Origin of the sequence: Pantoea sp. V106_11 (assembly GCF_029967885.1) — a bacterium.
GTDB classification, from domain to species: domain Bacteria; phylum Pseudomonadota; class Gammaproteobacteria; order Enterobacterales; family Enterobacteriaceae; genus Pantoea; species Pantoea ananatis.
Genome location: NZ_JASCAK010000003.1, coordinates 1 through 43,641, shown reverse-complemented (window position 1 = coordinate 43,641; position 43,641 = coordinate 1). Strand labels below are relative to the sequence as shown.

Genomic DNA, 43,641 nt, shown 5'->3' with positions numbered 1-43,641 from the left:
TTGGAGCGGGAAACGAGACTCGAACTCGCGACCCCGACCTTGGCAAGGTCGTGCTCTACCAACTGAGCTATTCCCGCGCCTTGTACCGTCATAAATTCTTCACCGGTACGGGGTGCGCATTATACGAGAAATCGCTGCTGCTGCAAGATGCTTACAGCAAAAATTTGCGCTTTTGATGCGTTTGCTGCTTATTGCATCAACCTGGCGATTTCCTGCGCACCCTTTGCGGTTTAAAGCTGCAAAAAGTGTTGGCGGTAGTACGCCAGTTCGGCAACGGACTCACGAATATCGTCTAACGCCTGATGCGAGCCGCTCTTTTTGAAGCCTGGAAGAATGTCTGGCTTCCAACGACGAGCCAGTTCCTTGAGCGTGCTGACATCTAAATAGCGGTAGTGGAAATAGGCTTCCAGCTCTGGCATGTACTTGAACAGGAAACGGCGATCCTGCCCAATGCTGTTGCCGCAGATGGGCGAGGTGTTTGCGGGCACCCACTGCTGTAGGAACTCGATAGTCGCTTTTTCCGCAGCGCGATCGTCAATCTTACTGGCCTTTACCCGTTCCACCAAACCGCTATTCGTATGTGTACGAACGTTCCATTCGTCCATTAAGGCGAGCTGTGCATCTGACTGATGAACCGCCATCACCGGCCCTTCAGCCAGGATATTGAGGTCGGCATCGGTCACGATAGTGGCGATCTCAATAATGCGATCGCGTTCCGGATCGAGTCCGGTCATTTCAAGGTCGATCCAAATTAGATTATTTTCGTTTCCAGTGGCCATGCTGTTACCTGTGGTTGCTGAGTCGTCATTCATCATGAATAAGGTGTATCATAGACGTTTTGCCCCTCAGGGCGAAATCCAGCTAAACGGTGAGGGTGAGTGAGTAAAAATAAACTGTCTAAAGGTCAACAACGTCGCGTAAGCGCTAACCACGATCGTCGTTTGAACCAGCGCAAAACGCGCCCGGAAGCGGACGATAATTTGTTTGGTCAGGACGCAGAGGGCGTGGTGGTCAGCCGATTTGGCATGCATGCCGATGTCGAGGACAGTGCTGGCCTTACCCACCGTTGCAATATACGTCGTACGATTCGTTCGCTGGTCACCGGCGATCGGGTGGTATGGCGTCCCGCGCTAAACGGCGGTAAAGGTATTGTTGAAGCGGTGCACGAACGCACCAGCGTGCTGACGCGCCCCGATTTCTACGATGGCGTCAAACCCATCGCCGCAAACATCGATCAAATTATTATCGTGTCCGCGATTCTGCCAGAGCTGTCACTGAATATTATCGACCGTTATCTGGTCGCCAGCGAAACACTGGATATTGAGCCCCTGCTGGTGCTGAACAAAATCGATCTGCTGGATGACAACGCACGTGCGTTTGTTGACGAGCAGATGGAGATTTACCGCAAGATCGGTTATCGGGTATTGATGGTTTCCAGCCATGTGAAAGAGGGTTTGAATGCACTGCAGGCAGCCTTAACTGACCGGATAAGTATCTTTGCCGGGCAGTCCGGCGTAGGTAAGTCCAGCCTGCTGAACGCCCTGCTTGGCTTCGATCAACAGCAGGACACCGCCATTCTGACCAATGATGTTTCCGATGTTTCCGGACTGGGCCAACATACCACGACCGCATCCCGGCTTTATCATTTCCCCGAGGGCGGGGATGTGATTGATTCTCCGGGTGTCCGTGAGTTTGGTTTGTGGCATCTTGAGCCGGAACAAATCACGCGTGGATTTGTCGAATTCCGTGCGTTCTTAGGCGATTGTAAGTTTCGTGACTGTAAGCATGACACCGATCCGGGCTGTGCGATTCGTGAAGCCGTTGAAAACGGCAAAATCGATCAATCACGCTTCTATAACTACCACCGTATTCTTGAAAGCATGGCGCAAATGAAAACCCGGAAAAACTTCGCCGAGAGTGAAGATTAAGGCCCGTAACGGCGTATTCGCCATCTGACTGGGGCGCTGTTACAATCCGCTCCCTTTTTGTCAATGTTATGAAAGATAGCCAGGAGGCTAGGGTGTTTGATCGTTTTAAACTCGGCTTGAATCACATTCTTCCAAAAAAATGGCTGACTGAACTTGCGGGTTGGGGAGCCAGCCGTCGCGGCGGCTGGCTGACGAAGCTGGTCATTGATATTTTTGTCTGGTTTTACAAAGTCGATATGGCTGAAGCACGGAAACCGGATACCGCCAGCTACCGCACCTTTAACGATTTCTTTGTTCGTCCGTTAAAGGACGATGCACGCCCAATCGATCCCGATGCCAGCCTGATCGTTCTGCCTGCTGACGGCGCGATCAGCCAGCTTGGCCATATTGAAGGCGATCAGATTTTCCAGGCGAAAGGCCATTACTACACGATCGACGCCCTGCTCGCCGGTAATGAGCATATGGCGGCACAGTTTCGTGAGGGGGAATTTGCGACCACTTACCTGGCACCGCGTGATTATCACCGCGTCCACATGCCTTGTAACGGCATCCTGCGTGAGATGATCTATGTACCAGGCGATCTTTACTCCGTTAATCCGCTGACCGCACGTAACATCCCTAACCTCTTTGCCCGTAACGAGCGCGTAATTTGTTACTTTGAAACCGATATGGGCCCGATGGTGCAGATCCTGGTGGGCGCAACGATTGTCGGCAGCATTGAAACCGTTTGGGCAGGCACCGTCACACCGCCGCGCGAAGGCATTATTAAACGCTGGCATTACCCGGCCGCCGATCATGACGGTGCCGTGGTATTACTCAAAGGTCAGGAAATGGGCCGCTTTAAACTGGGTTCTACGGTAATCAACCTGTTCGCGCCTGGCCGAATCAAGCTGGCGGAAAGCCTTGAGGCGGAAAGTAAGGTTCGACTGGGCCAACCTTTAGCGCTCGCCCTTCCACTGACGACTACCGCGCCTGACGCTGTCGAGTAGAACCTATGTTCGTGCGTTCGATCTTTTGTCTGCTGCTGAGCCTCTGGCTCAGCTCTTCTACGCTAGCCGCCAGCCTGCCTGATGCCAGCCAGCTCAAACAGCAGCTGGAAGAGGTCAAAGCCACTAAAAATGCCCCCTCGCAAACTGAACAAATTCAGTCACTGGAAGCCGCACTGGCCTCGCTCTCTGAACGCGATGATGCCCTCGAACGCGCACAACAGTATCAACAGGTTATTGACGATTTTCCGCGCCTTGCCCGCGAGTTAAGGCAGCAAATCGCCACGCTTAACGACAACGCTAAAACCGTGCGCAGCACGATGACCAGCGCAGAGCTGGAACAAGAGATTCTGCAAATCAGCAGTCAGCTGATTGAAGAAGGACGCCAGGCCCAGCAGGAGCAGGACCGTGCCAGAGAGATCAGTGATTCCCTGTCGCAGTTGCCACAGCAGCAAACGGAAGCGCGCCGGGCACTGACCGAGAGCGAACGGCGCTTACAGAGTGCCGGCAGCGCTGCCACTCCAGTCGGTCAGGCCCAACTGGTGGCTCGCCAGGCAGAAAATGCCGCCAATAAAGCCAAAGTCGATGAGTATGAGCTGGCGCAGTTGTCGGCCAACAATCGCCAGGAGCTGGCTCGCATGCGCGCCGAGGTGCATCAGCGCAAAGTGACCCAGCTTGATAATTATCTGCAGGCTTTACGTAATCAACTGAATGAACAACGTCAGCGCGAGGCCGAAACGGCGCTGGCGCGTACGGAACAGCTGGCGGAAAACAGTGGTGATTTACCGCCCGAGATCAGTGAGCAATTTCGGGTTAACCGCGATTTGTCCGGTGCGCTAAATCAGCAGGCACAGCGCATGGATCTGGTGGCATCGCAACAGCGCCTCGCCACCAATCAAATTATTCAGGTTCGTCAGGCGCTGGCAACGTTGCGGGAACAATCCCAGTGGCTGGGTGCCTCTAACCTGCTCGGCGATGCGCTTCGGGCACAGGTGGCGCGTTTACCCGATATGCCGAAATCTCAGCAAATCGATAATGAAATGGCACAGCTGCGCGTTCAGCGCCTGCATTATGAAGATCTTCTGGAACGACAGAATGCGCTTCGCAAAGCACATCAGGCGGACGGGCAGCCTTTTACCAGCGACCAAAAGCGCATTCTGGATGCACAGTTAAAAACGCAGCGAGAATTGCTGAACTCCCTGATATCCGGCTGCGATACGCTGATTCTGGAAATCACTAAACTCAAGGTCGCCAATACGCAGCTTCAGGATGCGTTAACCGAAGTCAAAGACGCCACGCACCGCTATCTGTTCTGGACAGCAGATGTCAGCCCCATTTCATTGAGCTATCCTCTGGACGTGGCTAAAGGCCTGTCGCACCTGCTTACGCTGGATACGCTTGGGCAGCTTGGCAAAGCTCTGGCAATGATGTTTACCAGCCGCAGCACCGTCCTGCCCATTTTGGGTGCCGTGTTGCTGGTCGGTTTTAGCCTGAGTACACGTCGTCACTTCAACGCTTTTTTGGAACGCTCAGCCAGTAAGGTTGGTAAGGTCACCCAGGATCGCTTCCGCCTGACCATCCGCACTGTTTTCTGGTCAATTCTGGTCGCGCTTCCGCTTCCTGTGCTTTGGGCAACCCTGGGATACGGGCTGCAAAACGCCTGGCCGTATCCGGTAGCCGTTGCTATCGGCGATGGCATTACGGCGACGCTGCCTCTGCTGTGGATATTCATGGTCAGCGCCCAGTTTGCCCGCGCCAACGGTTTGTTCATTGTGCATTTCCGCTGGCCGCAGGTACGCGTTGCGCGTGCCATGCGTTACTACTCGTTGAGTATTGGCCTGATCGTGCCGCTGATTATGCTGCTGATCACCTTTGATAACCTTGACGATCGTCTTTTCTCTGCCACCCTGGGCCGACTGTGTTTTATTTTGATCTGTGGCGCCCTGAGTCTTGTTACGGTAAGTCTAAAACGTGCAGGGATCCCTCTTTATCTTGATAAAGAGGGCAACGGCGAAAACATGATTAACCGCCTGCTGTGGAATATTATGATCGCCATTCCATTGCTGGCCGCGCTGGCCTCCATGATTGGTTACCTTGAAACAGCGCAGGCGCTGCTGGCACGTCTGGAAACCTCGGTGGCAATCTGGTTTTTCCTGCTGGTTATTTACCATATCATTCGCCGCTGGATGCTGATTCAACGACGCAGGCTGGGGTTCGATCGCGCACGCCAGCGCCGGGCCGATATGCTGGCCAATCGCGCGCGCAACGAAGAAGAAAAAGATCAGGCGCAAAATACTGACGTTATTGAAATAGAAGAGCCCGTGATTGATTTGGACGCCATCAGTGCTCAGTCACTGCGCCTGGTCAGGTCAATCCTGACGCTGATTGCGCTGGTGTCAGTCATTGTCCTGTGGTCGGAAATCCACTCTGCGTTTGGTTTCCTTGAGAATATTCGTTTATGGGATGTCAACACCTCCGTTCAGGGCGTGGAGAGTATTCAACCCATTACGCTGGGCGCCGTTCTGATCGCCATTCTGGTGTTCGTGATTACGACGCAGCTGGTGCGCAATATGCCGGCCCTGCTTGAGCTGGCCCTGCTGCAGCATCTTGATTTGTCGCCAGGCACCGGCTATGCCATTACCACGCTGACCAAGTATTTGCTGCTGCTAATTGGTGGCTTGCTCGGCTTCTCATTGATTGGAATTGAATGGTCCAAGCTGCAATGGCTGGTGACCGGCCTGGGAGTTGGGTTGGGATTTGGTCTGCAGGAGATTTTTGCGAACTTTATCTCCGGCCTGATCATTTTGTTTGAAAAACCCATTCGTATTGGCGATACCGTTACTATTCGCGATCTGACCGGCAGCATTACGCGCATCAATACCCGCGCCACGACAATTACAGACTGGGATCGCAAAGAGATCATCGTGCCTAATAAGGCCTTTATTACAGAACAGTTTGTTAACTGGTCGCTGTCGGACTCCGTCACGCGCGTCGTGCTGACCATACCCGCTCCCGCACAGGTAAGCAGCGAGGAGGTCACCACGTTGCTGAAGCTGGCTGCAGAACGTTGTAGCTACGTTCTGGATACACCGCCGCCGGAAGTGTTTCTGGTTGACCTGCAGCAGGGAATACAGTTATTTGAGCTACGCGTACACGCCGCTGAAATGGGCCATCGCATGCCGCTTCGCCATGAACTGCATCAGCTTATTTTGCACGGCTTTGCAGAACATGGTATCGAAATGCCTTTCCCACCCTTCCAGATGCGGGTAGAAACCTTAAGCAGAAAAACGCCTGCCGGAAATGGTGCGTCGACGACGCGGACTTTTAAATCAGGCGGATTATAAAAAAAACGCCCGGTCTGACCGGGCGCTTTCCTGTTCGGGCTGCGGGGGTTATTGCTTCACAAAAGCTTCGCCCTGCGCGATATCTTTTTTCAGTGTTTCCAGCATGCCATCCAGCGCCTGCTGTTCGAACGGGCTAAGGGCACCAACAGGCTTACGCTCCGCCACGCCGTTTTTACCTAACAGCAGGGGCTGAGAGAAGAAGCGGGCATGCTCGCCATCGCCTTCCACGTAGGCACACTCCACAACGTTCGCTTCGCCGTTTAAGGCACGTACCAGCGATAAACCGAAACGGGCGGCGGCCTGCCCCATGGATAACGTTGCTGACCCCCCACCAGCCTTCGCTTCCACCACTTCTGTACCGGCGTTTTGAATACGTTTGGTGAGGTCAGCCACTTCCTGATCGCTAAAGCTGACGCCCGCAACCTGGGACAGTAATGGCAGAATAGTGACGCCTGAGTGTCCCCCCACCACGGGCACGTTCACCTCGCCAGGCTGTTTGCCTTTCAGCTCAGCGACAAAGGTATTGGCGCGAATAATGTCCAGCGTTGTCACGCCAAACAGTCGATTCTTGTCATAAACACCGTGTTTCTTCAGGACCTCGGCCGCAATCGCCACCGTCGTGTTAACCGGATTGGTGATCACCCCAATTAACGCTTTCGGCGCTGTCGTAGCAACCTGCTCAATCAAATTACGCACGATGCCGGCATTGACGTTAAACAAATCGGCCCGATCCATACCAGGCTTACGCGCTACCCCAGCAGAGATGAGCACGACATCCGCACCTTTTAAAGCCGGGGTGGCATCTTCCCCACTAAAACCCTTAACGTTAACTGCGGTAGGAATGTGGCTGAGATCGACCGCGACGCCAGGCGTGACGGGCGCGATGTCGTAGAGAGAAAGTTCTGAACCTGCGGGAAGCTGGGTTTTGAGTAGAAGTGCTAGCGCCTGGCCTATGCCACCAGCGGCACCGAGTACGGCAACTTTCATTCATAACTCCTTATTAAGGTGGGGCAGAGAAGAGCCGAAATTCCATCTGTGTCAGACCTTAATCAACTGCTCAGGTGATGACGGGTATCCGAGACTATTTTACGCGCTAATGCCCGCAGTCTCGGGATTTTAAAACTTACTTATCATCGCTATATCGTCCTCATCCTGCGTTGCAGACAACGAGCTAACCTGTTTGCCGTGTCAGGGCTACCTCAGGTAAGCGCCGACGACGGTGACGGGATTTCTCTCCAACTGTTGCGCGGGAGTTGGCCGGTATCACCTGAAATCGACAACCTTGACGTCGGCAGACAGAGAACGGCAGTGTAAATTTTTATTTTCTTACCTCATCAATAATATAACAGCTTTGCAACCTTTGCCTTTCCAGGCTGTGAGCTGGGTTTTGGTCTGAGTAAATTCTTTGCTATTATCGCCGCCCGCCATGGATACCGCCCCGTTCAATTAACAACCAATTGCATAAAAATTCATTTATATGCATAATAATGACTTTGCTGCGGTCTGTTCCGCGGTTTTTCTTACATTTACTGGTAAATTATGCGAAACCCATCGAAACAAGACGATCTGATCAAAGCCTTCAAGGCTTTATTAAAAGAAGAAAAATTCAGTTCTCAGGGCGAAATTGTTCAGGCGCTTCAGGAAGACGGCTTTGAGAACATCAACCAGTCCAAAGTTTCCCGGATGCTGACAAAGTTTGGCGCGGTGCGGACCCGCAATGCCAAAATGGAGATGGTGTACTGTTTGCCTGCCGAGCTGGGCGTGCCGACAACAACCAGTCCATTGAAGAATCTGGTTCTGGATATTGACTACAATGATGCGCTGGTCGTGATCCATACCAGCCCTGGCGCAGCGCAGCTGATCGCTCGCCTGCTGGATTCTCTGGGTAAATCTGAGGGGATTCTGGGGACGATTGCGGGTGATGACACCATTTTTATCACGCCGGCACGCGCCTTTACCGTCAAACAACTTCACGATGCTATCCTCGTCCTGTTTGAACAAGAGCTATAGTCGTTCCCGCTAACCGGCAGCACATCGCCGGTTTATTCTGCCCGTTATCCCCCTCTTCCTTCTGTCAGCTCTCTTTCAGCCGATACGTTACTTTTCAAGGCATTACTCTTTAGCCGCGTCGTTTTCAGCGCATAAAATATTGGTCATACCCTTTGCCACCTTAAACATTACGCGCTATTTTACACTGCTTTACATTCAAATACTGGCGTCATCACCCAGACCAAAACAGATAAGCAGCCAGATCAACCATGATTTTTCGCACTAAAAGTTAAAGTAACGTATCTTACTGTTTTTATGCGTAATTACCCATCTGTAGTGGCATTTTAGCCATTTTTAATAACTTTTAGTTATTAAAAAATCCCAAATGGTTAAATTGCATCAACAAAACATTATTAGGCAGGTATTAATTTCTGCCGTTATTAGTCCTATACTTAGTTTCGTGATGTGAATCACACTAATAAAAAAGAAGAACAACCAGGACGAGGACATCTTTTATGAAAACTAAATCTACCATCGCTGCCTTGAGCATTTTATCTGCCCTGTCATTCGGCGCTTCTGCAGCAGATTATATTTCTGCTTCACAAGCACAAAATCTGCAGCCTGTTGGCACGGTAAGCGTGAGCGGTGTGGCCGGCGCGCCATCCGATATCAGACAGCAACTGAGCGATAAAGCCGATCAACAAGGCGCGAAAGCTTTCCGTGTTATTGAGGCCTATAACGACGGCAACTACCACGCGACGGCTGAGCTGTACAAATAAACTCGCAGGACCTGACAGGTAACCAGCGGTCCCAATGCGACCGCTGGTTAAACATCCTTACCGGAGAATGAATCATGAAAATCCAATTAACGATTGCCGCGCTGGGCGTGGCCTCACTGCTCTCTTTTGGTGCCAATGCCGCTAGCATGGTCACAAATCAGCAGGCGCAAGACATGAATCTGCAGCCGCTAAACCAAACAATTAGCGTAAGCGGTATCAATGGCGACCAGACCAACATCCGCCAGGTGCTGTCTGAGAAAGCGGATGCACAAGGTGCAGGCCATTACCGCGTGATTGAGAACAACCGTGACGATACCTTCCACGTCACCGCCGAACTGTATAAATAATTCATCTGCGGCAATGTTGCCGCCCTGACAAAATCGATGACCCGCTCTATGTATGCCATTCCGCAGGTTGTTGATTGCTATGAGGAATAAATCATGAACATCAAATCAACCATCGCAACGATGAGTCTGCTCTCCGTGATCGCTTTTGGCGCTTCAGCAGCGCAGCTCGTCACGGCCGATCAAACGCAGAATCTGCAACCTGCAGGAACCGTAAGCATCAGTGGCGTTGCGGGTTCACCTATCGACTATCGCGCCCAGCTGTCCCAGAAAGCGGATGAACAAGGCGCAAGTGCCTATAAAATTATTGAGGCTAATACCGGTGACAGCTACCACATCACCGCGCAGCTGTATAAATAGTTCCTCGTCTGACGTATGACGAACCCTTTAGCCCCGCTCGCCGGGGCTTTTTTTTGCCTGAAACGCGCGGTGAGTGAACTGTGACAGGGGGTAAGCAAAGGCAGCCTTCATCCGCCAATGTTAATCGACAGGATTCAGCGACATAAAACGACATGAGCAGAAGAAGTCTGGCTTACTCGGGGGATTAATGCGCTGTCAACAGTACCGTAAATCACAGACCTAAGGCGCAATATATCAATGGGCAATCTGCGCCAAATCATCGTCTGACAGTCCGGTCATCTCTGCGACAAGGCTGGGAGGCAAACCGTTTTGCAGCATTGTTCGCGCGATTTTTAGTGCAGCCGACCGTTCTCCCTCACTGCGGCCTTTCACCAGGCCACGTTGTTCACCAAGCTGAAGGCCCTCTTCCAGGCCCTTTTCCATCCCCTTTTCAATGCCTTTCTGCTCAAGCTGTTGTGCGATGGTCATCAATGCATCCTCATGTTGCGGCACCCGCTGCGCCAGCGTTCTGACGAAAAGGTCAGCGTCAGCGGTTTCGCCCGCCTGTAAAAGATAGTTTACCAACGATATAACCTGTGATGAAGAGAGATAACCCGCCAGTGTGACAGGGGCCAGCTTATCGATGAGTTCTGCTAAATCTCTTTGATGAATATGCTTTTGCAGCAGTGTTAATGCAGCCATGCTGCGGTGGCCGACAATCTCCTCATCAGGAATCACCGTCACGTCCACTAGCGGAAAAGCGTTGCTGTAGAGCCGACTGGCGAAGGCGGGAATCGAAAATTCGTCCAGCCAGCGGGTACTATAGGGATAGGGACTGCGTTTGCCACTGTAGAATAAAATCGGAATGACTAACGGGAGTTTTTTGTGCCCGGCATCCAGGTGCCGCTGCATTGCCGCAATGGCATAACGCATCAGTCTGAATGCCATATGCCTGTCAGGTGATGACTGATGTTCAATCAACACATGGATATAGCCATCATCGCGGCTTGTGGTTTTTAGACTGTACAGTATATCGCTAAAATATTGCCGTAAGTCCTCTTCCACAAAAGCGCCAGACTCCAGTTTTAACGTATCCAGATCGCACAGCGCGAGAAACTCTGCCGGAAGATGCAATGCCATAAAATCACGGGCAATGGTGGGCTGGGACAAAAATTGACGGAATGTCGCATCATGGGGCGTGGGCGTGCCATTTTTACTTTTCATGTAACCTGTCCTGATGATGAGGTGGCAGGTTAGCACGACCTGAAAATGCTCAGCGTCAGCAAACGGTGACGTTGCGAGAGCTCTCGAGGAATTTCTCGCACGTGGGCGACCCGATAATACACGTTAGTCGGTCTTCAACGCTGTTAACGCTCTATTACGTTAAATTGCAGTTGTCCTTCCAGCTCCTCTTCCGCCTCGTCGAACAGCAGAATTAAGGCTCCATATCGCCGCTTCTGCCCTTGTCCTAAATTCACAAACTCTATTTTCAGGGGGAGAGGTAAACCTTTGCAGACAATGATGTCCCACAATCCATCCAAATCACAGATGGCGTACGCCTTTAAAGCAAAGCGTTCGCAAAATTGCCGTAAAAAATGGGCCTGATCGACAATCTCATTAAAATCAAAACGCTCGACTCTCATACTGGCGACTCCCGTTATCCGGTTCTGGGCGGCCCTGCGCCGCCCGGATATTCATCTAACTTAACCCGCCGAGGTGCAGCGCTTTGACCTCCAGGTACTCATCCATCCCCAGTACCGATCCTTCACGTCCCAGACCAGACTCTTTCACGCCGCCAAAGGGGGCCAACTCTGTCGAGACCGCACACTCATTGATGCCAATCATTCCACTTTCGAGCGCGGCAGAGACCCGGAATACCCGCTGCAGGTTTTGCGTATAAAAATACGCCGCCAGCCCGTATTCCGTCTGGTTGGCACGACGGATAACCTCTTCTTCGTCATCAAAGCGGAAACAGGCTGCCACCGGGCCAAACGTTTCTTCCTGAGCCAGTTTCATGCCTTCATGTGCCTCAACAATGACCGTTGGCTGCCAAAAATTACCGCCCAGCGCGTGTCGCTGACCACCCGTCAGCACTTTTCCACCCTGAGCAATGGCATCTTTGACATGCTCTTCGACTTTTTCTAATGCGGATGATTCGATTAACGGGCCGACGACCACGCCATTATCCATGCCGTTTCCGACGCTAAGTTTATCCACTTCAGCGGCCAGTTGGGTCGTAAAACGTTCGTAAACTGCACTGTGAATGAAAAAGCGGTTAACGCTGACACAAACCTGACCGGCATTGCGGAATTTATTGGCGATGGCTCCCTGCACGGCTGCATCGATATCCGCATCTTCAAAGACGATATAGGGCGCATTACCGCCCAGTTCCATCGAAACCTTTTTCATGGTTTCAGCAGCGTTACGCATTAGCGTTTTCCCCACTGCCGTCGAACCGGTAAAGGAAATTTTACGTACGGCTTTGCTGGCCATAATGGCATCGCTAATGGCATGCGTGTCGCCTGCTACACCGTTAAGCACGCCATCAGGGATGCCGGCTTTTTTTGCCAGCGCCAGTAAGGCAAATGCGGAAAGCGGTGTATTATTCGCGGGTTTAATAATGCCTGTACATCCCGCTGCCAGCGCCGGGCCTAACTTACGTGTCAGCATCGCCATAGGGAAATTCCAGGGCGTGATAGCGGCGACGACGCCGACCGGCTCACGGGTTGCCAGAATGCGCGAGCCAGCTTTAGCAGGAGGGATGATTTCACCGTTAGCCCGTTTAGCCTGCTCGGCGAACCATTGAATAAAGCTGGCGGCATATTCCACTTCGCCTTCTGCTTCCTTGAGCGGCTTGCCTTGCTCCGTTGTCATTAACTCAGCCAGCCAGCGTTTATGTTCAATGATTAACCTATACCAGCGGTACAGCAGTTCTGAACGCCCCTTGGCGGTCTGTGCTCGCCACGCTGGGAAAGCATCCTGGGCAGCCTTTATTGCAGCTTCCGTTTCCGTTTTTCCTGCTTTTGCCACCTGAGCGACGACCTCGCCCGTGGCAGGGTTCGTCACGTCAAAGGTAGACGTGGTACGCAGCCATTGCCCGTTTACCAGATAGCCTGTCTGGAACAGTTCGCTGTCGTGCAGTGAAGAATGCATTAGGTGCTCCTGTCGGTTTGTCATCTGTCAGGAAAGTATAGATGGCAAAAATGACAGGTCAGGTAACACGGGGGATCATCATGGCCGCTAGCGCTTGCCGCGGCCATAATTCAGATTTGGACGAGCGTATTTTGATATTTTTTCAGCATCTCAGCCAGTCGCGTCACCGGCTCGGTCACGCTGGTTGGAGCGTCATAGTGCGCCAGCTTGTGCTGATAGACATCCAGCTCTTTGAGTAACCGTTCGAAATAGTAACGGCGCTTTTCGTCACTGCGTACCGAGATGATCCGATCCGCCGTGTGGCGCAGCTGGCGATGATACGCAGACAGATCGGCATTAACCGGCACATCGGCAGCACGTAATCGCTGATGACCAATGATTAAGGTCAGGGCAATGCGATATTTGTCGATGTCACCCGGGAACAGGTTAAGCAGTAAAAAGAGCTGCTGATAGAGTGCCGGAAGATGGTTTTCACGACGGCGAGCCTGGTTAGTGGTCATCGCCGAGACCGCCGCATACATGAAGCGGTTGAGCAATTTACGGCCCGTGCGCGCTTTGGACTTATCCCGAATCAACAGGATGACCATCAACGCAACGAAGCTGCCGATCCACTGTCCCAGCGCATTGTCGATAAACTGCGTAAAGTTGAACTGCATCGGATTATCCAGCACCAGCACGTTGATTGTGCCGACCATGGCTCCCAGCGTACCAATCTGCCTGCGCTGAATTAAAATGCCGGAAATAAACCCTAACAGGCCAATGGCAATGCACAGCAGCACGGCACTTTGTTGGGTGTTGGGCAAAATATACATGAAATAGAGTGCGCCCAGCGGGACCGCCACCGTCATACCGTAAACAAAGTCTTTAGCCATCATGAGCGGATTGGGCATGCGCATCGCCAGTGCCGTAATCACGCCCAACATGACCATACAGCCGCTACCTGATGTCCAGCCGGTATAGAGCCAGAACAGCGAACCGAGCGCAGTCGCTACAAAGGTGCGAACACCGTTAATCATCGCATGGTGGTTTTCAGCAGAACGCGCCTGAATCACGACCTCGCGCTGAAGAATCCCCTCCTCCAGCGCTGTGATACGGCCGTTACTTTTGATGCCATGCGTCAGCAACTGATATTCCGTTGCTGCCTCAACCCAGCTTTCCAGTGTCTCGGGGACCGTTTTACTGCTGACGGCAATTAACCGTCGCAGCGCTTTCATACGCTTGTGTACGTCTTCTGCCGTCGCTGCCTCTTTCTCCATTAACACACGATACTGCGTTGCAATGTAGTCAGGCCGTGAGTTTTGAATTAAAAAGGTTTCAGCCGCCTGGGTAATCATCGTCAGTGACAGAGTGTTCAGCATTTGCAGCCGTCGACTGGTATTCTGCCAGCGCGAAGACTCCATCATCAACTGGCTACGCATACTGCTGAGCGCCGTGGTACGCCGTACCAAAGCCCCCCAGGCTTTATCGACTTCTTCTTTGTCCTCATGCGCCACGCACAGCTGCAGCAACCTGTAATGCGCCACCAGCAGCGAGTCAACTTCAGCATCAATCACTTTTTTAATCGAACGTGGCGAGAAAATCATATCGGCCAGAATGGCGCACAGGATCCCTAAAATGATCTCGCTACAGCGTTCCACGGCATATTGCGGGACCAGCGTCAACCCACCACTGGCATTCGCCGTCACGACAATAATTAACGCGGTGTAACCAGCCAGTCCGAGCGCATAGGAGTTTTCAACCTTGATCAGCGAAGACAGCCATACGCAGAAACCCGCCCAAATACAACACAACAGCAACATGACTACCGGTGCGCGTACGGTCGCAATCATGATGACCAGCGCGGCGACACAGCCAATAAAGGTTCCGATGATACGAAGAATACCGCGATAGCGTAATGCGCCCGAATAGGGATCGCCGCCTGCCGCAAACGCCGTCCCGCCTGCCACAATGCCCGCCGTCATGACGGCCCAGCGGGGGGTTTCAAGGTTAAGATGAAAGCCGATCATCAGCGCCGCAACCAGCGCAAAAGTCAGCTTTATCGGGAACCGCAGGAACTCAGTCATAGCGTCCTCTTAACCAAACTCACGCAGACGGTTAAAGAAGGACATGATGGGCGATGTATCAGTATGCTGACGATCCTCTGTGCCAGTGATGACCACGGTCGCTGTCGTTCCGGCCGGATAGTGATTGCCGGGGTCCTGGTCAAGACGGATGCGAACCGGTACGCGCTGCGCCAGGCGTACCCACTCCAGGTTAGACTGGACCGTTGCCATTCCTTTACTGTCAACGCTGCTGCTGCTGTTGGTCACGCCTGCCGCGATGCTGTCAACCGTACCGCGCAGCGTCACATTGCTGCCCAATGGCGTGATCTCGGCCCGAAAGCCGGGGCGTACACCATGCAGCTTGGTCTCTTCGAGATAAGCCAGCACGTAAAATGAGCGCTGCTGTACCAGCGCCACGGCAACCGCTCCCCGCGTAATGAATTCGCCCTGGTAGACGTTCAGGTTCGTCACCCATCCATCTGACGGCGCGGTGATCGTGGTTCGTTCCAGGTCGATCTTAGCCAGATCGCGGGTAGCGACAGATTTTGCCAGTTGATGTTCACTGGTTTGCAGATCGTTGTTGGACTGCTCAATGGCTTCGCGTGACATCGCAGAGGTCCCGAGTCGGTTTCGACGTCCGGCCTCACGGCGTTTTTCATTAACCAGTGCCTGGTAATATTCCACATCAGCCTGCGCTTCATCTAACGCTTTTTGGTACCGTGGACGATCGACCACAAAGAGCGTGTCACCTTTTTTAACCCGTTGGTTGTCGTGAACGGGAACCTCGGTAATTAACCCGGTGACATCAGGTGAAATCGCGACCACATCGGCCGCAAACCTTGCATCGCGTGTCCAGGGGGATTCGGTATAGAACACCCAGGCACGGAATATGATAATGACGGCGATGATGACCAGCAGGATGGTGATCGCGTAACGCGCGATTTTTCTTATAAGCGTGTTCACGTAAACCTCAAACAAATAAACGGGATACCAGATAAAATACACAGCAGTAAAGGGCTGTATTGAAGAGTGCCGGATGCCAGACAAGATCGTAGATACCGCTGGGCGTCAGCACGCGTTTCACCATCCAGAACAGCATGAGCGAAACGATGAGTTCGATGAAAATGGGCGGAAAAGAGAGCCCAAACATGACAAATACCGGAAGTACACTCATTAAAAATCCTTAGTTCGATACGGCCGGGATAATTCACCGCCTGAAGGACGCAAACGCCTGCGCGCCATAAGCCACATCTGAACTACGGCTGACTTAATAATAGCGTATCATCGGGTGTTTTCAGGTAATGAAGCGTCGCCAGGTCATACCCCGGTCGACATATAGTAACGCGCTTAACTATACGTTTTCTACTGAATGTGATCTAAATCACTTTTTAGCAAGAGTAAACAATGGAACGACTCAAAGGTATGTCGATTTTTGCCAAAGTAGTTGAACTGGGTTCTTTTACTGCGGCCGCACGACAGCTTCACCTTAGCGTGTCATCAATTAGCCAGATTGTCGCCAAACTGGAAGATGCGCTGCAGGTAAAGCTACTCAACCGCAGTACGCGCAGCATTGGGCTCACTGAAGCCGGTAAAATCTACTATCAGGGCTGTCGCCGTATGCTGGCAGAGGCTAACCAGGTTCACGAACAGCTTTATGCCTTTAACAACACGCCGATCGGCGTACTACGCATTGGCAGCTCTTCCACGATGGCACAGAACGTGCTGGCCGGTATGACGAGCGATATGCTGCGTGATTACCCGGGGCTGAGCGTCAACCTGGTCACCGGTATTCCTGCGCCAGATTTAATCGCGGATGGGCTGGACGTGGTGATCCGGGTGGGCGCTTTAAAGGATTCGAGCCTGTTCTCGCGCCGACTCGGGGCGATGCCAATGGTGGTCTGTGCCGCTAAACACTATCTGACGCAGCATGGGACGCCGGAAAAACCTGGCGATATCACTAAATTTGCCTGGCTGGAATACAGCGTAAGGCCAGATAACAATTTTGAGCTGATTGCCCCCGAAGGCATCGTTACGCGTTTATCACCGCAGGGGCGTTTTGTCACCAATGACTCTCAGACGCTCATCCGCTGGCTTAAGGCCGGTAATGGCATCGCCTATGTCCCGATGATGTGGGTGGCGGATGAAATCAAGAAAGGTGAGATTGATATTTTGTTCCCGCAGTACCAATCTGACCCACGACCGGTTTATGCGCTTTATACTGAAAGAGACAAGCTGCCGCTGAAAGTGCAGGTTTGCATCGACTATCTGACGCAGTATTTCGAGCAGGTTGCCGAGCAGTACAAACAGCACCGCAAAAGCTAAAAACCCGCCAGTTGGCGGGTTTTGCGTCTCGGTCAGGCGGTGCCGCCGATTGTCAGCTTATCCAGCTTGAGTGTGGGTTGCCCCACGCCTACCGGCAGGCTCTGTCCTTCTTTACCACAGACGCCAACGCCTTTATCCAGCGCCAGGTCGTTGCCGACCATCGAAATTTGCTGCATTGCCTCGATACCGGAGCCGATCAATGTCGCCCCTTTTACGGGTTTGGTCACTTTGCCCTTCTCAATCAGATAGGCTTCCGAGGTGGAGAACACAAATTTTCCGGAAGTGATATCGACCTGACCGCCGCCGAAGTTAGGGGCATATAATCCGTACTCCACGCTTTCAATGATGTCCTGCGGCGTGGATTTACCGGCAAGCATATAAGTATTTGTCATACGCGGCATCGGCAGGTGCGCATAGGATTCGCGACGACCATTACCGGTGGGATTCACCCCCATCAGACGGGCATTCAGCTTATCCTGCATATAGCCTTTCAATACGCCATTTTCGATCAGCACATTGTATTGCCCCGGCACGCCTTCATCGTCGATAGCTAACGAACCCCGCAATCCATCAATCGTGCCGTCATCGACAACGGTGCACAGATCAGAAGCGACCAGTTGGCCCATCTTGCCGCTAAAGACCGATGTACCACGGCGATTGAAATCACCTTCCAAGCCGTGACCTACGGCTTCGTGCAGCAGTACGCCCGGCCAGCCAGCGCCCAACACCACGGGTAAGGTTCCTGCAGGCGCAGCCACCGCTGACAGATTTACCAGCGCCATGCGCACGGCCTCACGAGCCCAGGCATCGGCCCGCACCTCGCCGTTCTCATCGGCCAGGAAAAAGGCATAGCCGGTACGCGCACCGCCGCCGCTTGAACCGCGCTCACGCTTGCCCTGATCTTCAACCTGGACGCTGATGGACAGACGAACCAGTGGGCGGACATCGGCGGCTAAGGTGCCGTCAGTGGCGGCAACCAGGACCTGCTCATAGACGCCAGTCAGGCTGGCATTGACTTCCTGAACGCGGGGATCGGCAGCACGTGCGACCTGGTCTACACGATGCAGAAGGGCTATTTTATCTTCACGGCTCAGGCTACCGAGCGGATCGACCGGCGCGTACAGCGAGCGGTTAACTACGGCCGACAGCGTCTGTGCCTTGCCGTTGCCTTGTTCACGCACAATGCTGCGTGCCGCTTCAGAAGATAAACGCAATGCATTCAGGGTAATTTGGTCAGCATAGGCAAAGCCGGTTTTTTCACCGCTTACGGCGCGTACGCCCACGCCCTGATCGATATGGTAGGACCCGTCTTTAATGATTTTATCTTCCAGAACCCAGGATTCATGGAAGCTGGACTGGAAATAGAGATCGGCATAGTCCAGACGACGTTCTGAAAGCTGCCCTAACAGGGAAAAAAGGTCCTGCTGATTAATGTTGTTAGCAGTTAGCAACTGCTCACTTACCAGATTCAGAGTCATCGTTTCTCACTTAATATGTGCTCGGATAATCATAGCCTGCGGCAATTATGTTACGCCGTCAAATATCACTTGTTATAGGTTTCGCGTGGTTTACGCATTACTTCATCAATTTCAGGCTTATCCAGCGGCCCGCTGATGTGATAACGCAGCACGGAAATCTTACTCCAGAGCGGCCCCAGCACCTTGCTGGCAGCAAATACCGCAGCGCCCACCACCGGATTGATGGCAAACGCAGCCGCTACGCCGACTGAGGCTGAGATTTCTGGCGTGACTATCGCTTCCATATCAATGCGGCGCTTCACCAGGTCCATATTCCCCTGCATGGCGATATCCGCTTCCAGCCCATCGACAAGCAGGTTATCCGTGCGTACGACGCCATTTTCAATCCAGGCGGTGCCGTTGATGGCGTCGAAGTAGAATCCTTTGTTAAAGGTATCGCTGAAGTCAAAACGCAGTTTGCGTAACAGCGCATCAAAGCTCAGCAGACGCAGGATCTGTCCCGCAGCGCCGGTATCCACATCACTGATTTGCCCTTTGCCAAAATGCGTTTTTAATGTGCCGCTCAGCGTTTCCGCTGCAGGCTGCCACGGTGCAGAGCGCCAGTGCAGATCATAATCAATCTTGAAAGGCGCATCCCGCAGCGGTGTATTTACGCCAAACCAGTTGGTGGCGTTATTGATGTTGCTACCTTGTAATGTGCCTTTCAATGAGGTTCGCTGGTCGTCTGGACGATTAACCCATTCGCCCTGAATATTCAGGCGCGAGGTGCCGGTGTCAACCAGTCCGTTAGTGAGTGCTAACGTACTTCCATTGGGCTGCAGTCTGGCGTTCACCCGACCATACTTCTGCCCCAACAGCCAGCATTCTGTACACTGCAGCTGTAAGGCAGGCCACTGACTAAAATCGATCCGCTCGCTCTTTTGTCCCAGCGGTGAAGTCGACGCGCCTTTTTGATCGGCCGTCGCCTTCCATTCTGGATTGTAATACAGGTAATCCAGTGCAATCTGCCACGGGGCCGAAGGTGAGGTCGTTAACTGGCCTCTCAGCTCATCGGCGTTGACCTTCACCCGGGTCTTACCACTCATTTCCTGAGTGAGAGAGGTATCAACGTTATGCCACTGTTGCCCGGCCAGAGTCACAGAAGGACTGCGCAGGATAATATTGCCCGGCAGCGTTGCGCCGCCCACCTGATGCTCACCCGTCGTCGAACGGGTTGATCCGCCGTCGCCGGTCGCGATCAATGCCGCCCAGGCTTCGCCATCCAGCGCCGGCAGGTTCAGCACCATTCCCGATCGGTCTGGCAACGTCGGTAGGGTTTTTGTATCGTTAAGCCAGATGCCCCGATCGACGCGCAGTGTGGGTTCCAGCAGCCAGCGGCTGTTGAACTTATGTCGTTCATCCACGCTACCGCTGAGATCAAAATGCGTTAAATCGCCTTTAGCATTGACGGCGATCGGCAGGCTTTCGCCCGCTTTTTTATCAAGCGGCGAAGGTAAGCGACTACTTACTTCTTTTCCGTCACCTTTCAAGGCTACGTCATAACGCGCGCCGCCCTTGTGCGGTAAGGAAACGTTCACCTCACCCTGCCAGGGAAGATGCCCGGCCAGTTGGGTGCCAATCTGAGGCGGCATTCCGGTGATTTTTGCCAGCTGCCAGTCAGCAAGCAACTTTACGTTAACGCCAAAATCATCGGGGTTTTCTTTCGTACTAAAGCTGACATTGAGTGGCTGACCAAACCAGTTAGCCTGCATCTGATCGCTTTCGAGATTGCCGTTGTCATAACGAAACTGTCCTGTCAGATGCGTCATGGTGGTGTTAAGCGGCTTGATATGCAGGCTGTTATTGTTCATCACCACATCACCGCTGGCGTGAACATCCTTACCATCCAGCGGAATATCAAGTTTGAGGTGGCCCTTGGTCAGACCTTTAATCTGTAGCTGCTCCAGCGCCGCGCCCAGCGAGGACTTAAGTGGCGTGTGCTGAAAGTATTCGCCAATTTCCTGCCCATCACCGCTGATATCGCCATTGATAATCAGCTTTTCCTTCATGTAATCAGGAATGACGGCGCTGACGTTGCGGGCATTAACCTCCCCCAGTTTTGCCAGATGAGCCTGCATCCACAAACCGTCATTGAGAAAGTTAAGATCGATATCGAGATTGCTGATATCCGGCCAACCCGGCTGGAAGCCATAGGTAGCCTTGCGTAACGGTACCCAGACCTGAAACATGCCGTCGTTGTGCTGGAAGGGGAAAAGCGCCGGATTGCCGTTGAACAGCAGCGTGGCATTGTCGACCCTGCCCCCTTTTACGGCACCGCTCAGATAGCGCGTAAGTGAATGCCCCATTAACGGCGTTGGGAAATAGCGCCAGGCATCGCCCGCGTCAGTAACGTTGATCCCGGCCAGGATATCCAGCTGAGGATGCGTATCGGTATTTTGCTGATAACGGAAATCGCCATGCGCCCAGAGTGAACGCGCCTGTACATCAAGATCCTGACCTGCCAGAGTCAGTCCGTGTTGGTCACGCAGCCAGTTCATGCTGCCAGTCACCTTCTTGATCTCTAACGGGGCCTGGAACATATCACCATAGGGCACCGTAGCCTGACCCATCGCAATCCTGGCCTGTCCGTTATTCAGGCTGCCTGCTGCCTCGCCACTTAAATGACTGATTCCCGGAACCAGTTTCCAGTACTGCCAGCTGAAATCTCGCCATTTAACCTGAAAGCGTGTCTGCTCAGGCTGCTCAACAGGAATATCCAGGGCCAGCCCGTCAATGGTGCCGCGAGGTCGCAGTGCTCGCCAGTTATCAAACAGCGCCGGTGACAAGGGCGCAAACAGCGGCACCAGGGGGGCAATATGGTCCAGCGCCAGTTGCGTCGCGCGAACCCGTACCTCAGCCTCGCTGTTGCTGCCCAGCATCTGCGTGTCCTGAGGTTGCCAGAGTAGCGAAAAATGACCAGCGGGCCAGGCGTTACCGTCTGTGCTGAGTTTGGTTTGCGGCACATTAACCACCCAGCCATTTTTGTAACGCGACAGATGGGCAGTAAGGTTATCAACGCTCAGCGTATGTGGGCCGCTTTCGCCCTGCCAGCTTGCGCCGCCCCGACTTAACAGCAGATCGCCGGCATAGACGTCGCCATCGCGCAAATTAACCCAGGCCGCCAGACTGAATCGGGCACTGTCAAGACGCGTATTATCCCGCACCCAGCGGCCCAGCCAGGGGCGCATATCAACGTCATCAGCCTGCATCCAGATACGACCATCGTTGAGTAAGCCACCGCTGTCTTTCAGGTCGAGACGGACCTGCACCACGCCGTGCTGGCCGGTAAAGCTCGACAAGCTGACTTCACCTTCAGCCCGATGCCGGGTGTTTTCATTCAGCCATGTCAGTTTCGGTATCGCCAGTTCAGCATGTTGGCCGGATGGCGTGATAAAACGAATGGTGCTGTCACGCAGGTCAAAGTGATCGAACTGGCGCAAAAACAGATCGTTAACCTGGGTGAGTTTGAAACTGTGCTTGTCATTGTCACTGGTTAACAGAGGCTGTGTGCTGTAGAGATGTAACTGCCAGAAGGTAAGATCGCGGAACTGCCAGCGCCAGTGAAGCAGTGACTGCCAGACGTCCAGTGCCACGGTGATACGCGCGATAGAGAGCGACCCCGTCTCTTTCATATCGACGTCTAAATTGCGGATTTGTAGCGTGGGCCCAAAATTCTCCCACTTGCCACGTAGCTCACTGGCTTTCACGTTGACGCCGCTGGCGTCAGAAACCCACTGAAGGACCTGACTGCGGTAGGCATCGAGATGCGGCATCGCCAGACGTAGCGCGCTGACGAGCAGCGCCACAATCACAACGACTGTCGCGAGCAGCAGTAACAGAATTCTTGGCAACTGCCTCACTCACACCTCTCCTTGTCTACCGTTAACGACGGATGGTTGCTGCTCATACCCGGCGTCCTATGACATAGCGGTATGGGTTCACATTTTACCCTAAAATGTGCAGTCAGGCATCGTCAGCCCGACCAGCCAGTATTACATCATCACCACGTCAAATTGTTCCTGGGTGTAAAGCGCTTCGACATGCACCTTTACCTGCTTGCCCACGAAAAGCTCCACTTCGGCCAGCGCATGGGACTCATCCGTTTTCAACGCTTCACCTACGGTTGGCGAAACATACACCAGGAAACGATCCGAATCATAAGCATGGTGCACGCGGACGATTTCGCGCATGATTTCATAGCACACGGTTTCAACCGTTTTCAGCGTGCCGCGCCCTTTGCACACAGGACAGTCTTCGCACAGCACGTGCTCAATGCTTTCGCGCGTGCGCTTGCGGGTCATTTCCACCAGCCCCAATGCGGAAAAACCGCTGATACCGGTCTTGACCCGATCTTTATTCAGCGCCGTTTCCAGTGAATGCAGTACGCGACGACGATGATCTTCATTACTCATATCAATGAAGTCGATGATAATAATGCCGCCAAGGTTGCGAAGCCTTAGCTGACGTGCAATGGCCTGAGTGGCTTCCACGTTGGTATTAAAGATCGTCTCATCAAGGTTTCGGTGTCCGACAAAGGCACCCGTGTTGATGTCTATTGTCGTCATCGCTTCAGTTTGATCGATGATGAGGTATCCGCCAGATTTGAGTTCAACTTTACGCTCCAGCGAGCGTTGAATCTCATTTTCAACGTCGAACAGATCGAAGATGGGCTGCTTGCCGTTGTAAAGTTCGAGCTTGCTGGCCATCTCGGGGATGTATTCGCTGGTAAACTCGTTAAGTAAATCACAGGTCAGCCGCGAGTCTACGCGAATGCGGTCAAGGGCTGCGCCGGCAAAGTCTCGCAGAATACGCTGCGCCAGCGCCAGTTCGCCATAAAGCAGGCAACGTGTCTGGTTACGTTTTTTCCGCTCGCTGACTTTGGTCCACAGACGTTTCAGAAAGGCGGCATCCTGTGCCAGCTCTTCTTCGCCAATGCCTTCGGCTGCCGTGCGAATAATAAAGCCGCCCAGATCGTCGCAGTAGTCAGCCACCACCGCTTTGAGACGCTCGCGTTCTTTTTCACTGGCAATACGTTGAGAAACCCCGACGTGCGCAGCACCAGGCATGAACACCAAATAACGGGAAGGCAATGTGATATCCGTAGTCAGGCGCGCGCCTTTTGTGCCAAGCGGGTCTTTCACTACCTGCACGACCAAATCCTGCCCCTGACGAACCAGTTCTGCGATATCGCGTACGACAAAATTTTTCTTTTCATCGCCTGCGACACATTCCGTATGCGGCATGATGTCAGAAGCATGCAGGAAAGCGGCCTTGTCCAGTCCGATATCCACAAAGGCCGCCTGCATGCCAGGCAGCACGCGACTGACGCGTCCCTTGTAGATATTGCCAACGATGCCGCGTCGGGCTTCACGCTCAATATGGATTTCCTGCAGGATGCCGCCGTCGATATAGGCGACACGCGTTTCAGCAGGCGTAACGTTAACCAGTAGTTCAGCCGTCATGTTAACCCCTTACGGCACGCAGTGACTGAAAATGGTCGATCAGCTCCGCTGTCTCAACCAAGGGCAATCCGACCACCGCGTGATAACTTCCATTGATTTTACGAACAAAGTTTCCGCCCTTCCCCTGAATGCCGTACGCGCCGGCTTTATCCATGGGTTCACCTGTTGCGATGTAATCGGTAATGTCGCGCGCGGTTAAGTTACGAAATGTCACCTCGGTTACCACCAGGCAGTCCAGCACCTGCTGACGATCGGCGAGGGCAATTGCGGTCATGACCTGATGGGTTTTCCCGGAGAGTTTACTGAGCATGGCGCTGGCATGGTCGGCATCGTGCGGTTTTTCCAGCACTTCTCCATTGAGCACGACAATGGTATCCGCGCCCAGCACCGGCAGATCGTGTTGGGCAATCAGCGTACCGGCTTTCGCTTTGTCATGCGCCAGGCGGCGGACATAAACGTCTGCCGCTTCATGGGGCTGACGCTGTTCTTCAACGTCAGTGATGATGCGCTCAAAGGTCAGACCCAGTTGGGTCAGCAGCTCACGTCGACGGGGAGACGCGGAGGCCAGATAAAGGGTTACCATAAATTTCCTTATTGAACAGCGAACTGACGGCGGATCTTTCTCATTAATAAGAATAGCCACGGCCAGAGAATCCCGTCGACAACACTGCTCCAGAAAATTTCAGGGCGGAATGAGACGTTGATCACCAAAAACTCCGCCCAGAAGACGATCACATCCATTGCTAATGACAGCACCATAACCATTAACGCCTGCTGCCACAATGCTAAGTTACGGAATAACTGGAATTTAAATGCGACCAGATAGGCGATGATGCTCAGCGCCAACGCCCGAACGCCGAGCGTCGAACCCGCGATTAAATCCATAATCGCTCCCAGCAGAAAACCACTTCCGACGTTGACACGGTGCGGTAGCGCCAGAACCCAATACACGAGAATCAGCAATAGCCATGATGGCCGGAACATATAGATCTGTTCCGGCCACGGCATGATTTGCAGAATAAAGGCCATAAGGAAGGACAGCCAGATAACCCATCGACCCTGGCTGCGATATCGACTCAATTCTGGCCTCCGCGTGAGCGCGAAGCGGAACCCTGTGCGGCGCTTTCGCTACTGCCCGAAGCCGGAGTGGTGTTCTGCGCTGAAGGCGCAGGAGGGCCCATTTCACCGGCGGGAGGCAGAACCTGCGGCATCATTTGCATCAGCCGTTCATTAGCTACCCGATGAACATCGTCAGGTGCCATCGGCATCTCGCCTTTGCGATCCGCGCCCCACAGCAGCAGCAGGTAACGCAGACGTTGCAGACCCGCGGTGGGATGCGCCTGAATGACCGTGTAGGCGCGCTGTGTGTCAACCTTGACCGATGACACAACACCCACCGGATAGCCTTCAGGGAAACGGCCACCTAAACCAGAGGTGACCAGCACGTCACCAACGCGAATGTCAGTATTGCCCGGCAGATGCTCCAGCTGCAGATCTTCCGTACAGCCATTGCCCGCTGCGATGACACGAATGTCATTGCGCAGCACCTGAATAGGCAGCGCATGTGATGCATCACAAATCAACAGAACACGGCTGGTGAACTGGCCTACGGCAATCACCTGACCGACCACACCTTTATCACTGATAACCGGCTGGCCTTCGTATACGCCATTCGCACTGCCCTTATCGATCACGACCTGATCGGTGTAAGGATCGGTGCCGGTAGAGATCACTTGGGTCACCATCTTGTGCTCGTCCTGACGCAGTGGGGAACCCAGCAGCTCGCGCAGGCGCGCGTTCTCCTGCTTATATTGCCCCAGCATGAGCAGGTCGCTGTTCTTCAGAAAAAGCTCTCGACGTAACGCTTTATTTTCCAGTTCGAGCTGCTGGCGAGAAGCCAGCGTGTCTGACACGCCATCAAGTAGCTGGCGCGGCCCGTTGGCCAGGAAGTAAAACGGACTGACCGACGTGTCCAGATAGTTGCGTATTTGAGTAAATGAACTCACGCGACTATCAGCGATGATAATGGCAATCGCCACAATCACCGCCAGAAATAGACGCAATTGCAGAGAAGGCCCTCTGCTAAAAATCGGCTTCATATAATCTGCGTGTTCCTCGACTACAAGGTAAGAAAGTACGGGCGGGCCGCACTTTCCTGGGCTGGTCACATCATACCGATGCACGCAGCGCCGGTTTACACGCTACTCCCTGCGCACTGTTACAACGATTCCAGCCGGTTGAGGCAATTATTCTTCGCTGAATAAATCGCCGCCATGCATGTCGATCATTTCCAACGCTTTACCGCCACCGCGAGCCACGCAGGTCAGGGGATCTTCCGCGACGACCACAGGAATACCGGTTTCTTCCATCAGCAGGCGATCCAGGTTACGCAGCAGCGCACCACCACCGGTCAGTACCATACCGCGCTCGGAGATATCAGATGCCAGCTCCGGCGGGCACTGTTCCAGCGCAACCATGACTGCACTGACGATACCGGTCAGAGGCTCTTGCAGGGCTTCAAGAATCTCGTTGGAATTAAGTGTAAAGCCGCGTGGCACACCTTCCGCCAGGTTACGTCCACGCACTTCAATTTCGCGCACTTCATCGCCCGGATAAGCCGAGCCGATCTCATGCTTGATGCGTTCTGCCGTGGCTTCACCAATCAGTGAACCATAGTTACGGCGCACATAATTAATAATGGCTTCGTCGAAACGATCACCGCCGATACGGACGGATGACGAGTACACGACGCCGTTCAGGGAAATAACGGCGACTTCAGTGGTACCACCACCGATATCGACGACCATAGAACCCGTTGCTTCGGAAACCGGTAGGCCAGCACCAATCGCGGCCGCCATCGGCTCTTCAATCAGGAAAACTTCGCGGGCGCCAGCGCCCTGGGCCGATTCGCGAATCGCACGACGTTCAACCTGGGTAGCGCCAACTGGCACACAGACCAGCACGCGCGGGCTTGGACGCATAAAGCTGTTGCTGTGAACCTGCTTAATGAAGTGCTGCAGCATTTTTTCCGTCACAAAGAAATCGGCGATAACGCCATCTTTCATTGGACGAATAGCTGCGATATTGCCTGGCGTACGGCCAAGCATCTGTTTGGCGTCATGACCTACTGCCGCCACGCTTTTTGGTGAACCGGCACGATCCTGGCGAATAGCAACCACGGAAGGCTCGTTCAGCACGATGCCTTGTCCTTTTACATAAATCAGGGTGTTCGCGGTACCCAGGTCAATGGACAAGTCATTTGAAAACATGCCACGAAATTTTTTAAACATACTAAAGGATAATCCTGCAAGCTGGAGGCGGAAAATAAAATCCGCTTACTTTACCAACCACACGAAGCTGCCACAAGGCGCAAAAACGTTCTGCTTCGGTGAAAAATTAGACTGCATTCGCTTTACATCATTTATGCCTGTTACGCACACGAGCGGAACAGCGATACCACGGCATCAGAGCGGCATGTTAAAGAATTTTCTTAACTTTACTCCGACATAAAATCTAACATTTCAGGCGCATTATTCTGCCTGTTTATTGTCACATATTCACCAAAAGCGCAGGCGATAACCCTGAAACCGGTCAAACGATTAAAAACGGTAACGTTGGGAGTACTTTTTTACGTTACTGTTAACCGGTTGTGAAGGTGAAAAAAAGTCACCCTGACCACCTTCTACACCTAACCCGACCAAAGTCTGCCACTCTGCGTGCGTTCGCACACCAGTCGCATACAGCTGCGTCCCGGTGGGTTTGCAAACATCCAGTAAGCTTCGCACGAACAGCTGGTTTTCTGTACGTCGCTCAATATTACGTACTAAACCCGCATCCAGCTTGATCAACTCAACCGGTAATTGCCGGATATAGGCACTGCTGACCACCGTCAAACCCGCCTGATTAACGGCGATGCGACAACCGAACGCCTGCAATGCGTGAAATACGGGAATCAAATCGCTGATGTGTTGACAGACGTCCCCTTCTGCAAGTTCAAATAAAAATCGCTTTCTTTGACTTTTTGGGCACTGCAGCAACATCGTGTACAACCAGGCAATAAAGGGACGTTTCAGCAACGACTCAATGTTAACGGGGATCGCCAGCGTCTCTTCCGGCCACAATTCAGAGAGTGCGGCAACGCGTAATACCATCTGCCGGTCCCAGTTCTCAGCCATACCGAGCTGCTGAACCAGGGGCATATATTCTGCCGACAGGACCTCTTTATCCCCGTCAAAAATGCGCGTGAGCAGAACGCGATGCCGCACCTTACCCTCTCTGTCCACGGCGGGCTTTTGATATAACCGGGGGCCGCCGCGACTTAAGGTATTTTCCAGCAGAGTACGCCAGCGAACGCTGCCGCGCCCGGCATCCAGGGGATTTCCTGCGCCATTGGACCAGTTGTTTCCGCCCGACAGGGTTGCCCGACGCGTGGCCATTTCAACGTTTTCCATGACCTGGGGCACCGTCTGTCCGCTGTGCCAGGCGCTGATACCAATGTGGATAAAATCGTCCCGGTTGACCATGCGCATAGGCGGCAGGGCATCGACCGCATTGATGAGGTGATCGGCGATGCTGTTAGCCTCTTTCAGGCTGCGGTGCGGCAGTAAGACCGCAAAATCGCTGCGAAAATAGCGGGCCAGAAGTGCGCCGGGGTAACGCATGACAAAGGTCGACAACATATTCACGACATTGAAGAGATACTCTTCGACCAGCACGGGCCCCAGTGAATCATCATGTGTATCAAGTTCAGGAAAACGGATCATCATGACCACGCCATGCGTGCCAACATCTTCCTGATCTTCAAGCAGCGTTGCCAGCTGACTGTCGAAGAAAAGGCGATTATTCAGCCCCGTCCGCCCGTCCTGTGCAGCGAAGGTACGAATTAAGGTATCAATGCGCACACGCTGCTCACCGGCTTCCTGTAAATCGGAGAGCAAGACGTCAATTGCCCGGCTGGCTTTGGGCGGCCACTCATCAGCATGCTTCTGGCGATAAAGCTGGCGCGCGCCGCTGAGAATTGATGCCGACCGGCTCTCCAACTGTTCCATTCCGCGCCATTGTCTTACCAGCCAGCGATGGGTGATGAACAGCGTCACCGCCATAATCAGCACCACCAGCATCAGGGCGGCAAGCGTATAGGTGGTGGGAATAGATCGTAGCCAGGTTTGTGCCGGGTCAAGTATCGTCAATTGCAAACGCATACCCGGCTGATGCATCAGCGCAATGTCAAAGTGGATGTAGCGGTTTTTTTGATGTTGCAGCATCTGGTTTTCGTGGCGGGAAAGCGTAAAAACATTCTGCCGGCCATTGTATAAAGATAATTGCTCAGCGTTGATGACGGGTAAGACCGGCGCAAGCCAGGCTTCTAACGCATCGGGCGGCTGTTTTAGCAAGACTTTATCCACTTCCGTTGCCAAAACCTGTACGCGATTTTCAACGCGTTGATGCGTGAGCCAGAAAACGCTAAAAGCACAGCCCACCAGCATTAAAACCATTGCCAGTACGCTAATAAATGTAATAAATGCAGAAAGTTTGGTAGTTAATCGCATCCCTGTGCCTGTTTCACTACGGTTGTAGCCGAATCACGCCGCCCCTCTGCCCGTCCGCCGGGAGAAATTTTGAGAAAAATAACACAAATTGTTCCCGGCGGCAGCGAGGTCGTGCATGAAGCCGAAGTATACCGTTGAGAAAGGTCCAGAGCGCTTAATTATCCTTTTTTCAGCGCATTCTCATTGGAAGGGTTTACCAGGAAATTTCACATTTTTGCGGCAAAATTCGCCAGCTTAAGTAATAGTCATCATGCTGATGATGAAAATCGAGCCGGAGAAGAGACGATGACGCTGAAAAAACGCCTGACTGAAGCTGATGTAACGCCAGAAAACATCTTTAATATGAATCGTCGTCGCGTGCTTCAGACCCTGGGTCTGGGCGCTGCCGCTATCAGCATTCCCGGCATGGCCAACGCCGATATTCTGAGTTGGTTTAAAGGCAATGACCGCCCACCCGCGCCCGCAGGCCGCCCTCTGGACTTTACCAAACCTGCACAATACCAGGCTAACCTGCCGTTGACGCCTGCAGACAAGGTTTCGGGCTATAACAATTTCTATGAGTTTGGCCTTGATAAAGCCGATCCGGCCGCCAATGCGGGGACGCTAAAGACCGATCCCTGGAAGCTGACGATTGAAGGCGAAGTGGCAAAGCCCATCACATTAGATATGGATGATATCTTCAAACGCTTTGCCATGGAGCAGCGTATCTATCGGATGCGATGCGTTGAAGCCTGGTCGATGGTGGTGCCCTGGATAGGTTTCGAACTCAATAGACTCCTGAAGCTGGCAGAACCCACCAGCAAAGCGCGTTTTGTCGCTTTCCAGACGCTTTATGCTCCCGATCAGATGCCTGGTCAAAAAGATCGCTTTATCGGCGGCGGGCTAAATTACCCTTATGTAGAAGGTTTACGTCTGGATGAAGCCATGCATCCCCTCACGATTCTGACGACAGGCGTTTACGGTAAAGCGCTGCCCCCGCAGAATGGTGCCCCGATTCGCCTGACGGTCCCGTGGAAATATGGCTTCAAGGGCATCAAGTCCATTGTGAAAATCACGCTGACGCATGATCAGCCACCGACGACCTGGAACCAGATTGCCGATAACGAGTACGGCTTCTATGCCAACGTTAATCCGCATGTTAATCATCCACGCTGGTCGCAGGCGACCGAGCGTTTTATTGGTCCGGGCAGCAGCTTTAATGTGGATCGTCAGCCAACATTACTCTTCAACGGTTATGCCGATCAGGTCGCGTCGCTGTATCGCGGTATGGATTTGCGGGAGAATTATTGAGTGCGCCTGACAATAAAGCAGATCGGCTGGCTTAAAGTCCTGCTACATCTGGCGGCTTTCTTACCGCTGGTTTACTTGATTATGGCCGCTATGCAGGGCGGTCTTAGCGCCGATCCCGCCAAAGATATCCAGCATTTTACCGGCCGTATGGCGCTGAAACTGCTACTGGCGACGCTGCTTGTCTCGCCGTTAACGCGCATCGCCAAACAGCCTTTACTCATTCGCACCCGACGGCTGCTGGGGATCTGGACTTTTTTCTGGGCCAGCCTGCATTTAACCAGCTACTACCTGCTGGAACTGGGCATTAACAACCTTGGTCTGCTCGGTAGCGAACTGATTTCACGCCCCTATCTCACGCTGGGAATTATTTGCTGGTTTATTCTGCTGGCGCTGGCGGTGACCTCTTTTCAACGCATGCAGCGAAAACTGGGCAGACGCTGGCAAACCTTGCACAACGCGATTTATCTGGTCGCGATTTTGGCCCCAATTCACTACATATGGTCGGTAAAAATCCTTTCTCCCCAGCCTGTCATCTACGCGCTTTTCGCCCTGATCCTGTTAGCCTGGCGCTATAAAAAGTTCATTAAATGGTGGCCGCGTTAGCCTCTGCGCTTCTCCTAACGTCTGCGAAAAATGGGGTCCACAGGCCGCACCCGATCAACTTCGCAGATAAGACCAGTATTTTGCTGCGAAATGCCACGAAACGGATATAATGCCCGGCTTTATTGCGATATGACGCTTCTTTTTTACTGTGACGGGTGACAAATGGAAAGCGGCAAGGTATTTTACGCGATGCCTCAATGATTGCGGGAGATGGCAGCAAGATGGCCGACAAATTACATATTCTGCTTTTGAACGGTCCCAACCTTAATCTGTTAGGGACGCGCGAGCCTGAAAAATACGGGGATGTCACCCTGGATCAGATCGTTTCCGATTTGAGCCATCAGGCAGACCAGCTGAATGTAAGATTAAGCCATATGCAATCCAATGCTGAATTTCAGCTTATTGATCGCATTCATGAGGCAAAAGGCAATGTGGATTATATCCTTATCAATCCTGCTGCGTTTACGCATACCAGCGTAGCATTACGTGATGCGCTGCTAGCGGTGAATATTCCCTTTATCGAAGTTCACCTGTCAAATGTGCACGGTCGCGAGCCTTTTCGCCATCACTCCTATTTTTCTGATGTCTCTGCTGGCGTCATTTGTGGGCTTGGCGCTGACGGTTACTCGTGGGCATTGCAAACGGCAGTAAAGCGCCTGTCTCATACTAATTAATCAAACTGAGTACGGAACCCCATTCATGGATATTCGTAAAATTAAAAAACTGATCGAACTGGTTGAAGAATCTGGCATTTCTGAGCTGGAAATCTCCGAAGGCGAAGAGTCTGTTCGCATCAGTCGCGCACCTGCAAATACCGGTTACCCAATGATGCAACAGGCTTATGCCGCGCCGGTTGCTCAACAGCCTGCTCTGGCGACAGCCGTTGCACCTGTTGCCGCCGTTGCAGAAGCCGCGCCTGCTGAGATCAGCGGCCACATCGTACGTTCACCAATGGTAGGAACCTTCTATCGCACACCAAGCCCGGATGCAAAAGCGTTCGTGGAAGTGGGTCAGAAAGTCAATGCAGGTGACACGCTGTGCATCGTTGAAGCCATGAAAATGATGAACCAGATTGAAGCGGATAAGTCTGGCGTTGTTAAAGCCATTCTGGTGGAAAGTGGTCAGCCGGTAGAATTTGACGAGCCACTTGTTGTCATCGAATAACGGGGCGAACCATGCTGGATAAAATTGTTATTGCTAACCGCGGTGAGATTGCGCTGCGCATTCTGCGTGCCTGTAAAGAACTGGGCATCAAGACTGTCGCGGTCCATTCAAGCGCGGATCGTGACCTGAAGCACGTGCTGCTGGCAGACGAAACGGTTTGCATCGGCCCGGCGCAGTCGGTCAAAAGTTACCTCAACATCCCGGCGCTGATTTCTGCCGCTGAGATCACCGGCGCGGTGGCGATTCACCCCGGCTACGGCTTCCTTTCTGAGAACGCCGATTTTGCTGAGCAGGTTGAGCGCTCTGGCTTTATCTTCGTCGGTCCGAAAGCCGATACCATTCGCCTGATGGGCGATAAAGTGTCCGCGATTACCGCGATGAAGAAAGCGGGCGTTCCTACCGTCCCCGGCTCCGATGGCTCGCTCACCGATGACATGGAAAAAAACCGTGCCTTCGCCAAGCGCATCGGCTATCCGGTTATTATCAAAGCCTCTGGCGGCGGCGGCGGTCGCGGCATGCGCGTTGTGCGTAGCGATAAAGATCTGGAACAATCCATCAACATGACGAAAGCGGAAGCCAAAGCGGCTTTCAACAACGACATGGTTTACATGGAAAAGTATCTGGAGAATCCACGCCATATCGAGATTCAGGTACTGGCCGACGGCCAGGGCAATGCCATTTATCTGGGCGAACGCGACTGTTCAATGCAGCGTCGTCACCAGAAGGTCGTGGAAGAAGCGCCAGCACCGGGGATCACGCCAGAATTGCGTTCCTTCATCGGTGAGCGTTGCACCCGAGCCTGTATTGACATTGGCTATCGCGGGGCAGGTACGTTTGAATTCCTGTATGAAAACGGCGAGTTCTATTTCATTGAAATGAACACCCGTATCCAGGTTGAGCATCCGGTTACCGAGATGATCACCGGCGTTGACCTGATTAAAGAGCAACTGCGTATTGCTGCGGGTCAGCCGCTGTCAATCAAGCAGGAAGACGTGATTATTCGCGGTCATGCGGTCGAGTGCCGTATCAACGCGGAAGATCCGGTTAGCTTCCTGCCAAGCCCGGGCAAAATCACCCGCTTCCATGCGCCGGGTGGTTTTGGCGTGCGTTGGGAATCTCATATTTATGCCGGTTACAGCGTACCGCCTTATTATGACTCCATGATTGGCAAGTTAATCACCTACGGTGAAACCCGCGATATCGCCATTGCACGTATGAAAAATGCCCTGGCGGAGCTGATTATCGACGGTATCAAAACCAACATCGAACTGCAGATGAAAATCATGTCCGATGAGAACTTCCAGCAGGGTGGAACCAATATCCACTATCTGGAGAAAAAGCTTGGCCTGCACGAGAAGTAATCGCCACGCTGAGTCAGTCTGAGGCCGGATATTCCGGCCTTTTTCTTTTCCCGCTGGCGTTGAGGTCACACTATGGACGCGCGTTATTTACAGGCTCATAAAGAAGCTCGCTGGTCACTCTATCTGACGCTGGCCTGGTTAGCCGTCTGGGGCGGTTCTGCCTGGTTAGGGGGAAATGCCACTGGCCTGACCGGCTTACCTCGCTGGTTTGAGCTCTCCTGTCTTTTTGCCCCCCTGCTGTTCATTTTTTTATGCTGGATGATGGTGCGTAAGATCTTCCGGAATATGTCGCTGGAGGATGAAAATGAATACTGAAATCATTCTTCCACTGCTGGCTTATCTGGCTGTTATCGCGGGCCTTTCCGTCTTTGCGATGCGAAAACAACGCCAGGGAAATTTCCTGACTGAGTATTTCCTGGGCAGCCGCTCAATGGGCGGATTTGTCCTGGCAATGACCATTACGACCACCTATATCAGTGCGAGCTCGTTTATCGGCGGGCCGGGTGCAGCCTATAAGTATGGCCTGGGCTGGGTGCTGCTGGCTATGGTACAGGTGCCTGCTGTCTGGCTGTCGTTAGGCGTGCTGGGTAAAAAGTTTGCCATTCTGGCGCGCAAGCACAACGCCGTGACCCTTAACGATATGCTCTATGCACGCTATGGCAGTACGCTGCTGGTCTGGTTAGCCAGCCTGAGCCTGCTGGTTGCCTTCGTGGGCGCGATGGCCGTGCAGTTTATTGGTGGCGCGCGTCTGCTGGAAACCGCTGCCGGGATCCCTTACGACACCGGCCTGTTGATCTTTGGCGGCACAATAGCGCTTTATACGGCCTTCGGCGGCTTCCGCGCCAGTGTGCTGAATGATGCGATGCAGGGCGTGGTGATGCTGATAGGCACGTTTTTACTGCTGTTTGCCGTTATTCACCACGCTGGCGGTATTCACTCGGCCGTCGATAAACTGCACGCCATCGATCCCAAGCTGCTGTCGCCGGAGGGACCGGGCGATATTATTACGCCCACGTTCCTGAGCTCGTTTATCGTGCTGGTCTGCTTTGGCGTCATCGGCCTGCCGCACACCGCCGTTCGCTGTATCTCTTACAAGGACAGTAAAGCGGTACACCGGGCTATTGTGCTTGGCACCATTGTTGTTGTGCTCCTGATGCTGGGAATGCATCTGGCCGGGGCGCTCGGACGCGCGGTATTACCTGACCTGACCGTGCCGGACAGCGTTATCCCTACGCTGATGATCACCGTGCTACCACCACTGGCTGCCGGGCTGTTTTTAGCCGCGCCGATGGCGGCGATCATGTCCACTATCAATGCCCAGTTGCTGCAGGCCTCCGCTACGCTGGTGAAAGATCTCTACCTGCGCCTTGCACCGCAGCAAATCGATAATGAGCCGCGGTTGCGAATATTATCGGGAACGGTGACCTTTTTGCTGGGTGTCATACTGCTGTTTGTCGCCTGGCATCCGCCAGACATGATTATCTGGCTCAACCTGCTGGCTTTTGGTGGTCTGGAAGCCGTGTTCTTATGGCCGCTGGTGCTGGGTTTATATTGGGAGCGCGCTAATGCCGCCGGCGCTGTCAGCGGCATGGTGGTGGGCGGAGGATGTTATGCCGTTCTGGCAACCTTTGGTCTGCAACTATGGGGTTTTCATCCCATTGTGCCGTCATTAATGTTAAGTCTGCTGGCGTTCCTGGTCGGCAACCTGTTTGGGCGCTTACCGCATGCGGTTGATGCACCACAACACTGAATTAAGAGAGACGTTATGCCTTGGATTCAAATCAAAATTAACAGTTCTGGCGCAAACGCGGAAGGACTGAGCGACGCGCTAATGGAAGTCGGTGCCGTGTCTGTGACCTTTCAGGACACAAACGATACGCCGGTATATGAACCTATGCCGGGTGAAACGCGTTTATGGGGTGATACCGACGTTATCGGATTGTTCGACGCTGAAAGCGACATGGATGGCGTGATTGCGGAACTGTCTCAACATCCGCTGCTCGGCGAGAATTTCCGTCACAAGATCGAGCAGATCGAAGACAAAGACTGGGAACGTGAATGGATGGAAAACTTCCATCCTATGCGGTTCGGTGAGCGTTTGTGGATCTGTCCAAGCTGGCGCGATGTACCCGACCCCGATGCCGTCAATGTGATGCTCGATCCCGGCCTGGCGTTCGGAACCGGCACGCACCCCACCACTTCACTGTGCCTGACGTGGCTCGACGGCCTGGATCTCGCGGGTAAAACCGTGATCGATTTTGGCTGCGGTTCAGGGATCCTGGCAATTGCGGCGCTTAAACTTGGGGCGGAGCAGGCTATTGGTATTGATATTGATCCCCAGGCGATCCAGGCCAGCCGCGACAACGCCGAGCGCAATGGGGTGGCCGATCGTTTATCCCTGTATCTGCCGCATCAGCAGCCGGAAAACCTGCAGGCTGATGTCGTGGTCGCGAATATCCTGGCCGGGCCGCTCCGCGAGCTGGCACCGCTTATTGGTGTCCTGCCTAAATCTGGCGGGCATCTTGGTTTGTCAGGCGTACTGGAGAGCCAGGCTGAAAGCGTCTGTGAAGCTTACAGGACGCATTTTGCGCTCGATCCCGTTGCAGTCAAGGAAGAGTGGTGTCGTATTACAGGCGTTAAAACCGCTTAGCCTTTCAGGCATTGCAGGTACCAACAGCAGCCCTGGCGGATCGGCAGGGCTGTTAAACATTCGTTACTGTCCGTTCAGTGTTTCACCCAGAGCCGCGATTGCAATCGGCTGAGGCTAAACCCTCCTGTGGCGCAGTCTTTGTGGTTGATAAAACCGCTGCTTGTATCGTTAATCACGGTATGTGACGTTTTTTATCTGGTGAATACCGAATCTTCGTCGGAAAAACCTTTGTTCACAAAATAAACACAAACACTTAATCTACTGATTTATCTTGTTATTTATCCTTATCAACAGGGTCCGGGCAGGATAAAAGCGGTTTTCTTGTGAATTGTTCAAAGTTTGGCCTTTCATCTTCATAAAAAAATGCGTAATATACGCCGCCTTGCAGACACAGTATGGCATTACGACTTCATGCGCATTGGAAACCTCCAGCTGAGAAATCGACTGATTGCAGCGCCGATGGCCGGTATTACCGACAGGCCTTTCAGAACGCTTTGTCACGAGATGGGTGCAGGAATGGCGGTTTCTGAGATGTTGTCATCAAATCCCGAAGTCTGGGCCAGTGACAAATCTCGTTTACGCATGGTGCACAGTGATGAACCCGGCATTCGTGCCGTCCAGATTGCAGGCTGTGATCCCAGTGAGATGGCCCAGGCTGCACGTATTAATGTTGATGCTGGTGCACAGGTTATTGATATTAATATGGGTTGCCCGGCGAAAAAGGTGAACCGCAAAATGGCGGGCTCCGCCTTACTGCAGTATCCCTCAGTAGTAGAGTCAATTCTCTCTGCCGTGGTAAATGCTGTTGATGTCCCGGTAACACTGAAAATCCGTACCGGATGGGATCCAGAAAACAGAAACTGTGTCGCGATTGCCCAATTGGCTGAACGCTGTGGCATTCAGGCTTTGACGATACATGGCCGCACTCGTGCCTGCCTGTTCAACGGAGACGCTGAATACGACAGTATTCGGACAGTTAAGCAGAGTGTTTCTATTCCGATTATCGCGAATGGAGACATAACTGACCCGCATAAAGCCAGAGCAGTGCTCGACTACACCGGAGCCGATGCTCTGATGATAGGACGTGCTGCTCAGGGAAGACCGTGGATCTTCCGGGAAATCCAGCATTATCTGGACACTGGGGAGCTGCTTGCCCCGCTGCCACTGGCAGAGGTCAAGCGTTTGCTTGTTTCGCATATACGTGAGCTGCACGACTTTTACGGTTCAGGCAAGGGATACCGTATAGCGCGAAAGCACGTCTCCTGGTATCTCCAGGAACATGCCCCAAATGACCAGTTTCGGCGCACATTCAACGCCATTGAGGATGCCAGCGAACAGCTGGAGGCGTTGGAGGCATACTTCGAAAATCTTGCGTAACGAAATAAAGAGCTGAAAGAACTATGTTCGAACAACGCGTAAATTCTGACGTACTGACCGTTTCTACCGTTAACTCACAGGATCAGGTAACTCAAAAACCTTTGCGTGATTCGGTTAAACAGGCACTGAAGAACTATTTTGCTCAACTGAATGGTCAGGATGTTAGTGACCTGTATGAGCTGGTTTTGGCTGAAGTCGAGCAGCCTCTGTTGGACATGGTGATGCAGTATACCCGTGGCAACCAGACCCGTGCTGCCCTGATGATGGGTATCAACCGCGGTACGCTGCGTAAGAAACTGAAAAAATACGGCATGAACTGATTCAGGTTCAGGCCGTTAATCTCGCCAGCCTCAGGGCTGGCGTTTTTATTTGTGCCCTGACACACAAATTGTTTTAAAACTTGTGAAACAGTTGCGTCAAATATGGTAACTGTAGTTGCAGTCGCCAGCGTGATTTTTAACGGGCTGCCTTTTTCATATCGTCCTCATTTCCAACCCTGTCTTTTCCCGTTTCCTGCCTCTCAGCCCCGCTATAGCGGCCTTGTGTGAGCCTGCTTTACTTTTTTCGCAACGAGCACCCTGCTTGCAGTCAGCGCATGCAACGCTGCTCACAATGTTGCTAAATAGTGAAACATTTTGCACTAAATGTGATCCCTACGACTCGAAATGCTTCCTTTTGGTGCGTCATATTAACGCAGCCTTCCAGATAATTCAGATTATTACCCGATCTTTCAGGTGACTTCAGGATTCTGCAAACCTGGCACTGGCTTTGCAAAGTCGTGGGGGGCCGTTCGCCACAGACAGGACGCACAATAAAGTGCGCAATACATAACAACACAACATGACATGCCACACAGGATGCTTTATGAAAAAGATGATGCTCTCTACTCTGGTTGCTGCGGCTTCTCTGCTTGCCGTTGCTCAGCAGGCCCATGCAGGCCCTACACTCGATGCGATTAAAAAGAAAGGCTTCATTCAGTGTGGGATCAGCGATGGCCTGCCGGGGTTCTCTTATGCGGATGCCAGCGGCAAATTTACCGGCCTTGATGTGGATATCTGTCGTGCTGCCGCGGCCGCCGTATTTGGCGACGCCACAAAAGTGAAGTACACCCCGCTGACGGCAAAAGAGCGTTTTACCGCGCTGCAGTCCGGCGAAGTCGATGTGCTTTCTCGCAACACCACCTGGACTTCATCACGTGACGGCGGCATGGGCTTCATGTTTACCGGCGTCAACTACTACGACGGCATTGGCTTCCTGACTCACAAGAAAGCGGGTCTGAAGAGCGCGAAAGAACTCGACGGTGCGACCGTCTGTATTCAGGCGGGCACCGATACCGAGCTGAACGTCGCTGACTTCTTCAAAGCCAACAAAATGCAGTACACGCCGGTCACCTTCGATCGCTCTGATGAATCCGCTAAGGCACTGGACAGCGGTCGTTGCGATACGCTGGCATCTGACCAGTCTCAGCTGTACGCCCTGCGCATTAAATTAGGTAAGCCAGACGACTTTATCGTCTTGCCTGAAGTGATTTCTAAAGAACCACTGGGGCCGCTTGTACGTCGCGGTGATGATGACTGGTTCACCATTGTTAAGTGGTCGCTTTTCGCCATGCTGAACGCCGAAGAGATGGGCATCAACTCCAAAAACGTTGATGAAATGACGGCTAAACCGGCAACACCTGATATGGCTCACCTGCTGGGCGCTGAAGGTGATTTCGGCAAAGACCTGAAGCTGGATAACAAATGGGCTTACAACATCATTAAACAGGTAGGTAACTATCAGGAAAGTTTTGATCGCAACGTCGGTAAAGACAGCCCGTTAAAAATCGCTCGTGGCCAGAATGCACTCTGGAATCAGGGCGGTATTCAGTACGCGCCACCGGTACGTTAATCGCGCCTCAACCCGTCGGGCACCGTTTTCTACGGTGCCCCAGCAAAGCTTTTGTTATTGAGGTTTAAACATGTCACAACGCCCAACCGTGAAAAGGGATTTTTCGTTCGGTAATCCCACGGTTCGAGCCTGGCTTTACCAGATAGTTGCGATCATTATTGTAGTTGCTGTGGTGGGCTACCTTATCCACAACACCGTTATCAATCTCGCTAATCGCGGTATTACTTCCGGGTTTGGTTTTCTGGAGCGCAATGCGGGTTTCGGCATTGTTCAGCATCTTATTGACTACACTGAGGGTGACACCTACGCACGCGTCTTTCTGGTCGGGCTGACCAATACGTTACTGGTTTCGGCACTCTGTATTGTTTTTGCATCTGTTCTGGGTTTTTTTATCGGACTGGCACGCCTGTCAGATAACTGGTTACTGCGTAAAATCGCCAATATCTATATTGAAACTTTCCGCAATATTCCTCCCTTACTCCAGATCTTCTTTTGGTATTTTGCGGTATTACGTAACCTGCCCGGCCCCCGTCAGGCGCTCAATGCTTTCGATCTGGCCTTCGTCAGCAACCGTGGCCTGTATGTGCCCTGGCCGACCTATGCACCGGGAAGCTGGCCATTTGTTTTTGCCCTCGTTTTGGCTGTTGTCGCGAGTTACGCCCTGTTCCGCTTCAACCGTCAGCATCAGCTTAAAACCGGTCAATTTCGTCGCACCTGGCCTGTCGCCATTTTGATGTTGTTACTCTTTCCCTTCATTGCACATCTGGGCTTTGGCGCAGCCATGCATTGGGACATTCCTGAGTTACGCGGCTTTAACTTTAGGGGCGGTTTCGTCATGATTCCTGAGCTGGCGGCACTGACGCTGGCGCTGTCGATTTATACCTCCTCGTTTATTGCGGAAGTCATTCGATCAGGTATTCAGGCTGTGCCCTATGGGCAGCATGAGGCGGCCCGCTCGCTGGGATTACCCAATCCGGTCACCTTGCGTCAGGTTATTATCCCTCAGGCGATGCGCGTGATCATTCCTCCCCTTACCAGCCAGTATCTGAATATTGTGAAGAACTCTTCTCTGGCTGCGGCAATTGGCTATCCCGATATGGTGTCGTTGTTTGCCGGAACGGTCCTGAATCAGACCGGCCAGGCCATCGAAACCATTGCTATCACCATGAGCGTCTATCTGATTATCAGCCTGCTAATTTCAATGTTGATGAACTTCTACAACCGCAAAATCGCGCTGGTTGAGCGTTAAGAGAACGGGATAACTATGTCTGTCACTACACACGAAACACCGCAGATAGCCTCATCACCGCTGAGCCGGGCCTGGCTGTGGGCGCGCAAAAATCTGTTTTCAGGGTGGTTTAATACCTGTCTGACGCTGCTTTGCATCTGGCTTATCTGGCATGTGATTCCACCTGCTCTGAACTGGCTGATCTTCGATGCAAACTGGTTCGGCACAACACGCGCAGACTGTACGAAAGAGGGGGCATGTTGGGTCTTTATTCATGCCCGCTTTGGCCAGTTTATGTATGGGCTTTATCCACATGAACTGCGCTGGCGCATCAACCTGGCGCTGGTCATTGGGCTGGCATCCATTGTGCCGATGTTTATTAAACGGCTGCCTTACCGTGGACGCTACATTGCCGCATGGGCAGTATGCTATCCCCTTGTTGTCTGGTTTCTGTTGTATGGCGGTTTCTTAGGGCTGGACCGGGTGGAAACCCGTCAATGGGGTGGGCTTACACTGACGCTGATCATTGCATCCGTTGGTATCGCTGGCGCCTTACCGCTGGGGATTTTACTGGCGCTGGGACGACGCTCCCGGATGCCGGTGGTGCGAACGCTGTCAGTGATTTTTATTGAGTTCTGGCGCGGCGTGCCGCTGATAACCGTTCTGTTTATGTCTTCGGTCATGTTGCCGTTGTTTATGGCAGAAGGAACGACCATCGACAAACTGGTGCGTGCACTGGTTGGCGTGATCTTGTTCCAGTCGGCTTATGTGGCAGAGGTGGTACGTGGTGGACTGCAAGCCTTGCCTAAGGGGCAGTATGAAGCTGCTGAATCGCTGGCTTTGGGATACTGGAAGACGCAAATGCTGGTCATCCTTCCGCAGGCCTTAAAGCTGACTATTCCAGGACTGGTGAATACCATTATCGCGTTATTCAAAGATACCAGCCTGGTCATCATTATTGGTTTATTCGATCTGTTTAGTAGCGTGCAGCAGGCTACCGTCGATCCCGCCTGGCTAGGCATGTCTACTGAAGGCTATGTCTTTGCCGCGCTGGTCTACTGGATTTTCTGTTTTAGCATGTCGCGTTACAGCCAGTATCTGGAAAAACGTTTTCACACCGGGCGCAAATCGCACTGAGGTTTCTATGACACAAATAATAACTGATTCAACCAATGCGATGATTTCGCTGGAAAATGTGAACAAGTGGTACGGGCAATTCCATGTGCTGAAAGATATTAATCTTCAGGTTAAACCCCAGGAACGTATCGTCTTGTGTGGTCCATCAGGTTCAGGCAAATCCACCACAATTCGCTGCATCAACCATCTTGAAGAACACCAGAAGGGCCGTATTGTGGTTGATGGTATTCATTTGAATGATGATGTGCGCAACATTGAGCGGGTCCGTACCGAGGTCGGTATGGTGTTTCAACATTTTAACCTTTTCCCTCATCTTACCGTTTTGCAGAACTGCACGCTGGCGCCCATGTGGGTGCGTAAAATTGCCAAAAAGGAAGCCGAAGAGCTTGCTATGCACTACCTCAAGCGTGTTCGTATTGAAGAACATGCGCATAAGTTTCCCGGCCAGCTTTCTGGGGGACAGCAGCAGCGCGTAGCTATCGCACGTTCGCTATGCATGAAGCCTAAAATCATGCTGTTTGATGAGCCGACCTCTGCTCTGGATCCAGAGATGGTGAAGGAAGTGCTCGATACGATGATTGGACTGGCCGAAGATGGTATGACAATGCTTTGTGTGACGCACGAAATGGGCTTTGCCCGTACGGTAGCCGACAGAGTGATCTTTATGGATCGCGGTGAGATCGTGGAAGTCGCTCCTCCGCAGGAGTTTTTTGCTAATCCTCGGTCAGAGCGTACCCGCGCTTTCCTGTCCCAGGTTATCCACTAACCCCTCTTATCTCTCCCCGCATCTTCGTCTACGACGGAGGTGCGGTTTCCCCCCATGACGCTCAGCATAATATTCTTCTGCTACGCGAATAATCGCACTGCGTTAACTGTGGTTGCACAACGCCTCAGCTGCCAGCGTTGCTTATAATCGCGTTTCATTACGCTAACAACCCTGTTTGAGCTCAGTTGCCCGGTTTTTAGCCGGCGTTTTATTGATATGGAAAGGAGCATTCGAAAGTTTTCAGTGCCCAAAGGGGGCCTTCCGCGCGCCATAATCGGCTCAGTATTGGCTTTTTACCGCGTTGCAGACGTAAAAAAGCCCCGCACTTTCGTACGGGGCTTTTCTGTTTGATGCCTGGCAGTTCCCTACTCTCGCATGGGGAGACCCCACACTACCATCGGCGCTACGGCGTTTCACTTCT

The 43,641-nt window shown here is 52.8% G+C and carries 38 protein-coding genes and 1 tRNA gene; 22 read left to right on the top strand and 17 right to left on the bottom strand.

The genetic code is table 11. The features are described from left to right. Position 1 precedes the first annotated feature (1 nt). Positions 2–77, bottom strand: a tRNA-Gly gene (locus QLG08_RS00720). A 153-nt stretch (positions 78–230) separates the two neighbouring features. Then, positions 231–779 carry an oligoribonuclease gene (gene orn / locus QLG08_RS00715; protein WP_014604895.1) on the bottom strand — a complete coding sequence of 183 codons (549 nt, stop codon included), beginning with the start codon at positions 777–779 and terminating at the stop codon, positions 231–233. 99 nt (positions 780–878) lie between these two features. Here orn and rsgA point away from each other — a divergent pair, with 99 nt between their 5' ends. From rsgA to mscM, 3 genes are all read left to right on the top strand, one after another. Further along, on the top strand, positions 879–1,928 hold the full coding sequence (rsgA, locus tag QLG08_RS00710; RefSeq protein WP_013027412.1) for a small ribosomal subunit biogenesis GTPase RsgA: 1,050 nt from the start codon (positions 879–881) through the stop codon (positions 1,926–1,928). Positions 1,929–2,020: 92 nt separating this feature from the next. Continuing rightward, positions 2,021–2,917, top strand: a complete 897-nt coding sequence (gene asd, locus QLG08_RS00705; RefSeq protein WP_014604894.1) for an archaetidylserine decarboxylase — start codon at positions 2,021–2,023, stop codon at positions 2,915–2,917. Between the two features lie 5 nt (positions 2,918–2,922). Then, entirely contained in the window at positions 2,923–6,258 is a 3,336-nt protein-coding gene (gene mscM, locus QLG08_RS00700; protein ID WP_014594727.1) for a miniconductance mechanosensitive channel MscM, read from the top strand. A gap of 48 nt (positions 6,259–6,306) precedes the next feature. Here mscM and mdh read toward each other — a convergent pair whose 3' ends face one another. Further along, positions 6,307–7,245 carry a malate dehydrogenase gene (mdh, locus tag QLG08_RS00695; RefSeq protein ID WP_014594728.1) on the bottom strand — a complete coding sequence of 313 codons (939 nt, stop codon included), beginning with the start codon at positions 7,243–7,245 and terminating at the stop codon, positions 6,307–6,309. A 552-nt stretch (positions 7,246–7,797) separates the two neighbouring features. Here mdh and argR point away from each other — a divergent pair. The 4 genes from argR to yhcN (QLG08_RS00675) all read left to right on the top strand — a co-directional run bounded on the left by argR (position 7,798) and on the right by yhcN (QLG08_RS00675) (position 9,730). After that, the gene (gene argR, locus QLG08_RS00690) at positions 7,798–8,268 is read left to right on the top strand and encodes a transcriptional regulator ArgR (protein WP_013027416.1); all 471 of its coding nucleotides are present in this window, start codon (positions 7,798–7,800) and stop codon (positions 8,266–8,268) included. A 494-nt stretch (positions 8,269–8,762) separates the two neighbouring features. Next, positions 8,763–9,026: a peroxide/acid stress response protein YhcN gene (yhcN, locus tag QLG08_RS00685; RefSeq protein WP_013027417.1), complete on the top strand. Its 264-nt coding sequence runs from the start codon at positions 8,763–8,765 to the stop codon at positions 9,024–9,026. Positions 9,027–9,100: 74 nt separating this feature from the next. Further along, positions 9,101–9,373 carry a YdgH/BhsA/McbA-like domain containing protein gene (locus QLG08_RS00680; RefSeq protein WP_015699414.1) on the top strand — a complete coding sequence of 91 codons (273 nt, stop codon included), beginning with the start codon at positions 9,101–9,103 and terminating at the stop codon, positions 9,371–9,373. Between the two features lie 93 nt (positions 9,374–9,466). After that, positions 9,467–9,730, top strand: coding sequence for a peroxide/acid stress response protein YhcN (gene yhcN / locus QLG08_RS00675; RefSeq protein WP_013027419.1), 264 nt, complete (start codon positions 9,467–9,469; stop codon positions 9,728–9,730). A gap of 234 nt (positions 9,731–9,964) precedes the next feature. Here the strand turns inward: yhcN (QLG08_RS00675) and QLG08_RS00670 are convergent, their stop codons facing one another. From QLG08_RS00670 to aaeX, 6 genes are all read right to left on the bottom strand, one after another. Then, entirely contained in the window at positions 9,965–10,933 is a 969-nt protein-coding gene (locus tag QLG08_RS00670; protein ID WP_014594729.1) for an Rpn family recombination-promoting nuclease/putative transposase, read from the bottom strand. Positions 10,934–11,076: 143 nt separating this feature from the next. After that, the gene (locus QLG08_RS00665) at positions 11,077–11,352 is read right to left on the bottom strand and encodes a hypothetical protein (RefSeq protein ID WP_014604891.1); all 276 of its coding nucleotides are present in this window, start codon (positions 11,350–11,352) and stop codon (positions 11,077–11,079) included. Between the two features lie 55 nt (positions 11,353–11,407). After that, positions 11,408–12,862 carry an NAD-dependent succinate-semialdehyde dehydrogenase gene (locus tag QLG08_RS00660; RefSeq protein ID WP_014604890.1) on the bottom strand — a complete coding sequence of 485 codons (1,455 nt, stop codon included), beginning with the start codon at positions 12,860–12,862 and terminating at the stop codon, positions 11,408–11,410. A gap of 110 nt (positions 12,863–12,972) precedes the next feature. Then, the gene (gene aaeB, locus QLG08_RS00655; protein WP_013027423.1) at positions 12,973–14,925 is read right to left on the bottom strand and encodes a p-hydroxybenzoic acid efflux pump subunit AaeB; all 1,953 of its coding nucleotides are present in this window, start codon (positions 14,923–14,925) and stop codon (positions 12,973–12,975) included. A gap of 9 nt (positions 14,926–14,934) precedes the next feature. Further along, positions 14,935–15,867, bottom strand: coding sequence for a p-hydroxybenzoic acid efflux pump subunit AaeA (gene aaeA / locus QLG08_RS00650; protein WP_015699409.1), 933 nt, complete (start codon positions 15,865–15,867; stop codon positions 14,935–14,937). 7 nt (positions 15,868–15,874) lie between these two features. After that, entirely contained in the window at positions 15,875–16,078 is a 204-nt protein-coding gene (gene aaeX, locus QLG08_RS00645) for a p-hydroxybenzoic acid efflux pump operon protein AaeX (protein ID WP_014594732.1), read from the bottom strand. A 230-nt stretch (positions 16,079–16,308) separates the two neighbouring features. Between aaeX and aaeR the strand changes: the two genes are divergently transcribed. Further along, positions 16,309–17,226, top strand: coding sequence for an HTH-type transcriptional activator AaeR (gene aaeR, locus QLG08_RS00640; RefSeq protein WP_013027426.1), 918 nt, complete (start codon positions 16,309–16,311; stop codon positions 17,224–17,226). 32 nt (positions 17,227–17,258) lie between these two features. Here the strand turns inward: aaeR and tldD are convergent, their stop codons facing one another. The 8 genes from tldD to csrD all read right to left on the bottom strand — a co-directional run bounded on the left by tldD (position 17,259) and on the right by csrD (position 29,754). Continuing rightward, on the bottom strand, positions 17,259–18,704 hold the full coding sequence (gene tldD, locus QLG08_RS00635; protein ID WP_013027427.1) for a metalloprotease TldD: 1,446 nt from the start codon (positions 18,702–18,704) through the stop codon (positions 17,259–17,261). A gap of 65 nt (positions 18,705–18,769) precedes the next feature. Beyond that, a complete protein-coding gene (gene yhdP, locus QLG08_RS00630; RefSeq protein WP_282472767.1) occupies positions 18,770–22,603 on the bottom strand; it encodes an AsmA2 domain-containing protein YhdP in 3,834 nt (1,277 codons plus the stop codon). A 132-nt stretch (positions 22,604–22,735) separates the two neighbouring features. Beyond that, positions 22,736–24,205 (bottom strand): ribonuclease G, encoded by a 1,470-nt coding sequence (rng, locus tag QLG08_RS00625; RefSeq protein ID WP_013027429.1) that lies wholly within the window; start codon positions 24,203–24,205, stop codon positions 22,736–22,738. Position 24,206: 1 nt separating this feature from the next. Next, positions 24,207–24,788, bottom strand: a complete 582-nt coding sequence (locus QLG08_RS00620) for a Maf family protein (protein ID WP_014594735.1) — start codon at positions 24,786–24,788, stop codon at positions 24,207–24,209. A gap of 8 nt (positions 24,789–24,796) precedes the next feature. Then, a complete protein-coding gene (mreD, locus tag QLG08_RS00615; RefSeq protein WP_006120976.1) occupies positions 24,797–25,285 on the bottom strand; it encodes a rod shape-determining protein MreD in 489 nt (162 codons plus the stop codon). Then, positions 25,282–26,304: a rod shape-determining protein MreC gene (gene mreC / locus QLG08_RS00610; RefSeq protein ID WP_014594736.1), complete on the bottom strand. Its 1,023-nt coding sequence runs from the start codon at positions 26,302–26,304 to the stop codon at positions 25,282–25,284. Before mreC ends, mreD begins: the two co-directional genes overlap by 4 nt. A gap of 147 nt (positions 26,305–26,451) precedes the next feature. Then, complete coding sequence (mreB, locus tag QLG08_RS00605) at positions 26,452–27,495, bottom strand: rod shape-determining protein MreB (protein ID WP_003855260.1); 1,044 nt, start codon at positions 27,493–27,495, stop codon at positions 26,452–26,454. Between the two features lie 309 nt (positions 27,496–27,804). Further along, a complete protein-coding gene (csrD, locus tag QLG08_RS00600) occupies positions 27,805–29,754 on the bottom strand; it encodes an RNase E specificity factor CsrD (protein ID WP_022622402.1) in 1,950 nt (649 codons plus the stop codon). A 285-nt stretch (positions 29,755–30,039) separates the two neighbouring features. Here csrD and msrP point away from each other — a divergent pair, with 285 nt between their 5' ends. The 14 genes from msrP to QLG08_RS00530 all read left to right on the top strand — a co-directional run bounded on the left by msrP (position 30,040) and on the right by QLG08_RS00530 (position 43,220). Further along, the gene (gene msrP / locus QLG08_RS00595) at positions 30,040–31,044 is read left to right on the top strand and encodes a protein-methionine-sulfoxide reductase catalytic subunit MsrP (RefSeq protein WP_019104913.1); all 1,005 of its coding nucleotides are present in this window, start codon (positions 30,040–30,042) and stop codon (positions 31,042–31,044) included. Next, positions 31,045–31,647 carry a protein-methionine-sulfoxide reductase heme-binding subunit MsrQ gene (gene msrQ / locus QLG08_RS00590; RefSeq protein WP_013027434.1) on the top strand — a complete coding sequence of 201 codons (603 nt, stop codon included), beginning with the start codon at positions 31,045–31,047 and terminating at the stop codon, positions 31,645–31,647. A 221-nt stretch (positions 31,648–31,868) separates the two neighbouring features. Next, complete coding sequence (gene aroQ, locus QLG08_RS00585; RefSeq protein WP_024472015.1) at positions 31,869–32,321, top strand: type II 3-dehydroquinate dehydratase; 453 nt, start codon at positions 31,869–31,871, stop codon at positions 32,319–32,321. Positions 32,322–32,346: 25 nt separating this feature from the next. Further along, positions 32,347–32,811, top strand: coding sequence for an acetyl-CoA carboxylase biotin carboxyl carrier protein (gene accB / locus QLG08_RS00580; RefSeq protein WP_013027436.1), 465 nt, complete (start codon positions 32,347–32,349; stop codon positions 32,809–32,811). 11 nt (positions 32,812–32,822) lie between these two features. Further along, on the top strand, positions 32,823–34,172 hold the full coding sequence (gene accC / locus QLG08_RS00575; RefSeq protein WP_013027437.1) for an acetyl-CoA carboxylase biotin carboxylase subunit: 1,350 nt from the start codon (positions 32,823–32,825) through the stop codon (positions 34,170–34,172). 72 nt (positions 34,173–34,244) lie between these two features. After that, positions 34,245–34,487: a YhdT family protein gene (locus QLG08_RS00570; protein ID WP_014594741.1), complete on the top strand. Its 243-nt coding sequence runs from the start codon at positions 34,245–34,247 to the stop codon at positions 34,485–34,487. Further along, complete coding sequence (gene panF / locus QLG08_RS00565; RefSeq protein ID WP_019104914.1) at positions 34,477–35,922, top strand: sodium/pantothenate symporter; 1,446 nt, start codon at positions 34,477–34,479, stop codon at positions 35,920–35,922. The genes QLG08_RS00570 and panF overlap by 11 nt, the downstream gene beginning before the upstream one ends. A 15-nt stretch (positions 35,923–35,937) precedes the next feature. Then, on the top strand, positions 35,938–36,822 hold the full coding sequence (gene prmA, locus QLG08_RS00560) for a 50S ribosomal protein L11 methyltransferase (protein WP_019104915.1): 885 nt from the start codon (positions 35,938–35,940) through the stop codon (positions 36,820–36,822). 411 nt (positions 36,823–37,233) lie between these two features. Next, positions 37,234–38,199: a tRNA dihydrouridine synthase DusB gene (dusB, locus tag QLG08_RS00555; protein ID WP_014604881.1), complete on the top strand. Its 966-nt coding sequence runs from the start codon at positions 37,234–37,236 to the stop codon at positions 38,197–38,199. 23 nt (positions 38,200–38,222) lie between these two features. After that, a complete protein-coding gene (gene fis, locus QLG08_RS00550; protein ID WP_003855228.1) occupies positions 38,223–38,519 on the top strand; it encodes a DNA-binding transcriptional regulator Fis in 297 nt (98 codons plus the stop codon). Between the two features lie 544 nt (positions 38,520–39,063). Further along, positions 39,064–40,089, top strand: coding sequence for an amino acid ABC transporter substrate-binding protein (locus tag QLG08_RS00545; RefSeq protein WP_014604880.1), 1,026 nt, complete (start codon positions 39,064–39,066; stop codon positions 40,087–40,089). 70 nt (positions 40,090–40,159) lie between these two features. Next, positions 40,160–41,338: an amino acid ABC transporter permease gene (locus QLG08_RS00540; RefSeq protein WP_014594745.1), complete on the top strand. Its 1,179-nt coding sequence runs from the start codon at positions 40,160–40,162 to the stop codon at positions 41,336–41,338. A 9-nt stretch (positions 41,339–41,347) separates the two neighbouring features. Beyond that, positions 41,348–42,454, top strand: a complete 1,107-nt coding sequence (locus QLG08_RS00535) for an amino acid ABC transporter permease (RefSeq protein ID WP_026020914.1) — start codon at positions 41,348–41,350, stop codon at positions 42,452–42,454. Between the two features lie 7 nt (positions 42,455–42,461). Beyond that, positions 42,462–43,220 carry an amino acid ABC transporter ATP-binding protein gene (locus tag QLG08_RS00530; protein WP_013027445.1) on the top strand — a complete coding sequence of 253 codons (759 nt, stop codon included), beginning with the start codon at positions 42,462–42,464 and terminating at the stop codon, positions 43,218–43,220. Positions 43,221–43,641: the final 421 nt, after the last annotated feature.

Excerpts from the sequence above, each read along its gene's own strand:
- QLG08_RS00570 (WP_014594741.1), top strand. The coding sequence starts at position 34,245 with ATGGACGCGCGTTATTTACAGGCTCATAAAGAAGCTCGCTGGTCACTC.
- mreC (WP_014594736.1), bottom strand. The coding sequence starts at position 26,304 with ATGAAGCCGATTTTTAGCAGAGGGCCTTCTCTGCAATTGCGTCTATTT.
- QLG08_RS00545 (WP_014604880.1), top strand. The coding sequence starts at position 39,064 with ATGAAAAAGATGATGCTCTCTACTCTGGTTGCTGCGGCTTCTCTGCTT.
- QLG08_RS00540 (WP_014594745.1), top strand. The coding sequence starts at position 40,160 with ATGTCACAACGCCCAACCGTGAAAAGGGATTTTTCGTTCGGTAATCCC.
- mdh (WP_014594728.1), bottom strand. The coding sequence starts at position 7,245 with ATGAAAGTTGCCGTACTCGGTGCCGCTGGTGGCATAGGCCAGGCGCTA.
- tldD (WP_013027427.1), bottom strand. The coding sequence starts at position 18,704 with ATGACTCTGAATCTGGTAAGTGAGCAGTTGCTAACTGCTAACAACATT.
- fis (WP_003855228.1), top strand. The coding sequence starts at position 38,223 with ATGTTCGAACAACGCGTAAATTCTGACGTACTGACCGTTTCTACCGTT.
- aaeX (WP_014594732.1), bottom strand. The coding sequence starts at position 16,078 with ATGAGTGTACTTCCGGTATTTGTCATGTTTGGGCTCTCTTTTCCGCCC.
- rng (WP_013027429.1), bottom strand. The coding sequence starts at position 24,205 with ATGACGGCTGAACTACTGGTTAACGTTACGCCTGCTGAAACGCGTGTC.
- dusB (WP_014604881.1), top strand. The coding sequence starts at position 37,234 with ATGCGCATTGGAAACCTCCAGCTGAGAAATCGACTGATTGCAGCGCCG.
- yhcN (WP_013027419.1), top strand. The coding sequence starts at position 9,467 with ATGAACATCAAATCAACCATCGCAACGATGAGTCTGCTCTCCGTGATC.
- yhcN (WP_013027417.1), top strand. The coding sequence starts at position 8,763 with ATGAAAACTAAATCTACCATCGCTGCCTTGAGCATTTTATCTGCCCTG.
- orn (WP_014604895.1), bottom strand. The coding sequence starts at position 779 with ATGGCCACTGGAAACGAAAATAATCTAATTTGGATCGACCTTGAAATG.
- argR (WP_013027416.1), top strand. The coding sequence starts at position 7,798 with ATGCGAAACCCATCGAAACAAGACGATCTGATCAAAGCCTTCAAGGCT.
- mreB (WP_003855260.1), bottom strand. The coding sequence starts at position 27,495 with ATGTTTAAAAAATTTCGTGGCATGTTTTCAAATGACTTGTCCATTGAC.
- QLG08_RS00670 (WP_014594729.1), bottom strand. The coding sequence starts at position 10,933 with ATGAAAAGTAAAAATGGCACGCCCACGCCCCATGATGCGACATTCCGT.
- QLG08_RS00680 (WP_015699414.1), top strand. The coding sequence starts at position 9,101 with ATGAAAATCCAATTAACGATTGCCGCGCTGGGCGTGGCCTCACTGCTC.
- accB (WP_013027436.1), top strand. The coding sequence starts at position 32,347 with ATGGATATTCGTAAAATTAAAAAACTGATCGAACTGGTTGAAGAATCT.
- QLG08_RS00530 (WP_013027445.1), top strand. The coding sequence starts at position 42,462 with ATGACACAAATAATAACTGATTCAACCAATGCGATGATTTCGCTGGAA.
- msrP (WP_019104913.1), top strand. The coding sequence starts at position 30,040 with ATGACGCTGAAAAAACGCCTGACTGAAGCTGATGTAACGCCAGAAAAC.
- QLG08_RS00665 (WP_014604891.1), bottom strand. The coding sequence starts at position 11,352 with ATGAGAGTCGAGCGTTTTGATTTTAATGAGATTGTCGATCAGGCCCAT.
- aaeR (WP_013027426.1), top strand. The coding sequence starts at position 16,309 with ATGGAACGACTCAAAGGTATGTCGATTTTTGCCAAAGTAGTTGAACTG.
- mscM (WP_014594727.1), top strand. The coding sequence starts at position 2,923 with ATGTTCGTGCGTTCGATCTTTTGTCTGCTGCTGAGCCTCTGGCTCAGC.
- prmA (WP_019104915.1), top strand. The coding sequence starts at position 35,938 with ATGCCTTGGATTCAAATCAAAATTAACAGTTCTGGCGCAAACGCGGAA.
- aaeB (WP_013027423.1), bottom strand. The coding sequence starts at position 14,925 with ATGACTGAGTTCCTGCGGTTCCCGATAAAGCTGACTTTTGCGCTGGTT.
- aroQ (WP_024472015.1), top strand. The coding sequence starts at position 31,869 with ATGGCCGACAAATTACATATTCTGCTTTTGAACGGTCCCAACCTTAAT.
- QLG08_RS00620 (WP_014594735.1), bottom strand. The coding sequence starts at position 24,788 with ATGGTAACCCTTTATCTGGCCTCCGCGTCTCCCCGTCGACGTGAGCTG.
- panF (WP_019104914.1), top strand. The coding sequence starts at position 34,477 with ATGAATACTGAAATCATTCTTCCACTGCTGGCTTATCTGGCTGTTATC.
- accC (WP_013027437.1), top strand. The coding sequence starts at position 32,823 with ATGCTGGATAAAATTGTTATTGCTAACCGCGGTGAGATTGCGCTGCGC.
- csrD (WP_022622402.1), bottom strand. The coding sequence starts at position 29,754 with ATGCGATTAACTACCAAACTTTCTGCATTTATTACATTTATTAGCGTA.
- QLG08_RS00660 (WP_014604890.1), bottom strand. The coding sequence starts at position 12,862 with ATGCATTCTTCACTGCACGACAGCGAACTGTTCCAGACAGGCTATCTG.